Genomic DNA, 57671 nt, shown 5'->3' on the forward strand with positions numbered 1-57671 from the left:
CGGGCGAGACCGCCGCCGCGGACCGCTACGCGCGGGCACCGAAGTCGGACCGCCGCAAGCTGATCGACGGGGCGTTCTCGCTGGCGCTGGTCGCCGCGGGGATCGCGGCGCTGGTGGTGTTGAAGAACCTCAAGGAGCCGGCCCGACCGGTCAGCCGCGTCTCCCCGCCGCCGCTGGTCGAGGTGGCCGACGTCACCCGGCACGTCGGCGGGCTGAACGTCCGCAGCGACGGCGTCGTGGTGCCCTACCGGCTGATTAACGTCGGGGCGGAGGTGGGCGGCCGGGTCGTCTCCATGGACCCCGCCCTGCGCAGCGGCCGTTACGTCACCGCCGGCCAACCCCTGCTGACGATCGACCCGGAAACGTATCGGTTGGAGGTGAAGCGCCTGGAAGCCGAGGTGCGGGCCGCCGACAGCAGCCTCGCGGAGTTGGCGGTGCAGATTGAAAACGCCAAGGCGACCGTGTTGATCGCCAAAAAGGACGCCGAGTTGGCCGAGGGCGAAACCGCCCGGGAGGAGCGCCTCCAGCAGCGCGGCAGCGGCTCGCAGGCCGCCGTCGAGCAGGCCCGCCGGGCGGAGCTTCAGACCAAGGACAAGCTGCAAACCGCCGCCAATAATCTGCGCCTGCTCAACGCCCAGCAGGAGCGGTTGGAAGTTCAGAAGGAACTCGCCGAGACGAACCTCGAACGGGCCAAGCTGGACCTCGAACGCACCGTGGTGAAGAGCCCGGTGGACGGGGTGATCGTCAGCTCCGACGTGGAGGAAGGCGGTCGCGTGCAGCAGGGCGGGGCGTTGTTCACCGTCAGCGACGCCAGCAAGGCGGAGGTGCGGACGAACCTGCGGATGAAGGACGTCGCCTGGATCCTCGCCCACCCGCCGGAGGGCGCGCAGCCGACGGCCGGGGCGGAGGAGCTGTCCCCCGCCGCCGCCGCCTACGCCCTGCCGTCGGTCCCGGTGACGGTCAATTACGACCTCGCCGGCAACACCTACACCTGGAACGGCACGCTCAGCCGCGTCGACGGGGCCGGCCTGGACGAACGCACCCGCACCGTGCCCTGCCTGGTGGTGGTGGACGACCCGCGGAGCGTCTCCATGGCCGGCGGCCGCGGGGCCCTGCCGATCGCCGCCCCGCCGGTGCTGGCCCGCGGGATGTACGTCAACGTGCAGGTGCACACCGAACCGGCCGAGCCCCTGCTGGAAGTGCCGGAGCAGGCCGTCCGCCCCGGCAACCGCGTCTGGGCGGTGCGGGACGGCAAATTACGGATCGCCGAACTGCCGGTCGCGGCGATCGTCGGCGGCAAAGTGCTCATCCCGCCGACCGGCGCCGCGCTGGAGCCGGGCGACCGCGTGGTCGTCAGCCCGCTGCCCGGCGCGACCCCCGGCATGAACGTCCGCGTCGCCGGCGACCCGTCCGAGGACGTACGGGAGACGGCGGAAGGCGGAGGGGACGACGCCGCTCCCGCGTCCGTCCCCAGCGGCGTCGCCGCCGCCGAGGGGGATTCCCGACCCGCCGCCGCCGGCGGCTGACGCCCCGCCCCGCCGCCGCCGTTCCTTCCGCCCTCCGCCCTCCGCCCTCTCCCTTCCGCCTTAGAAAATGCAGTCGCTCGCCCGCTGGGCTATCAAAAACACGCCGGCGATGAACACGCTGATGGTCGCCCTGATGGCGGTCGGCGCCGTCTGCCTGGGGTCGATGCGGCGGGAGGTGTTCCCGGAATTTGAACTCGAGGTCGCCCTCATCATGGCCCCCTACCCGGGGGCCGACCCGGACGAGGTGGAAAGCGCCATCGTTCAAAAAGTGGAGGAGGCGGTCTCCTCGCTGGACGGGATTAAAGAAGTCACCGGCATCGCCCAGGAGGGCTTGGGCAGCGTGCTGGTCGAAATCGACCCGTCCGAGCCGGACGTGAAGGCCGTGGTCGACGAGATCGAATCCGCCGTCGCCCGCATCAGCACCTTCCCCGCCGCGGTGCAGGCGGAAGGGGTGGAGGTTCGGCAGCTCACCTTCCGCGAGACCGCCGTCCGCGTCGCCGTGCTGGGGCCGGCCCCCGAGACCACCGGCGCCGACCCGGTCGCCGCGGAGCTGCGCCTGCGGAACCTCGCCGAGGAGATCCGCGACGAACTCACCGCCCTGCCCGTCGTCTCCCAGGCGACCGTGCAGGGGGCGAAGGAGTTCCAAATCGACGTGGAGATCCCCGAGGACAACCTCCGCCAGTACGGCCTGAGCCTGACGGACGTGGCCAACGTCCTGAAGCGGGAGAACCTCAACCTGCCCGGCGGCACCCTCAAGGGGGCGGCCCAGGACGTCATTTTAAAAGGCGAGGCCCGCGGCGAAACCGGCGAGGCGATCCGCCAAATCCCTCTCGTCACCGACCCCAGCGGCGTCACGCTGACCGTCGGCGACCTCGGCGAAGTCAAAGACGCTTTCGACGACAGCAGCAGTTCGACCCGCATCAACGGGCAGCCCGCCCTGGTGGTGGCCGTCGAACGCACCGCCGACGAAGACTTATTGCAGATCGCCGCGGCCGTGCACGCCTACGCCGCCAACCGGGCCATGCCCGAGGGCTACGATCTGGTCACCTGGGACGACCGCAGCGTGGAGGTCCGCGACCGCATGGAGCTGCTGCTCCGCAACGGCTGGCAGGGCCTGGTGCTGGTGTTCATCGTGCTGGCGGTGTTCCTGGAACTGCGGCTGGCGCTGTGGGTCGCGCTGGGCATCCCGATCTCGATTCTCGGGGCCGGCATCATGCTTTATTTCGGCGGGCAGACGTTGAATATGCTCAGCATGTTCGCCTTTTTAATGGTGCTGGGCATCCTCGTGGACGACGCGATCGTCGTCGGGGAGAACATCTACGCCCACCGGGAGATGGGCAAGCCGTACATGAAGGCGGCGATCGAGGGCACCGCGGAAGTGATCCCCTCGGTGACGACCAGCGTGTGCACCACGGTCATCGCCTTCGCCCCGCTGATGTTCGTGGTCGGGGTGATGGGCAAATTCATCGCGATCCTGCCGATCACGGTGATCGCCTGCCTGATCATCTCCCTGCTGGAGAGCGTTTTAATTCTTCCCTGCCACCTGGCCCACGCCCCGCACGAGGGGGCGCTGGCGCGGATGCGGAGCCGCACGCCCCGCCCGCTCCGCTATCTGCTGGCGGCGGGCATCCTGTTCGTCGCGCTGCAGATGGTCGGCGTGCTGACCGGCGTGCTAACCCCCTCCACGCTGCGGTCGCTGGACCTCCCGGGCGTCGGGGCGCTTGCCGGGCCGTACGCGGTTTTGGGCGCGTTGGGCGGCTCGGTGGTCGGGCAGGTGATCCTCTGGACCGTCGCCGGGCTGCTCAGTTGGCTGGGGCTGTTCTTCGCGGGAGCCTACGGCACGCTGTTTTATCTCTCCGCCCGGGCCAACCGGCTCGGCACCGCGGGGCTGGGGCGGTTCATCTCCAAGGCGTACGAACCGGCGCTGCGGTGGAGCTTGGACCACCGCGGGATCGTCGTCGCCGGCAGCGTCGCGGCCCTGCTGACGAGCTTCGGCTTCGTCGCCGGCGGCTTCGTGCGGCAGGAGTTCTTCCCGGAGATGGACTCCAACCGCGTGCAGGCCAACATCATCTTCCCCGACGGCACCCCCGCCCGGGTCACCGAGGCCGCCGTCGAACGCGTCGGCGCCGCCCTGGAGCGGGTCGGCGAGCAATATAAAGATCGCACCGTCGACGGCCGCAGCCCCGTCAAACTGATCCGCCTGGGCGTCGGCTACGCCAGCGGCGAGGGGCCGGACCAGGCGACCCAAAGCAGCGGCGGGCAAATCGGGCAGGTGTTCGCGGAGATCCTCGACCCCGCCCTGCGGACCGTCACCTCCAAAACGATCATCGACGCCTGGCGGGAGGAGGCTGGCGAGATCGCCGGGGCCGAGGCGGCGAACTTCGAAGCTCCTTCGATGGGCCCCGGCGGCAAGGCGATCGAGTTCAAATTGATCGCCGATAAAAACGCCGCCGACCGGCTCGAAGCGGCCGCCGCGGAGGTCAAGGAGCAACTCGCGGACTTCCCCGGCGTCTACGACGTGGACGACGACAGCCGCCCCGGCAAGGCGGAGATTCAACTCGACCTCAAGCCGGACGCCGTCGCCCTCGGCGTGAACCGGGCCGACCTGTTCGAGACCGTCCGGGCCAGCTACTTCGGCGAGGAGGTGATGCGGGTCCAGCGGGGCCGGGACGAGGTGAAGATCATGGTGCGGTATCCCACCGAGGACCGCCGCAGCCTGGCCGATTTCGAGGAGATTCGCGTCCGCACCGCCGACGGCCTCTCCCGGCCGATCACGGAGCTGGCGGAGATCACGATCGACCGCAGCCCCAGCGAAATTAACCGGATCAACCGGCGCCGCAGCGTCACGATCACCTCCGCGGTCGACGTGACGGAGGGCAACGCGCAGGAGATCGTCAATTCGCTCAAGACGGACGTGCTGCCCGACGTGCTGGCGAAGTACCCCGGCGTGGACGTCACCTGGAAGGGCCAGCAACAACAGCGGGCCGAGAGCATCGGCAGTATCTTCGTGGGACTGTCGATCGCCCTGTGCTGCATGTTCGCCCTGCTGACGCTGGAGTTCCGCAGCTACACCCAGCCGTTGTTAATCCTCGGCATCATCCCCTTCGGCGTGGTCGGAGCGGTGCTGGGGCACTGGGTGATGGGGCTGCCGCTGTCGTTTTTCAGCATGATGGGGATCGTGGCGCTCTCCGGCGTGGTCGTGAACGACTCGATCGTGCTGGTGGACTTTATGAACCACCGCATCGAGGCCGGCCTCCCGCTGCGGCAGGCGATTATGGAAAGCGGCGTCCGCCGCTTCCGCCCGGTGCTGCTGACCAGCGCCACCACGGTCGCCGGCCTGTTCCCGATGCTGCTGGAAACCAGCTTCCAGGCCCAGATCCTCGTGCCGATGGCCGCCAGTCTGGCGTTCGGACTGATGGTCACGACCGGTCTCGTGCTGGTGCTCCTGCCGGTCTACTACAGCCTCTACGGCCGCGCCGTCGGCGTGGAGGAGCTGCGGGCCGAGGAGGAAGAAGACGAACTCGTCCCCGCGGTCGCCGGGGTTTAACCCGGGCGAACGGACGCGGTATCATGCGGCGTGTCGAACGCCCGCGCCCGCCGCCCCGCCGTCGGTCCGCAGTTGCGCGTGCTGCTGGGGGCGACGTTCTTGCTGCTGGCGCTGTTGGGGGCGAACAGCGCCTATCTGGTCGGTGTGCGGGCGCTGGGGGCGGCGGGGGTGGATCTGCTGAACTGGTTCGTGCCCTGGATGCTGCTGGGGCACGTCGCGCTGGGGGCGCTGGTCGCCGGGCCGCTGGGGCTGTTCGCCCTGCTGCACGGGGCGACGGCGTGGCGACGGGGAAATCGGGCCGCGGCGCTGGCCGGGGCGACGCTGGTCGCCGCGAGCGTCGGGCTGTTTCTCACCGGGGCGCTGCTCTGCCGGATCGAAGGGTTTTCGATCTCGGAACGGTTCGCCCGGCTCGATCGGGACGCGGTCTATTGGCTGCACGTCGCCCTGCCGGCGCTCTGCCTCGGTTTATACGTTCTGCACCGCCGGGCCGGACGTCCGATCCGCTGGCGCCGGGGACGGAACTACGCCCTGGCGACCGCGGCGTTCGTGGCGCTGATGTGCGGGGCGCACTCGCTGGACCCCCGCACCTGGAACGCCGCCTCGCCGGAGGACGGCGCCGAATACTTCGAACCCAGCCTGACCCGCACCGCCGGCGGGACGTTCATCCCGGCGGAGCGGTTGATGACCGACGACCGCTGCGCCGAGTGCCACCCGGACGCCGCCGCCGCCCACGCCTTCGGGGCTCACAAGCACAGCTCTTTCAATAACCCGTTTTATCTGGCCGCCGTCCGCCAGACGCGGGCGGCGATGATGGAGCGGGACGGCGACGTGACCGTCGCCCGCTGGTGCGCCGGCTGCCACGACCCGGTGCCGCTGGCCAGCGGGGCGTTCGACGACCCGTTTTATCAGGACGTGACCGACCCCACCGCCCACGCGGGAATCACCTGCGCGGTCTGTCACGGGATCACGGAGATCGGCCTGCACGGCGGCGTCCGGGGGAACGGGGATTATCTGCTCGAAACGGCGGAGCCGTACCCCTTCGAGGGCGCCGACGAACCGCTGTTAAAATGGATCAACCGGCAATTGGTGCGGGCCAAGCCGGCGCTGCACAAGCGGTCGATGCTCAAGCCGCTGCACAAAACGTCGGAGTTCTGCGCGACCTGCCACAAGGTCAGCCTGCCGGAGGAATTGAACGACTACAAATGGCTGCGGGGCCAGAACCATTACGACTCCTTCCGGCTCTCCGGCGTCTCCGGCGGCGGGGCGACCGGGTTCTATTATCCGCCGAAAGCCCACGCGAACTGCAACGCCTGCCACATGCCCCGCACGCCCAGCGGGGACTTCGCCGCCACGCCCGGGCCGGACGGCGCCCTCAGCGTGCACGACCACGCCTTCCGCGGGGCGAACACCGCCCTGGCCTGGCTGCACGGCGCCACCGACGCCTATCGCGCTCATAACGACATCCTGCGGGACAGCCTGCGGGTCGATTTATTCGGCGTGCGGGAGGGCGGCGAGGTCGACGGCGCCCTGACCGCCCCGCTGCGACCGGACGTGCCGACGCTCACGCCGGGGGAGACGGTGTTGTTAGAGGTCGTCGTCCGCACGCTGACGCTCGGCCACGCCTTCACGGAGGGCACCGCGGACAGCAATCAGGCCTGGGTGGAACTGACCGTCTCCAGCGGCGACCGCGTGCTGCTGCAAAGCGGGGCCGAACCGGCGATGGACAGCGTCGACCCCGCCGCCCACGTGTTCGACACCTTCCCGGTCGATCGCGACGGCAACCGCATCGCCCGGCGGAACGTGCGGGACCTGTTCGCCGTGCTTTATAATCACCAGATCCCGCCGGGGGCCGCGACGAGCCTGCATTATCGGCTGCCGGTGCCGGAAGGCCTCGACGCCCCGCTGACGGTCACGGCCCGGGTGCGGTATCGCAAATTTCGCCCGGATTACATGCGGTTCGTGCGGGACGCCGCCCGTCCGAACGACCCGCCGCTGCGCCAGGACTGGGAACGCCCGCCGATCGTCACGATTTGCACCGACTCCGTCACCTTCCCCGTCGCCGGGTTGCCGGCGGAAGTAAATGCCGCAGTTCAAAACCCGCCGCGGGAGGCGCCGGCGTGGGAACGGTGGAACGACTACGGCATCGGGGCGCTGCTCAAAGGCAAGGCGGAGTTGCGGCAGGCGGCGGACGCTTTTTCCCAGGTGGAAGAACTGGGGCGGGCCGAGGGAGCGCTGAACCTCGCCCGGGCCCTGCACGCCGCCGGGGACGCGGCCGGGGCGACCGCGGCGCTGGACCGGGCGGTCGCCCATCCCGAACCGCCGCCGTCGTGGACGACGGACTGGCTGCGGGGCGTGTTGAACCGCGAAGCCGGCCGGCCGGCGGAGGCCGCGGAGAATTTCTTGAACGTGCTCCGTTGGGATCGCCCGCCGACCGAGGAGATGACCGCCCGCGGGTTCGACTTTAGCGGGGACGACCGCGTCGCCAACCTGCTGGGGCGGACGTATACGGACCTCGCCCGCCGGGCCGCGGACGATGCGGAACGGGACCGGCTGCAACGCCTCGCGATCGACGCGTTCGAGCGGGTCCTTGAAGTGGACGTTGAGAACGTCCCGGCGCTGGACAACCTCGCCCGGCTGCACCGGGAGCGGGGCGAGACGGAGCGGGCGGACGCCCTGCGGGCCCTGCACGCCCAATATAAACCGGACGACGTCGCCGCCGCCCGGGCGCTGCGAGCGGCCCGAAAGAAGTATCCCAACGCGGCGAGAGCCGCGGAGGCGACGATGATTTACGAACTGACGTCGCCCGACGCCGCCGCGCCCGCGGCCAGTGATCCCGCCGTCGAGTTCCGGCAGCGAAGCACGCCCGCCCCAAGCCTCCGGCCGACGGTCGCGGCGCCGTGAACGACTCCCCGCATTCTCCACTGGCCGGTCTGATCCGTTTGGCGGCGCTCGGCTGTCTGGCGTGCGGTTGCGAGGCGGAGCGCCCCGTCCCGCCGCCGGTCCCGTCGCGTCCCGCTCCTACGCCGCCCCGCGTGCCGCTGGTCGACGTCACGGCCGAGGCCGGCCTGGCCGGGTTTGAGCATCAAACCGGCGCCCGCGGCGAGAAGTTATTGCCGGAAACGATGGGCGGCGGAGCGGCGTTCTTCGACTTCGACGCCGACGGCGACCCGGACGTCTTATTCACGAACTCCGCCCGCTGGCCGTGGGAAGGTGAGGACTCGCCGCCCTCCGGCCCGCGGCTCTATCGGAACGACGGGACGGGTCAGTTCAACGACGTCACCGCCGGCAGCGGATTGGACGGCCCGGCGTACGGGATGGGCGTCGCCTGCGGGGATTACAACGCCGACGGGCTGCCGGACGTGTATCTCACCGCGTTGGGGGAGAACCGGCTCTATCAGAACCGCGGCGGGGGGCGATTCGAGGACGTCACGGCGGCGACGGGGACCGGCGGCGCCGCGGAGGACTGGACGACCGCCGCCGGGTGGTTCGACGCCGACGGCGACGGCGATCTGGATTTATTGACGCTCAATTATCTGGAGTGGAGTCGCGAGGCGGACCGCGCCCAGCCGTTCACCCTCACCGGCGACGAACGCGGCTACGGCCGCCCGCGGGCCTTCGGCGGCGCCCTGCCCCGGCTGTACCGCAACGACGGCGACGGCCGCTTCGCCGAGGTCGCCGCGGAGGCCGGTTTCCATGTTCTCAACCCAGCGACGGGAGAGCCGCTGGCCAAAAGCCTCGGGCTGACGTTCGCGGACGTGGACGAGGACGGCGACCTCGATGCGTTCGTCGCGAACGACACCGTGCGGAACTTCCTGTTCCTCAATCAAACCGCCGAGGGCGAGCCGGGACGGTTCGTGGAGACCGGGGTCCGGGCCGGGGTGGCGTTCGACGAAAACGGCCTGGCCCGGGGGGCGATGGGCGTCGACGCGGCGACGCTCCGTGGGGACCGGGATTTGGCGCTGGCGATCGGCAACTTCGCCGCGGAGATGACGGCCCTCTACGCCTCCCGCCGCGGGGCGGGACTGTTCGCCGACGAGGCCGCCGCGGCCGGGTTGGGGGCGGCCACGCGGCCGGACCTCACCTTCGGCGTGCTGTGGCTCGACGCGGACCTCGACGGGCGGCCGGGTCTCGTCGCCGCCAACGGGCACCTCGAACCGGAAATCGCCCGCGTGCAGCCGGGCATGACCTACGCCCAACCTCCGCGATTGTTCTGGAACGCGGGCCTGCAAACCGGGGGGCCGGAGTTCCTCCCGTTGGGGCCTGAGAGCGTGGGGGACGACTTTCAGGAACCGTTCGTCGGCCGAGCGGTGACGGCGGCGGACGTCGATCTGGACGGCGATCAGGACCTGCTTCTCACCGAACTGGGCGGGCCGCCGCGGCTGTTCCGCAACGATCAGGCCCTCGGCCGGCGCTGGCTGCGGGCGACGGTCGTCGGCGACGGGGCGAACCCAGGGGCGATCGGGGCGACCGTCACGGTGACGGTCGCCGGGCCGACGGGACCGCGGGCGCAGCGGAAAACGGTCAATCCGACCCGGGGCTATTTGTCGCAGGTCGAACTGCCGCTGACCTTCGGTCTGGGCGGGGCGGAAACGGCCACGGTGCGGGTCGTCTGGCCGGACGGGGCGGAGCGTACGCTGACCGATGTGCCGACGAACCGGGCTCTGCGCATCGAACGTCCCGACCGCTGAGCGGCTGACAGGGCGGACGTTCAGGCGGCAACGGGACGTTCAGGCGACGACAAGATTGGTCGCCGGGCCGGAAGGTCGCGGCACCAGTTCGTCCGCCGCGGCGACGGCCCGGCGCATCGCGGCGAGGCTGTCGCGGGCGAACTCCGCCTGCCGACGCCGGACCAGCGGCCCGGCGAGCTTCGCCAACGGGTGGGCCAACTGGCTGTCGGCCCGCACGTCGTACCAGATGCGGCCGTCCGCCTCGCGGGTCAGGGCGAAGCGTTCCTCCCCCCGGCAGACGTGCCCCGGCAGGGTGACGTAGGCCACGCGGAAGCAGTCCGGTTCGTCCCGCACCTCGTAGATCCGCACCGGGTTCGACCACCACAGCCCCCCGCCCCGGGCCACGACGCACAGCTGGGCGCCCTTCGTCGGCGGCGGGGGCGGGCCGAGGCAATCGCCGGCCCGCACCTCGGCCCAATCCGGAAACTGCCCCCAGCGACGCAGCGTGTCCCGGGCGGCGGCGAAGACCGCCGGGCCGCGGCCGAGATCCACCCGGTGCCCCGTCCGCAGCAGCCCGCCGCAGGCCCAGCGGTCGCCGGCCCCCTCCAGCCCGCGCGGGCGGTGCGTCGGGGCGGCGTCGGCGGACGCCGCCAGCAGGCCGGCGAGGCGATCGGCGGTGGGACGGGTGAGGCTCGGCATCGCGTTCGCCCAACCAACCGGCCGCCGGCCGGACGCTTCACGCCGGGACCGGTCTCCGTTCGGGACCGGCGGGGAAGAACTTGGCCGGGCGGGGCGGGCGCGGACTTCGCTTTGCCCCCGGTCAAGCGCGAACTTCCGCGGGGGGAGAAAATGAGGCAGCATTTTGGCGCGTGATCGGCACGGTATTCGCAGACTCCGTTGACGACACCCAACGCGGTCCGCCCTGCCCCGAACGGGCTCCCGCCCGTTGAGCAGCCGCCCCCCGAGGGCTACCATTCGCGTCGGCCGCCGTCATGGACCCGATTTCTTCGCCCCCTCCCTCCACGGAGCATTCGCCCGTGCCCACCGCCGCCCCGCCCGACGCCGCCCGCGGCATCGGCGCCAGTGTCGAATCCCTCTCCCCGCAGCAGCGGGAGATGCTCGAGACCGGACTGCGGTTCGTCCGCAGCAGCCTGACGATGGACGTCCAGGAACCGACGGAAAAAGTCGTCGCCAGCCGCAACGCCGCCCTGACCCAGCTGGCCGAACTCGAACGACACTTCGGAATGAAACCTCGCTGAGGCGAGGAAATTCCAAGGGACAAGAGGCAAGAACCAACAGGAGCCCGGTCGCGGGCGTTGGTTCTTGTCTCTTGTCCTTTGGTGCTTTGAAGGCGTCGTTCCGGTAGCTTCCCCGGATGCGTTACACCCGCGTCCGTCTCGCCGGCCTCGCCTGCACGCCGCCGGAGGAGGTCGTCAGCAGCGACGAACTCGAAGCCCGGCTCGCCCCCGTCTACGACCGCCTGCGGTTGCCGGCCGGGCGGCTGGAACTGATGACCGGCATCCGCGCCCGCCGGTTCTACCCGCCCGGTACGAAGCCCGGGGAAATCAGTGCCCGCAGCGCCAACGCCGCCCTCGACCGGGCCGAGCGGGACCACGGGCTGCAGCGGGCGGACGTCGCCGCCCTGGTGCACGGCAGCGTCTGCCGCGACCGGCTCGAACCGGCGACCGCCTGTGCGGTCCATTCGGCCTGCAATCTGCCCAACGGCGCCGGCTTCGTGCTGGACCTCTCGAACGCCTGCCTCGGCGTGCTGAACGGGCTGCTGTTCGTCGCGGATCTGATCGAATCCGGCCGCATCCGGGCCGGCGTGGCCGTGGGGACGGAGACCGGACGGGACCTCGTCGAGGGCACGATCGAGTCATTGTTACAAGACCCGAATACAAATCGGGCTGACGTGAAGGCAGCTTTTGCCAGCCTGACGATCGGCAGCGGCTCCGCCGCGGTCGTGCTGTGCGACGAGGACCTCGCCCCGAACGCCCCCAAGCTGCTGGGCGGGGCGGTGCGGACGGATACCTCCCACGCCGCCCTGTGCACCGGCGGGGACGAACTGGACGCGCTCGGCCGCCCCCGCATGACGACCGACAGCGAAGCCCTGCTGCACGCCGGCGTCGCCCTGGCTGGCCGCACCTGGGACGACTTCAGCGCCCAACTCGACTGGACCGCCGACACCCCCGACCACGCCGTCACGCACCAGGTCGGCCGGGCTCACCAACGATTGCTGTTCGAGGCGCTGGGGCTGGACCCCGCCCTCGACCACCCCACCGTCGGGGAGCACGGTAACACCGGCGCCGCCGCCCTCCCCACCGCCGCGGCGATCGCCGCGGACGCGGGGGCGTTCCGGTCCGGCGAGAAGATCGTCTGGCTGGGCATCGGCAGCGGCCTGAACTGTGTGATGCTCGGCTGGGAGTGGTGAGAACCGGAAATGTTCTCCCGGTTCGCCGTCGCCGTGAGGCGGCGCGCGTTCCGCGGGCGCTGGCGTTCGGCAACGGCCGCCGTTGGAATCGGCCGTTCGCTCGCCCGTCCGCCCCGGAGTCGCCGTGTTTCGCCCCGCCCTGCTGTTCGCGTTTCTGCTCGCCCCCGGGGCGGTCGCGGCGGAGGCCCCGCCGAACGTCGTCCTCATCATCGCTGACGATTTAGGCGACGGGGACCTCGGCTGCCAGGGGCACCCGCACCTCCGCACGCCGAATATCGACCGGCTGGCCGCGGAGGGCGTGCAGTTCACGAACGCCGTGCTGACGATCAGTTCGTGCAGCCCGAGCCGGGCCAGCCTGCTGACCGGCAAATACCCGCACGAAACCGACGCCGAACAACTCCACTGGCCCCTGCCCGGCCGCAACGAAACCTTCAGCGAACGCCTCAAAGCCGCCGGCTACTTCACCGCGGCGGTCGGCAAGTGGCACCTTGGTAATGAAGTGAAGGACCGGTTCGATCTGGTCGTCGAAGCCGGCTCCGGCGGCTTCGTGCTGCCCACCGGTTCGGACGGCCAGCCGCTGGAAATGACGGCCGGAAAGAACCCCAGCGGCTGCGCCGATTGGGTCCCGGTCTTGGAGAACCGCCCGCGGAACAAACCGTTCTTCATGTGGTTCGCCGCCCTCGACCCGCACCGCGACTACGCCGCGGACACGATCCCGAACCCCTACGACGCCGCCGATGCGGTCGTCCCGCCCTTCCTGCCGGACGTCTACGGCACGCGGAACGATCTCGCGAATTATATGGACGAGGTGACCCGGCTGGACGGCTACGTCGGCGACGTGCTGGCGGAACTGGACCGGCAGGGCGTCGCGGAGAACACGCTGGTGCTCTTTATGAGCGACAACGGCCGCCCCTTCCCGCGGTGCAAAACGACGCTCTACGACAGCGGCGTGAAGACCCCGCTGCTCGCCCGCCTGCCAAGCGTGACGCCGGCGGGGGCGACCTGCGAGCGTCTGGTCAGCAGCGTGGACGTCTCCGCGACGATCCTCGACCTCTGCGACGCCGGCCCGCTGAAAGACGGCCGCGGCGAGAGTTTTCTGCCGCTGTTGAAGAACCCGAACAGTGAGCCGATCCGCGAGTTCGCCTTCTCCGAAAAGAACTGGCACGACTACGACGCCAGCCAGCGGTCGGTCCGCACGACGGCGTTTAAATACATCCGCAACCTCGCCCCGGAGTTGCCGAACACCCCGCCGGCCGACGCCGTCCGCAGCCCCACGTTCCGGGCGATGCAAAACCTGCGGCCGTCGCTCCCCCCGGAGCAGGCCGCGATCTTCACCCCCGGCCCCGCCGAAGAGCTGTACGACCTGCGGGAGGACCCGCACGAATTAACCAACCTCGCCGCCGACCCCCGCCACGCCGACGTGCTGACCGACCTGCGGACGGCCCTGGATGAGTGGACCGAGGAGACCGCCGACCCCCGCCCGCCGCTCCGCAGCCCGGACGAGTTTGACCGCGAAACCGGCAACCCCAAGCCCCCCCGCCAACGCCCCCGGCCGAGCAAGGCGGAGATGTTTCCGAAGTAAACTTTAAGCATCATGGGATGGTTCATCTCCGACGCCATCAGGCGAACATCGAAGTTCTGTGATTGGGTAGAGTCCTTCACTTATGGACCTGTCGCCCACTGACCGCCGATGCAATCGAACCCTCCAGTTCGTCCTTTCGAGTTCTCTGAACGCCTCCGCCCGACAGAGACATTCAAGTAAGTCATGACCATCCCCGATCGGCACTCCGTATTCGTACGCCCAGTGTTCGCCGGATGACGCAAAGTGCACTTCGTTAAGGAACTCACGAATCGCATTCAAGGCAGCTTCAATCTGAGCCCTTGCAGTTCCTTCCAAGGCGCGGTGATTCGGGTCGGTATTCTCTGCAAAGTCTAAATGCGCAGCCCAACGGTTTCGATGTTGCCTAAGCGGTCGACAGGCCTTGTCGACCTTACTTAAACCGTCTTCCGGCACCAATCGGTCGAGACCGTGTTCCCGTAGAAGGAACGTGATCTTCTCTAACGTCAGATTCTGCTTTCGGTTTGTTTTCGGTCCAGTCTCGGCCGGATCGGTGAGGCGACAGATTTCGATAACCGTGTAGTCTAGCCAAAGCCTTTGCAGATTCCCAAAGAACGCACTTGCGGAGGCGTTCATCAGCTCGAGTGCCCCGTCTGTGTCGGCGTACAACTGCCTATACATGTTCCAGCGCTCGTGTAGAGCAGCAGTCTGGAACGAGACATTTACGAAGGGCTCGCGAACTTCGTCAGGCAGCTCCATAGGACACAGTTCCGTCTGCTAGAACAGTTAGGCTTACAAATCGGGAATGCCGGACAGACAGTATTGGACGCAGGCCGGTTCGCAGCAACTCGGGTTTGAACTCGTATCGCTCACCCCCACCCCGGCTCGGCGATCCCGCTGCGGTCCACGGCCCAGGGCCGCCACAGGACCGCCAGCGGGGCGACGGTGATGTCGCTTTTGCGAGGGGCGATCGTTTTGGACGTCAGTTCCAGATTGCGGGGGTTGAGTTTCTCCTCCAACGCGGCGACCTCCGCGGCAAGTTCTTCCTCAATGGCGGCGAGATGCTCCTCCCGCTCGTCGACCAGCTCCCGGGCCTCGCCCACGTCGTCCGCTTGATCGCTGGCCCGGCCGAGGCTTCGCATGCCGGTGGAGGCCCGGCGGACGTTCGTGCTGCTCAATAACTTCCGGCCGAACAACGCCCCCAGCAGCGAACCGCCCAGGCTGAGGTAACTGTCCTGCTTCGCCCGGTCGGCCTGCTCCTGTTCGCGGGCCACGCGGCGGCGGGCGGTGGCGATCATCCGCTCCGCCGAGCGGATTTTCGTGGCGTATTTGCGGCGGAGCTTTTCCACCTCCCGATCTCGATGCTCCCGGGCCGCCTGGGTCAGGCGGACGCGGAAGTCTCGTTCGTCCTCGTTCGGCTCGCTGACCTCGTTCAACTCCCGGCATTGATAGATCGTCAGCCGCCGTTCGCGGTACAGGTGCTCCTTCAACTTGCCCTGCCAGGATTCGTAATTTTTCGCCCCGGCGAGATCCGCGGGGGCCGGGGCGAACTCGACCCGCGACGGGTCGTAGTGCCGGTCCAGCGGGCCCGGGGCGCCGGCGGGGACGTTTTCCAGGCCGTCGTCCCACGGGTCGGCGGGGATCGAACCGCGGAGCGGCGTGCAGACGCTCACCTCCCGCCACTCGTCCAGATGATAGGTCGTGCTGACGTAGTGCAGCCGCGCCGTGCCGTACAGCGCCGGCCGCAGCACGGTGCGGCTGCCGGTGGGCACGCGGTCGGCCGGCAGGGCCAATTCCTCCACGCCCGCGGGCAGCACCGGCCGGGCGTGTTGGGCGGCGGCGGGGGCGGCGGGTTCGTCCCTGTTAATGCCGAGGCCCCGCGGGGCCTCGGCGTGACGGGCCTTCTTCTCCTTCATTAATTCGCCGATCTGCCCGCGGGTCAGGGGGCCGGCGAGGTAGCTGAGGACCCAGCGGGTCGTGAGGAACGCCGGGCCGTCGTCGTGAACGTTGTTGACGACGAACTGCCGACTTTTCAGCCCGGCGAGGGCCTCGTCCATGCGAGCGTGGTCGAAGCGCGCCCCGGCCTGCAGGCTGGCGCCCTCCAGACCTTCGAGCACCCGCATTTTGTCCCGCTCCGTCTGGAGCCGGCCGAGGAACCAGGTGCCGGCGTTCGAGAGGGCTTTATAATCCACGTCGACCGGGTTCTGGGTCGCCAGCACGAGGCCCACGCCGTAGGCCCGGGCCTGTTTGAGCAGGGTGAGAAACAGCCGTTTCGTCGGCGGCTCCCCGATCGGCGGGAGGTAGCCGAACACCTCGTCCATATACAGCAGCGCCCGCAAACTGCCGGTGCCCTTCTGCTGACGGGTCCAGGTGAGAAATTCGCCCAACAGCAGGGTGACGAAGAACATCCGCTCCGCCTCCGACAGGTGGGCGATCGATAAAATGCTGATCCGCGGCCGGCCGTCGGCGGTATAGAGCAGCGAGTCGATCGTCAGCGGCTCCCCCTTCAACCAGCCGGCGAAGGTGGGCGAGGCGAGCAGGTTGTTCACCCGCATCGCCAGGCCGGTGCGGTCTTTGCGGGGATAGAACGATTCGAGATCGAACACCCCCACGCGGTCGAACGGCGGATCGGCGATGCGGCGGATCAATTCCGGCAGGCTCAGGTCCTCCCCGCCCCGCCAGGCGTGATCGAGCAAGTTGGCCAGCAGAATATGATCCCGGCTGGCGACCGGGTCCGGGTCCAGCCCGATCAGCGAGAGCAGCCCCGCGGCGCTGGCGGAGACCTTCTCCCGGAACGCCTCCGCGTCCTGCCGCACGGCCTCCGGCGGGGCGGCGAAGGATTTTAAGACCGTGATCGGCACGCCGGCGTCGCTGCCGGGGGTGTAGATCGTGACCTCGGCGCTGCGTTTGTAGAGGCCGACTCGCTCCGGGTCCTGATCCCACTCCGCCAGGCCCTCTCGCCAGCGCTGGGCCGTGCTGGCGGCGTACTCGTCCGGCGTTTCCCCGGCGGCGACCGCGGCGGAGGCGTCCACCCAGGGGCGGAAGTCGCTCGATTTTAAATCCGGGAAAGCGAGGGCGAGGTTCCCCAGATCGCCTTTCGGGTCGATGCAGAGCGCCGGCACGCCGTCGATCGCCGCTTCCTCCAACAGGCTCAGGCAGAGGCCGGTCTTGCCGGAGCCGGTCATGCCGACGACGACGGCGTGCGTCGTCAGGTCGCGGGAGTCGTACAGATAATAGTCCTCGCCCGTCTTCCCGGTGGCGGGGTCGTGCTCCCGGCCGAGATAAAATTGGCCGAGCGTCTCGTAGGCGGGCAGCGAGGACATGAAACGGGGACGACGAAAGAGGCGACGACGGATCGCCGTACGATCCTCGCCCCCGCGCCGAACGCAACCCTCCCCGCCGGCCTACGGCGACTCGCGGCGGAGCAGCCGGACGGAGCGGCCCGGGAAGTCGGAGAACAGCCCGGTCGCTCCGGCGTCGATCAGAGCGGCGTGCAGGGCGGCGAAGCCGGCCTCGCCGCTCTGGCCGGCGGGCATCGCGTCGAACCGGGCGGTCCAGGGGTGCACCGCCAGCCCGGCGGCCCGGGCCCGCTCCGCCAGGCCGGTCGAGCGGTAGGCGCCGTCCTCCCACCGCACCACCGCCGGCCAGGCCGGGCCGAGGCCGTCGCAGACGGCGGCGATCTCCGCCCACTCCGCTTCGCTCGCCGGCGCCGAACCGGTGAGGTACACGAGGTTCAATTCGCTCTCCAACTCGTTCCGCACCCGCTTTAATTCATCCAGATCGAAGCACTGGAGGAAGCAACGGTCTTCGCGGGTCGTATAACCGCGTTCCGCCAGCGTCTTGAGGACGGCGGCGGCGAGGTCCTGCCCGGCGGCGGCGTGCTCCGCGGGACGTTTCAATTCGGGGTAGACGCCCACGTTGCGGCCGGAGGCGGCGTTCAGGCCGGCAATCAGGTCCAGTTCCTCCGCCAGCGTGGGCACCTCGAAGGCGCCGGTGTGCGGGGGGAAGCGGTTCGGGAAGACGGCCCGGCCGGTGCGGGGGTCGAAGCGCTCGGAGACCCGCAGCGTTTTGATCTCGGCGAGGGTGAAGTCGAGGGCCGAATAGCGGCGGCCCGGGGGGGCGTCCGCGGCCCGGTCCGGGAAGGCCTCGGCGACGTTCGTGGTGGCGTCCAGATGCAAGTCGTGCAGCACGATCGGCACGCCGTCGCGGGTCAGCACGACGTCCTGTTCAATATAATCCGCCCCCAGCGCGTGAGCGGCGGCGACCGCCTGCGTGGTGTGCTCCGGCAACAGCCCGCTGGCGCCGCGGTGGGCGATCACGATCGGCGCCGGAACGGGGCGAACCTCAGCGAAGGCCGGGGTCAGACAGACGGCGAGCAGGACGGGGGCGAACACGGTGCGGGCGTCGGGGGCGAGGCGGGGGGACCGAACGGCGCCGCACGGTATCCTCATGCGGCTCGTCCTGCGTGAATCCCCGGTGAAGTTCGCCCCCGCCCCGTCCGATGCCGTTCGTCGATCTCTCCCACCCGATCCGCCCCGGGATGCCGGCCTATCCCGGCGACGACCCGCCGACCTTCCAGCCGGCGGCCGACTACCAGCCGGACGGCTACCGCGAGCGGGAGGTGACGATGCTTTCGCACACCGGCACGCATCTGGACGCCCCCGCCCACATGCTGCCGGAGGCCCGCCCGCTGGACGGGTTCCCGATCGAACACTTCCTCGGCCCGGCCTGCGTGCTGGACGTGACCGACCTGCCCCCGGGGGCGACCATCGGGACCGATCTGCTGACGGAAATCGCCGAGCCGCTGAAGGAGGCCGCGTTCCTGCTGATCCGCACCGGCCGGGCGGCGGAGTGGGGGGAGCGGTCCTACTTCAACGAAATCCCCGTGCTCGCCTCGCCGGCGGCGAAGCGGTTGGCGAAGCTGGCCGAATCGAACGGCGGCCGCCTGCGGGGCGTGGGACTGGACGTGTGCAGCCCGGACCCGGTGGGGGCGGTCCGCTTTCCGATCCACCACATCCTGCTGGAGGCCGGGCTGCTGATCGTGGAGAACTTGGCGGACCTCTCGGCGCTGCCGGCGAGCGGGTTCACCTTCGCCTGCCCCCCGCTCCCCCTCGCCGACGCCGACGGCGCCCCCTGCCGGGCCTGGGCGCAGTGGTAAGAGCGGCCGGTCACTTCTCCGGCGGCCGGACGAACCGGGCGCACCACCCGAGCCCAGCGAGGATCAGGGCCAGCACGGCCCCGCCGGCCAGCGAGAGTTGCAGCACGAGTAACCCCGCCCCGACCCACCACGGCCCCCCGGTTCGCGCCAGGTCCACGCCGTAAAACGCCGCCAGCCCCACCGTCCCGCAGGCCCCGAGCAACAGCACGCCGCACGCCCCGACGATCCAGAGGAACGCGTTCGTCTCGGCCGACAGCACGATCCCGACGACGACGAACGCCAGAACCGGCCCGAACCCGATCATCCCGAGTTCCAGCCACCAATCGGGCGACCCCGGCCCAACCGGCCCGCCGTTGGAGAGCAGCAGCGCGAGCATCGCGGCGGCCATCGTCAGCCCGGGGACGCCCGCCGCCGTGAGGGGGCGGCGAACGACGAAGGAGGCTACGGGGTCGTCGTCGGGTTCGGCCGTCACGCCGTTATCCTAACGCCGTCGCTCACCGTCCGGCGTGCAGGACGCCGGAGCCCAGCAGCGTGGCGACGTGGGCCGTCAGCAGCGGGCCGGGGGCGCTGGGGCGGTCGGCGGAGAGCCGGGCCGTCAGGCTGACCGGGCTGACGCCGCCGGGGCCCAGCGAGGCGAGGTGGTCCAGCAGCACGGTGCGGTCGCCGCTCATCATCAGGTGCACCCAGGCCCAGCTTTCGGCGTAGTCCTGCCGGGAGAGGGCGGCGAAGTCGTCCATCGCCTCCAGCCGGGCCAGGTCCGGCCGCCAGCCGTTCGCCACGGCCCGGGCCAGCAGCTCCGGGTAGTCGCCGTTGATCGCCCCCGGCGTCGGGGTTTCGAAGTACTCCGCCAGCCCCTCGTCCAACCACAGCGGGACGCCGGGCAGGCTGGCGTGCAGCAGGCCGTGGACGGTTTCGTGCCGGAGGTCCTCCGCGGTGCGGTCGCCAAGGTAGGCGTACACGTGCAACGCCGTGCCCGTCCCCACGAAGTAGGCCCGCCGCGGCGGCAGGCCGGGGTGACGGTATTCGAGGAACGCCCGGTAGGCCGGTTCGTCAGCGAACAGGAAGACCGTCACGTCCTTCGTCGCCTCCGGCAGGTCGAGGGCGGCGGTGACGTCCTGCCGCAGCCGGCGGAGGTCGGCGATCAGCGGGTCGTCGTCGGCGAGTTCCGAATCGCTTTTGACGATCAGGTTCTCCACCCGCACGGAATGCCGCGACGGCGTGGGCGGGCCGGTCAGCGGGGCGAGCCCGGCGGAGGCGAATCCGGTCGCCTCATCCGCCCCGCCGGTGAAGCTCGCGCAGCCGCTGCCGAGTGCCGCACAACAGAGCAGCCCGAGGGCCGCGAGGCGGGAGCGGGCGGCGGGAGGAGAGGCGACGCGCATCAGGCGGCCCGCTGCCGGAGGGGGACGGGAACGGCGGGCGGATGGAAGGTCGGCACCGGCGCCGCCTCGTCGCGGCCGGCGGGCCGCAGGTCGGCGGGGTTCGCCAGCATGACGGCGCCCTCGTCGTCGAGCTGAAAATCCTCAGCCCGCGGGCCGTCGAGCGTGTACCCGCAGGCCCGCAGCCGTTCACACAGCCGAGCGGCCTCGTCGCGTCGCTCCGGAGACGGGTCGAACGGACGGCCGGCGGCGAGCGCCAGCAGGCCGGCGTGGCGTTCCTGCTGGCAGAGCAGCGGCTCCGCGGCCGGCACGCCCCGCCGCCGCAGCGCGTGGCCGACCTCCCACCCGTCCCGTACCGCCTGCGGCGACCGCCGCACGAGCCGCACCGCCCGCCCGTCGATCTCCATCGGCCCCTGCCCGGTCGCGGCGAGCAGCCGAGCGGCCTCCTCGTCGGTCAGGTCGGCGACGCAGCGGGTCTCGGCGTCGAACATCCGCATCCCCCGACAGCCCCGCCGCCAGTGGCGGTCGCGGCGGGCGTGCCGCTGCCGCGATTCGGTCTCCCGCACGTTCTCCACGAGCCTCGCCCACGCCCGCCAATCGCCCAGCAGCGCCGGGGGATCCGCCCCCGTCGCCTCGCCCAACGCCGCCCGATGAGCCGTGAGGAACCGCAGGCGGTCGGCGGGAGAACTCTCGCCGGCCACCCCGTGGGCCAGCATCCCCAGCGACGCGGCGATGCGGCCCCGCCGCCCCGGCCAGCCGCGGCGGAGGTGCAGCGGGGAAAGATCGATCAGCACCGGTTCCGGCTCGGTTCCGGTCAGGGCGAAGCCGTCGGCGGTCGGTTCGAGACCCTTCAAAAACAGGTTGCCGGGGTGCAGATCGCCCGGGAACAGCCCCGCGGCGTGCAGTTTGGCGACGGCCCCGGCGACCGCGACCGTTACCGCCCGCCGCACGTCCGGGCTGAGCCGGTCCGCGACGGCGAGCGCCTCCGGCAGCGGCACGGCCGGTTCGACCGAGGCGGTGATCAGCGCCCGGGCCGGGCCGCGACGGCCGCGGGGGCCGGCGTCGAACCCGTCGAGCCGCAGCGGCTCGGCATTCCAGGCGAACCGCCCGGCCAACAGCGGGGCGGCCGTCGCCACTCCCGCCGCGGCGACCCGCATCGCCGCCCGGGCCTCTCGGAACGGCCGCCCGGGATCGACCAACGCCCGCAGTCCGCCGCCCCGCCCTCCGGCGGCGATTTTGAGATACGCGATCCGGTCCGCCCCGTCCGCCCCCGGTTCCAACCGCACCCGCCAAACAGTGCGGTGCCGCGACCGCTTCACGGGTTCCAGCCGTCCCTCCTCCCGCCACCGCGCCAGCGGCGGGCCGTCCGGGCCGAGCAGCGCCTCCTTCCACCCCTCCGCGACCCGCCACACGCCCGCCGCGTCCCGGACCGGCCGCAGCCCGTCCGCGGGGCCGGCGGGGAGCGGCTGGGCGGACATGGGGCGAGGGAAACCGCGAAGCGACGGGATCGAACCGCCGGACGGAGCCGCCCGGACGTGGGAACCCGTCATCCTCACACAGCGTCGCCGAAATCGACAAGGGCGATTCGCGCGCGGCGGTCCGCCCCCCCGGGTGTCGGCGGGCGGGGGCCGTCTACAGTCCCGCATGCCCGCCCGTCCCGCCCCCGCCGCCGGAGAACCCGCCGCCGGAGAACCCGCCGCCGGAGAACCCGCCGCCGGCGGGATCGCCGTGGTGGGGGCCGGGTTGGCCGGGTTGGCCTGCGCCCGCGCGCTGCACGCCGCGGGGCGGATCGTGACGGTGTTCGACAAGGGCCGCGGCGTCGGCGGCCGGGCCTGCACGCGGCGGGAGGAACCGGGCTCCGGCGCCGCCCTGCCGTTCGATCACGGGGCGCAGTACTTCACCGTCAAAGACGACCGTTTCGCCCCACACGTGGACGACTGGCGGGCCGAGGGCGTGGTCGCCCCGTGGACCGGCCGCCTCGCCGCGGTGGAGGGCGACCGGTTCGAGGTGAAGGAGACGCCCGGTCTGCTGGTCGGCGTGCCGACGATGAACGCCCTGCCCCGCCGCCTTGCCGAGGGGCTGACGGTTCACGCCGACCGCCGCGTGACGGCCCTGGAGCGAACCGGCGCCGGCTGGACGCTGCACGTCGAGGCGGGACCGCCGGCCGGGGCGTTTGCGCAGGTTCTCGTCACCGCCCCGGCCCCGCAGACGGCGGCGTTGCTCGACGGTCACACCGACCTGACCGCGACGGTGCGACGGGCGGAACATCAGGCCTGCTGGGCGGCTCTGTTGGCCTTCGACGCCGCCCCGGAACTTCCCTTCGACGGAGCTTTCCTGAACGACGACCGCCTGCCGGACGGGACCCCGAACCCGCTGGCGTGGGCGGCCCGGGAGGCCTCCAAGCCCGGCCGGCCGCCGTCGCCGGAGCGGTGGACGCTGCACGCCAAAGCCGACTGGTCCGACGCGAACGTCGACCGCGACCCCGCGGCCGTGGCGCCGGAGTTAATCGCGGCCTTCACGGCCCTCGTTCAGAACGCGACCGGCGAGACGCTGCCGGCCCCGACGTTTCAATCCGCCCACCGCTGGCGGTTCGCCCACGTCAAAACCGCGGCGCTGATCGACGGGGCGGGCGAATGCCTGTACGACCCCGCCGCCGGGCTGGGCGCCGCGGGGGACTGGTGCGTGGGCGGCCGGGTCGAGGGGGCGTTCCTCTCCGGCCTGGCGCTGGCGGAACGGGCGGCGGCCTGACCGGCGAACCCTCGGCGGGCGCGCATCGAGCTTCAACCACTTGCGGGACGAACCCGCATTGAACCGGCGGGGCTTTTCCCGCGGGGAGATCTCCGCGAGGGCGTTCCCCCGGGGGGGAGGTGAGCGGCCCTCCGGCACGGCGCGACCTTCTCCCCGAGCGAATTCTTCCGTCGCCCGTCAAACTCTTTTCCGTTGGAAGAGCGGCCCGGCGAATCGTCGCCGCACGGCCGTCGCACGTCGCCCGGTTTGAGCGGGCGGCGGATTTCGTCCCCTTCGTGTTGCAGTTCAAAGGAGATCCTGATGAGAAGCGCTCAACGGCTTTTAATCGCCGCCGCCGCGACCCTGGCCCTCGCGTTCGCGGCCCCGACCGCGTCCGCCCAGTACGGGTACTACGGTTACGGCTCGCCCTTCGGCTTCGGCTACGACGCCTCGTACGGCTATAACCCCGGCGGCTTCGGCTACGGCTTCGGCGGGTACGGCTACGGCGACTACGGCTATCAGGATTACGGCTACTACGGCGACGGGAACTACGACCTCGGCGACTATTACGGCCCCGACTACGACGATTCTTACGCCGACTCCTATTACGGCTCGTACTACGACGGCGTCGGCGACTACGGCGAATACGCCGACAACTACGGCGAGTACTACGACGACGACTACGGATTCGGCGAATACGAAGACGGCTACGGCGCTTACGCCTACGACTCGTATTACAGCGACGACGCCTTCGACGACGACGGCCTGTTCGACGAGTGGTACGACGACGACGAGTATGAAGAGGTCCGCGAGACCCGCCGCGAACTGCGGGAAGAACGACTCGAGTTGCGTGAGGAACGCCGCGAGGCCGTCGAAGAGGCCCTCGACGACTGAACCGCCCGCCCCGCCAATATCTCCCACCGTACGACAGGAATCCTTATGAAGACTCCCAAATTCACCCTCTCCGCCGCCGCCCTCGCCGTCGCCGTCGGCTCCGCCCCCCTGCTGAACGCCCAGGAGCGGCCGACACGCCGGCAGAACGTCGACCGTCCCAATCGCGTCGAGCGTTTTGATGGCGTCCAGCGTCCTGACCGCGACCGCACCGACCGTGCCGACCGCGACCGGAGCCGATCCGGCGAGCGAATGCGACGCGGCGGGCCGATGCAGGCCGACCGCACCGCGCAGCGGAACGCCGCTCTGCTCAAGCCGACCGGCTTTATCAGCGCCGGCGCCGACTACGACGGCGACGGCCGGATCGACGCCGTCGAAACGATCTACGCCCTCGACTACGTCGCCGCCCGCGACGCCAGCCGGCAGCGGATGGACCGGATGAACCGGCGCCCCCGCAAGGTCGACGGCGAACTGACGAACCTGATGGAAGTCGAACTGCCCGGCTACGGCGGACCGCATATGGTCGGCCGCGTGAAGACGGATCGCGGCTCCGTCGCCAAGGTGGACTTCGGTCCCGTCGCCCAGGTCGAAGCGCTGAAGTTGACCGAAGGCGACCCCGTCGACGTGGAAGGCCGCCGCGGCCGGATTAACGACCGCGCCATGCTGCTGGCCACCAAGGTGACCAGCGACGGCAAGACCGTGCAGATCGACCGCCCCAAGCCCTCCGGCCTCCGCCGCGTCAAAGGCGAGGTGACCGGCCTGAAGACCCGGCAGTTCCGCGGCCAGACCGGCGAGTCCGTCGTCGCCGAAATGCGGCTGGTCAGCGGCCGCGAAGTGACCGCGAACCTTGGCCCGCAGCGGGCGCTCGCCTCGCTGAACATCGAGCAGGGCGACGAGGTCTCCCTGATCGCCCGCCCCGGCTCGATCAACGACGAGCCCGCCCTGATCGCCTCCCGCGTCTACAGCGACGGCCAGTCCGTCTACACCGACGCCCGCGGCCAGAAGGAACGGCGGAACATGAACGACGACCGCCGGAACTGATCCCCGGCCCCTTCGTCCGATGTCCACGCGACCCCGGCCCCCCGGCCGGGGTCGTTTCTTATAAATCGACTGAGAATTCGTCGGGCTACCGCTTCCAACGAAACCAGACGCCGAACGCCTGCTTCGCCGTCGGCGTCAGCTTTCGGCGATTGTAGGCGTCGCCGAGCTTCCGGACCGCCTCCGCCTCCGTGGGATAGGGATAAATCGTCGAGGCGAACTTCGACAGCCCCACGCCGTGCGTCATCGCGAGGCTGAATTGGGAAATCAAATTTCCGGCGGACTCGCCCACGATCGTGGCCCCGACGATCCGGTCCGTGCCCTTCTTGAGATGCACCCGGGCGAACCCGGGCGGGTCGCCGGTCGGGCTCTCCAGCACGGCCCGGTCCACCTCGGCGAAGGGTTGTTCCAAGGTGTCGAGCTCGACGCCCCGCTCCTGCGCCCGCTGCGGCGTCAGGCCGACGTGGGCCAGTTCGGGGGAGGTGTAGGTGCACCACGGGATCACCAGTTCGCTTGCCTTCGCCCCGCCGATCAGCGGCACGCGGGGGGCCACCGCGTTGCGGATCAGCGTGCGGGCCTGAAAATCCGCGGCGTGAGTGAATTTGAGTTTGCTGCACACGTCCCCCGCGGCGTAGACCCGCGGATTGGAGGTTTTTAAATTGTCGTCCACCTCCACGCCGGTTTTCAGGTCGTACTTCACCCCGGCGGCCTCCAGTCCGAGGCCGTCCACGTTCGGCTGACGGCCGACGCCGACGAGGAGCGCCGCCGCCGTGACGCTCCCCCCGTCTTTTAGGTGCACCGTTTTGCCGTCGGCGGTCGCTTCGACGCGGGCGGCCTCGCTGTCGGTGCGGATCGTCACGCCGTCGCGTTCCAGCGCCGCCCGCACCACGGCGGCGGCGTCCGGGTCGTCGTGGGGAAGCAACCGGGAGCCGCGTTGAACCAGCGTCACCCGCGAGCCGAACCGGGCGAAGCACTGGGCCAGTTCGCAACCGATCGGCCCGCCGCCCAGCACGATCAGGCTCTCCGGTAATTCGGTGAGGCTGAACACGGTTTCGTTGGTGAGGTAGCCGGCCTCCTCCAACCCCTCGATCGGCGGGGCCGCGGCCCGGGCGCCGGTGCAAATCGCGGCTTTGGCGAACGTTAATTCCCGCTTCGCTCCGTCGTCGCCAACGACCGTGAGCGAGTCGGCCCCCGTGAAGGTCGCCTCGCCGAGATACACGTCCGCCCCGTATTGATCGCGAAATTTCGCGGCGCTGTCCGCGGGACTGATGCCCGCCCGTATTGAACGCAGCCGTTCCATAATTTGCGGGAAGTCGATCGTATAATTCTCGACGTGCACCCCGAACCCGCCGGCGTCCCGCACCTCCGCGACGCAGCGGGCGCTGCGGATCAGGGCTTTGCTGGGCACGCAGCCGACGTTCAGGCAATCGCCGCCCATGAGGCCGCGTTCGATCAACGCCGTCTTCGCCCCCAGCGACGCAGCGATGCCGGCCGTCACCAGCCCCGCGGTCCCGGCGCCGACGATCACCACGTTATACCGGCCGTCCGGTGTGGGGTTCGTCCAATCCGTCGGGCGCACCCGGCTTTGCAGCAGGCGGTTGTGCTCGTCGAGCGGCTGAAGGGCGGCGAGGGCGGACATGACGGCGGCCTCAGCGGTTCAGGGCGGTTGCGAAGGAGGGCGCTGAGAAGCGGTTTCAAAACCGTAAGCAACACCAACCCGAAGCGTCAGCGAGGCCTGCCGCCCCGCGGGGGCGGGCGGCGCCCGCGGCCCTCGCTGACGATTCGGGCTGGTACTGAAACAGCATTCTCACTCGGCGGCCGGGGGCGACTCGGGGCGAAACCTCTTCAACAGGAAGCGGGCCGCCCACGGGAGCGCCGCCAGCAGGGCGAACGCGAGGAGCGGGCCGGGCCAAAGCAGTTCGAAGAGGTTCTGCTCCGCGATCTCCCGCACCCCGGGCAATTGGGAACCGACGAATACGAACGCCGCCGTGCCCGGCAGCATGCCGAGTTGGCTCACCCACCAATAGGTCCGCACGCGGATCGGCGTGAGGCCCATGCCGACGTTGACCAGCCAGAACGGCGCCGCGGGGATGAGGCGGAGGGCGAATAAATAAAACGGCCCCTCCCGCTTCAGGCTCTCGTCGAACTTCGCCACCCGGTCGGGGAAGCGCCGCCGGATCGCGTCGCCGAGAAAAAAGCGACTCGCCAGAAACGACAGCGTCGCCGCGGCGGTGGAGCCGAAGGAGACGACCAGCAGGCCCAGCCCCATCCCCAGCCAGGGGCCGTAGACCAGCCGAAAATACCAGCCGATCGCGAGGGTGAGGAACGACGCGATCGGCAGGATCGCCCCGACGGTATATCCCCCCCAGGCGACCCACGGCAGGAGGAACGGACGGGCCCGGCCCCAACCGACCAGGGCCGATTGCCGGCTTTCGATCAGGTCGGCGACGCGCTCCTTTTCCAACCGGTCGCCGTAGGCCCAATACAACCCCGCCGCGGCCGCCGTCAGAATCGCGAGCGCCGCCGGCTTCGCCCAGGCCCGGCGGCGAGGGGCGGCCCCCGGCGTCACAGGATCGCCCCCGTGCAGCCGCTGCCGGCCCCGGCCGTGCAGCCGAAGCAGTGCGCCCCGGTGACGACCGGCCGATTCAAGACCGCTTCCAACAACTCCGCCGGCGGGGCGTCGTGTATATTGCGGACCCGCCGATCCGCCAGCGGGAGGGAGAGCATCTGATTAAAATCGCAGTCGGAGAGAGCCCCGTCCCAGTTCACGCTGAGCGTCGTGCGGCACATCACCCCGGCGACGGCGGCGGGATTGAAGGCGGCCGTCAGCTTCTCCATGTATTCGCCGTAGCGGCCGGTCTCCAGCAGGTGATCGAGGAACCGCGAGATCGGCATATTCGTGATCGTGAACAGCCGGGTGAACCGGACGCCGAAGTCCTCTTTTAAACGGGCCTGATAGTCCGCTTCCAAAGCGCCCTGCGGGGGCGGCAGCGAGGGACCGACGGGGTTGTAGACCAGCGTGAGCGGCAGCGCCGGGTCGATCCCGTACCCCAATTCGTTCAGCAACCGAAGGGCGGCGACGCTCTTCATAAACGCGCCGTCGCCGCGCTGGGCGTCGCAGTTCTCAGCCGTGTAGCAGGGCAGCGAGGCGACGATCTCCACGCCGCGTTCGGCGAGAAACGCCGGCAGGTCCTCGTACCCCTTCGCCGTCAAAATGGTGAGGTTGCAGCGGTCGATCACGTGCCGGCCGAGGTCCCGAGCGGTCTGCACGAGTCGGCGGAAGTGCGGGTTCATCTCCGGGGCCCCGCCGGTGAGGTCCAGCGTGCCGGCGCCGGAGACCTTCAATAACTCCAACACCGCGTCGGCGGTGGCGGCGGACATATTTTCCGCCTTGCGGTCCGGGCCGGCGTCCACGTGGCAGTGGGCGCAGGTCATGTTGCACAATTTGCCGACGTTCACCTGCAGGGTGTCCAGCGAGGCGGCCGTCAGCGGCGGCAGGCCGGCGTCGGCGAGGGCGGCGGCGAAGTCCGCGGCCGGACCGGGCGGTTCGTCGTCGGACGCCCCGGCGGGCCGCGGCGGGGGGCCGGAGAGCACCCGCAACTGGGCCGCGGGGTCGGCCAGGGCGTGCCCGCGGCGGGCGAGCGTCTTCACCCGCGGCGACGACGGGACCCGCGGGGGCGATTGGGCCAACGGGGCACGCGGCAAACGGGGAACGGTCGGTTCGGGTCACCGTAGTCTCGCCGGCGGGGTCGTCAACGGAGGCGTCGCTCCGGGTTCGCCGGGGTGCGATCGGACTCCGGGGGCGGAAGCGAACGTCCCGGGTCGCTAGACTGACCAAGGTTCGCCGCCTCGTCCTGCCCGTTCCTCCCCCGCTCCGTCGCCGTGTCGCCGTTGAACTTCGCCTGCCCGATCCTGGCGTTTGCGGGGCCGGTGGACCTGGAGGGCGTCGAAAGTACGGACAGCCCGGTTCTGCTGATCGTCTACCTGTGCGTGGCGATCGGGTTCAGCTTCCTGTGCAGCATCGCCGAGGCGGTGCTGCTGTCGGTCACGCCCAGCTATATCGCCCAACTGCGGGACCGGGAGGCGAAGGGGGCGGAGACGCTGACCCGCCTGAAGAAAAACGTGGACCGCCCGCTGGCGGCGATTCTCAGTTTGAACACCATCGCCCACACCGTGGGAGCCGCCGGCGTGGGGGCCGAATCGGCGGCGTACTTCGGCAGCCAGTACGTCGGCGCCACCAGCGCCGTGCTCACCCTGCTGATCCTCGTGCTGTCCGAGATCATTCCCAAGACGATCGGCGCCACCTATTGGCGGGCGCTGGCCCCGACGATGGGCACGTTCGTCAGTTGGCTGATCTGGGCGATGTATCCGCTGGTGTTGCTCTCGGACGGGCTGGCCAAGTTGATCTCCCCGGGAGGCACGCACGGGGTCGTCACGCGGGAGGAGATCGCCGCGATGGCCACGCTCGGCGCCCAGAGCGGCAATCTTGAGAAATCCGAGAGCCGCATTTTCGCCAACCTGCTGCGGTTTCGCGAACTGACCGCCGCCGACGTGATGACGCCCCGCACCGTGGTCATCGCCTTCCCGCAGGACCTCACCGCGGACGAACTGTTCGAGCGGAACCCGGAGATCCCCGTCTCCCGGTTGCCGATCTATAAAGACAAGTTGGACGAGGTGACCGGGTTCGTCCATCGCAACGATCTGCTGCTCGCCCGGGCCCGGGGCGAGGGAGGCAAACGGCTGTCCGAGTTCCGCCGCGACCTGACCACCGTGCGGGACGAGGCGACGCTGTCGGAACTGTCCGATCTGCTGCTGGGCGGCGGGTCGCACATCGCCGCGGTCACGGACCGCTTCGGCGGGCTGGACGGGGTCGTCACGCTCGAGGACCTGATCGAAACGCTGTTGGGCCTGGAAATCGTGGACGAGCACGACGCCGCCCCGGACATGCAGAAGCTCGCCCGCCGCAAGTGGGAGCAGCGGGCCAAACGGCTGGGCATCGTGCTGTCGAACGACGCCGCTCCGGCGGGCTCCGCGGCCCCGGGCGATCCGACCGTCGAGAGCCCCCCCTCGGAGGAGCCGCCGGCCGACGACGCCGTCGTCGAACCCCAGCCGGTGTAAGTCCGCATCGGCGACCGGTTCGGTACCAGCCCGGAGCGCAAGCTTCGGCCGTCCGTCGTCCGGTTGCCGGCCGATGCTTGCGCATCGGGCTGGTATGAACTTAGACCGCCGCCCAGGTGCCCCGCCATTCGCCGTCCCCCCAGTGAAACTGGGCCCGACGGTGGCCGGCGTGATGAAGGTGCAGCCAGTCCAGCGTGTCCACCGCGGTGCGCAACACGGCGAACTGGGCCCGACCGGGTTCGCTTTCGGCCGGCGTGGGGTTCCGCTTGCGGACGGCCGCGGGCAGGTTCGGCTCCGGGGCGGCGGTCGGCAGGCCGGGGACGTGCGGGGCGAGGTAGCAGCGGCGGGCCGAGGGCTTGGTGGCCGCCCAGGCGGCGTCGACCATCGTGCCGTCCGTCTGAACCTCCGCGGTCCCGCTCGCCCGCACCTGGAGCTTGGCCCGCGGATCATAGAACGTCCAGGCGACGCGAGGGTTGGCCCGCACCTCCGCGACCTTCGGCCCCAGCGCGTCCGTGTGGCAACCGATCACGCCGCCCCCGTCGGAGCCCCCGTCGCGGCCGGTGTGAAGATCCGGGCCGCGTCGGGCATGCCGCAGCACGACCTTCCGGGCGGACGGCTCCAAGCCGTGCGGCCCCTGACGGATCGTGGCCAGCACGGGAATGTGGAAGGCCGGCCGGGAGCGGGCCGCCGCGTCGCTGAGCCGCTCCCACAGGTCCGTGAGAATGCGGTCCAGATCGTCGGTGGGCGCCTCGCGATCCGAGGGGTACGGAGACTTCTCCGAGGGAGACGACGGGACGTCCGTGGTGGACTCGGCATGCGACATCGCCGTCGATCCTACCGAGCGAGCCGCGTGCGTCACGCCCTCTCTTTCCGCTCACCCCCCGTTCGTCGCGTCGGCGCGGGCGGGGCGGCGGGCGGATCACATCATCCCGCCGGCGTCGTAGCGGTCCGGCTGAGCGATCGTGGGGGCCGGCGGAGGCGGGGGATCCTCGGCGAACCCGCCGCCCAGCAGGTCGAACAGCCCCACCGCCGCCAACGCCGCCACGATCAAGCCCGCCGCGGCGGTGAGGAGCGGCTCCCAAGAGAGCGCCACCGGCCGCCCGACCGGCGGGGTCGGTTCGATCGGGGCCCGCGGGGCCAGCACGTGCGGCGGGGGCAGGCGACGGCTCACGTCCGCGGCGATCGCCGCCGCTTCCGCCGCGTGGATCGTCCCCCCGCAGGCCCGTCCGGCGTCCAGCAACAGCCCGGCCAGCGCCGCGGCCCCGAGCGTCACCCCGCGGGCCTCCAGACGGTCCCGCAGGCGCTCCCGGGCGGCGTCGAGCCGGCGCCGGAACGTGCCGAACGGCACCCCCAGTTCCTTCGCCGCCTCCTTCTGCGTGCGGCCCCGCAGGTGGCAGAGCACCACGGCGCCCCGTTCGGTCGGCGGCAGCGCGGCGAGCTCCTCCTCCAGGGCGTCCAGTTCCTCGTTCCGCTCCGCCCGGGCCGGCGCCGTCGCCCCCGACGCCCGCGGGGCGGAGGGCGAGCCGAACCGTTCCCGGGCGACGGTCCGCTCCCGGCGGCGGCGGGCCACGTCGCTGCGTTTCTCCTGCAACGTCGCGTTCACCGCCACCCGGTACAGCCACCCGCCCAGCGAGCGGTTCGGCCCCATGCGGTCGGCCAGCTTGGACGCGTTGCGGGCCAGCGAAAGAAAGGTCGCCTGCAGGGCGTCGTCGGCGTCCGCGGCCCCGCCCGGCCCGCGGATCGTGCGGCGCCCCGCCCCCGCCACCAGCGGGCCGTACCGTTCGACCAACTCGGCGAACGCCGCCTCGTCCCGACGCTCCGCGAACCGCACCAGCAGGGCCCGGTCAGACAGTTCGTGCAGCGCCCCGTCGGCGTCGGGCCGTCGGGAACCGGGGAGCCGGGCGGCGGGGGCGGCGATCATCGGCGGTTCTCCAGGCTCCGACTCGGCAACGGGACGCCAGCGTAACGCCGCCGGGGCCCCGGGGCGCTCACCGAATCCCGCAACCTCTTGGAACGCAATCCCCTGCGGCGACGGGTCGCGCCGGCCGGGGGGGCGCCGCTCAGAGCCAGCGGGCCGCCGCGACCGCCCCGGCGACCAGCAGCCCGCCGACCGCCAGCGCCGCCGCCGCGAAGGCTCCCCCGCCCGCCGTCGCCCCCGGGCGGTCGCCGTCGGCCTTCGCCCTCCGAAGCGTCAGCAGCCCATCGCTCCACTCCGCGAAAGCCGCCTCGTGCGCCGCGTCGTCGAGGGTGAGCCGGTAGGCGGTGCGGTCAGCCCTCCGCTTGGCCCGTTCGTCGTCCCGGGCCAGACCGCGGAGGGCGTCCCATTCGCCGGTCTCCCGGTTCTTCGCCCGCACCCGGAACCGAAACACCTGCACCCAACCGGGTCGCTGCACGGCGACCAGTTCCAGTTCCTCCACCTCGGCGCTGCGGCCGTAGTGGCCCTGCTCATCGAGCCACGCCCGCAGATCGTGCTCGAGGATCTTGTTGCCGATGAGGGGCATGGAGATATGGGATTGCGGACTTGGGGTGTCGGATGGGCAAGCGCCGCATCACGGTGCGGATTCGCTCCCATCCCGAATCCGGCATCCGCAATCCGACGTCCGCGAACCGGCATCACAGATGGCAGGCGCCGCGGCCGGTTTTTTCGAAGTACCGCTGGTGGTACTCCTCGGCCCGGTAGAAGGTCTCGGCGGGGACGATCTGCGTGGCGACGGGCCGCGGCAGCGTGCCGGAGTCGTTCAGCCGCTGTTTCCACGCCTCGGCGGCGGCCTGCTGTTCCGGGGAGTGGGTGAAGATCGCGCTGCGGTACTGGCTGCCCACGTCCGGCCCCTGTCGGTTCACCTGCGTGGGATCGTGCAACTCCCGAAACTGTTGGAGGAGTTGCTCGTAGCTGACCTTCGACGGGTCGAAGGTGACCTCGACGGCCTCGGCGTGGCCGGTGTCGCGGTAACAGACGTCCTCGTAGGAGGGGTTTTCGGTGTGCCCGCCGGTGTAGCCGGAGACGGCGTCGAGCACGCCGGGGGTCTTGCGGAACGCGTCCTCCACGCCCCAGAAGCATCCGGCGGCGAAGGTGGCGGTTTCGGTGTCGGGGGACGAGGCGTCGGTCATGGGGTTCTCTCCGTGGGCCGGGGCAAATGATAACCGGTTCCCCGACCGGAACCGCCGGGCGGCGGGAACGGCGGGAATCGTCGGGCGGCGGGCGGGAGCGAACCCCGAGCCGGCGTTCGGTGTCGGACGCGACGTTGACAGCGCCGCCCCGCCGGGTGAGACTGTCCGACCGGCCCGACCGCCCGTTTCCGAACCGCCCGGTTCGGACTCGAACCGGTCGGGTATCGTCCCGCCAGGGACGCGTCCCCGTAGCTCAGCTGGATAGAGCGTCGGTTTCCGGAGCCGAAGGTCAGAGGTTCGAATCCTCTCGGGGATACTAGAAAACAAGGGTGAAACAGCCGTCGGCGTGAGACAGTTGCCGACGTGAGACTTTCCGTGAGACGTTTCTCCGGGCCGACGGCGGGTAGGACGGTGCGATCTGCCGCAGGCCGGAGTCGCCTCCGTGCTCGCCGAGAACCCACGCCCGAACTGGCCGGGGAACGTGTCCAGGGGCTGCGGTCGAGCGATCCGCTCTGCCGCCGATCGGCCGTCGGCGTTCGGTCGAACCGAGAGCGTTTCGAGAAGAGTCGAAACGATCCGGTGAGCGTGGCGGGTCGACCGCCGCCCCATGTCGAGAACGGCGGCACGACGCACCGCCCGACGACCTTTTTCAAATTTTGCAACGGTGTCGCTGAGTCTCTCCGGGCGACTCGGGCGAGATCGGCCCCCAGGATCGCTCAACCGGCGGCCGCTCCTGGGTCGGGAGGACGTAACGGGGGCAGCCGCTGGACCCGGGCCCGCCCCCCGGGCTAGGCTCGTTTCCCACCGGAGACGAGCGATGCAGAGCCGAACCGCCCCGACGTCCGACCGGGACGCCCCGTTCCAGCTGATGCCGGATCTGGCGGCCTGGGAGTTCGACGCCCTGAAGGAATCGATCCGGCGTCACGGCGTGCTCGTGCCGGTGATCAAGGACGAGCACGGGATAATCATCGACGGCCACCACCGATCACGGGCGTGCCGGGAGCTCCGCCTCCGCAACGTGCCGACGATCACGCTGGCCGGGCTGACGGAAGAACAGAAGCGAGACCACTCGCTGCTGCTGAACCTCGTCCGGCGGAAGGTCACCCGGAAACAACTCCGGGCCGTCGTCGCCGCCGAGCTCCGGCGGACGCCCGAGCTGTCGAACCGCTGGCTGGCGGAAATCCTCGGCACCACCGGCCGGACGGTGCGGTCGGTGCGGAACGACTTAGTCGCAGGCGGGGAAATTCCGCACCTGACGAGCTTCCGGGGGCGGGACGGCAAGTCCTACCGCACGGCGAAGGTGTACACCGAGCGGGCCCGCCAGACGGAGCGGGCCGGGGCCGCCCTGAGAAGCCTCGGCGAGGACGCCCCCCGGCGGCCGCTCAGCCTGAAGCAGGTCGAGCGGGCGGCCAAAGCGAAATCACGCCTGGCCGGGGCGGCCGGGGCGTATCGCACGCCGGACGCCGACGCCCCCGTCCGTCTCCACCACGCCGACTTCGGGGAACTCGAGGCGGCCGCCGGCATCGGGCCCGGCTCGCTCGACCTGATCCTGACCGACGTACCCTACGGCGGCGGGTTTCTCGACCGCTTCGGAGACCTGGCGGAGTTCGCAGCCCGGACGCTCCGTGACGGCGGGGTTTTCGCCGCCTACGTCGGCGTCGTCCAGTTGGCCCGGGCCGTGGCGGAACTGTCCCGCCGGCTCGAATATCGGGCGACCGCTTTCTCATCGTGGCGGGGCGACGGGCCTGTCCTTCAGCAAGTCCAGTGCGTCACGCAAGGCGTGCCTCTCCTGATCCTCTCGAAGGGTGACTGGAACCGGACGACCAGATGGTACAACGCTTTTCATAACGAACGGGCGGAGCAGGAGCTCCACCCCTGGCAGAAGCCGCTGGCGGACGTGGAGCACTGGCTCCTGTCGTTCTCCGACCCCGGCGACCTCGTCTGCGACCCCTGCGCCGGGTCGGGCACGACCGCCGTCGCCTGCCTGCGGAACGGCCGGCGGTTCGTCGGCGGCGACGTCGATCTCGAAGCTGTAGGGGTCGCCCAGGAGCGGCTGCGGCGGGAAGGCCCGCCCCGCCCCGCCGCCGACCTCTCCCTCGGCCGACCCGGCCGACCGGGGGCGCAGGAACTCTCCGCTTAGCGACGACGGGCGTTCGGGCCGCCGCCGCAGGGCCTGCGAGACGTTCGGCCCGGGCCGGGGGTTCGTAAACGATACGGGAAGCGTGCGGCGACCGGTGCGGGAAGCGGGTCGGGGCGTGCTGGGTGCGGTGCTCGGCCTCGGCCGTTTCCGGACCCGAAGGACGCCCCAGTTAAGCCGCCCTGTCAGCGGGGCGGCGAGCCCGACTCTTTCCCTCGACCGGAGCGTTTCATGAACCCCCGCCGCAACACCCGTAAACCGAAATACTCGACCAGGACCCTACCGTACCTGAGCCCCGACCACCTCACGGAGATCGCCGACCGGGGCGACGAGTGGGACTTCAATCGTCAGCTGTGCCCCGAGGCCGTCCGGGAGCTCTTAAGCGAAGGGCACGAGATCTACCCCGTCGTTCACGAACTCCCGCACCGCCACCGTCGCTTCCAGCCCTGCGAGCCCCACGTCCGAGTCGTGTTCGAGACCGGCGGTGCGATCGGGATCGCCGACGTCCCGACGGATTACGCCCGTGACCTGCCCCGACTCCTGACCGTGATGCGGTCGGGAGAATACGCCGGCGGCGTGCTGATCCGCCCGAACGGCGAACCGCACACGTTCCTGTGTCCCGATTCGGACCCGCCGAAGGAGATCCGTCGGACGCTGAAGCACCTCGCCCGGAAGTCCCGTGACGGTCGGATGCGGGCGTTCGTGCGGCGGTGTCTGACGTCGACCGCCCTCCGGGCCGTTTGAGGTCCTGCCACGGCGGTCCGTTCGCCGTCCCGCACTGCCCCGGACGGCTCGACCGACCGGTTCTCTCCCCTTCGCCGCCGCCGAGGCGGCTTTCTTTTTATCCCTTTCAAACGAGAAACGACATGTCCGCCATTAACGCCGCCCCGACCCGCCCCGCCCCGTCCGGCGAAACCCTCCTCGAGCAAGAACGAATCATCGACGAGAGGCTCGGCGGGTACGTCGAGATCGGCCGGGCCTTATGCCGAATCCAGGACGACGGTCTGCACCCGGGAAAATTCATCGAATACGCCGTGGATCGGTTCGGCATGAAATCGCACGCCGTCTACCGGTACATCCGGGCCTCGAAGGTGGCGGACGAGCTCTCGGCCGCCGGACTCGCCCCGCCGAAGAACGTCGGTCAGGCCCACCGGCTCCACGAACTCGCAGGCGACCCGGAGGCCCAGGTGAATACTTGGCGGCGTGTCGTGGAGAGCGGCGACTTGCAGACCATGAGTTTGATCGAGCGGGCTTACTCGGAGCTTTATCCGGCCGCCCCGCCGACGTCGGATCCCGGGGAGGAAGCCCTGGGAGCCGGCAAGGTCGATCTGGATTCGGCTCGCCGGACGACGCCCCCGTCCGAGTCGCTCGACCGGCTGCGACGTGCTGCGGAGGAGCTCCGGGCCGCCCTGGGGGCGTTCGCCCCCGACGCCGGCGACGCCGAGGGCCTCACGGACGAGATCGGCCGGATCGCCGAACTCCTCGCCGACCTCCGCAGCAAGTTGGATCCGGCGGACTGATCGGCCCAAGAGCTTTTCAACCACCGCTGTTTCCGGCGGCCGTTCCTCTCCCGAGGGCGGCCGCCGTCTTTTATTTTCCATATCTAAGACTATTTTTTCGAAGCGAGACCCGACGAATGATCGAAAAATACGTTAACGCACTGTTTCACGGCTGCGGCGTGGCCGGAATGAGGCTCCTCCCGGACGACTCCGTGCCGCTGGTCGTGACTTCGCCCCCGTTCGGCTCGATCCGGGAGTACGGCGGCCACCCGTTCTACTTTCGGCCGATGGCGAGGGAGCTACTGCGGGTCGTCGACGCCGGCGGCGTCGTGTGCTGGCACGTCCAAGACCAGATCGCCGACTGCGCCGAATCGGGCGAGAGCTACCGTCAAGTCCTGTACTTCCTCGAGTTGGGCTTTCGCCTGCACACGACGCTGGCGATCGACGCCCGGGCGGGCGGGCGATTTGCGTTCCGGTACGGCCAGGCGATCCAGCACCTGTTCGTATTCTCCAAAGGACGGCCGGACGTCTTCGAGCCGATCCGTGACGTCCCCAACGGTGACGCCGGGAAGTTGCGAGTCTTCCGAGACCGGGACGCCGACGGGCGGCGGTCGGCCCCTCGGACGGTTCGGATCTCCGAGTACCGGAAGAGGGGGACTGTCTGGACGTACCGGCGGAACCGGAGCTCCGACGGGGCGGCGAAGGTTCACCCGGCGACGATGCCCGAGGCCCTCGCCCGGGACGTGATCCGCACCTGGTCTCGGCCCGGACAGCTCGTCCTGGATCCGATGTCGGGATCAGGGACGACCGCCAAGGCGGCGTCGCTCGAAGGTCGGCGTTACCTCGGCTTCGAGGTCAACCGGGAGTACCACGACTTCGCCGCCGGCCGCTTGGAGGCGGCGAACGGGCTCTCCGCATCTCGGCGGTCGGGCGGGAGGACGAACGACGGGGGGCCGACGCCGTGATTATTAACGCCCCCCGCAGCCCGGCCGCCGACCGCCGCCGGGTGCGGGGGCACCGTTTGAGCCCGTTCCGCCCGCCGCTTCCCGTCCGGGAACTTTAATAACGCCTCGAACGGGTTTGCCGTTAAGCTTCGACGCCGCAAAGACTTAGACCGTATTGCCGCCGCCGCCGTCGACGCCTCGCCCTCTCGGCCTGACCGTCTTCCGTCGGCCGCCGAGACCGCAGCTTCGTTACCCCTGCGTTCTTCTCGTAGTCACGACGAGAAAGCTCGCACGGCGAAGCATACATAATAAAACGAAGGAGGACGTCATGAACGACTTAATGGGACTCGCCGAGGTCAGCAGGCTGCTCGGCGTCAGGAAACACAGGATCAGCTACGCCCTGGACAACGGTCTGCTCCCCGAGACGGCCCGGATCTCGAACAAGCGGGCTTTCTCGCCCGACGACGTGCGGCGGCTGGCCGAACACTTCGAAGTCCCCCCGCCCGATCTGCGAGCCGACAATCGTTCCTCGGGCCCCGCCCCCGCCGCAGTTACAAGTTTGCAACTGAAACCCGACGACCGCCAAGAGTGAAACCATCTATCTAACAAGTATACCGCAACTATCACACACACGAACGAACAGGCACGCCGAAATCCCCGACACGCCTATTGTCTTCGCCGACATTCTCGGCATAATATAGACGCACTTCAAGAAGGAACGACATGGGATGGACGAAGGACGAGAATTGCCGAAGGAAAGCGATTCGAACGTGGCGGTTGCTCTACAAAGAAAATAGGGAACGCCCGATCCGATACTGGGGGACGCTGCACATTTCGTGCAATTTCGATCTGGCGAAGTTGAGGCGTGGGCTGTCGCTGGCCCACGGGAAGGGCGAGATCCCGGCCACGTTCGCCAAGATCGAGCAGACGAAGCGGGCCGTTCGACCGCACCTACACCTCCTGTGGCACGACGACCCCGACAAGCCGAAGCTGCGACGCACGCTCGTCGGACTTCTCGAATGGCAGGGAGTGCCGAGCCGTCGGATCAGACTGTCCGTCCAGAAGATCGACAACGGCGAGGCGGTCTTCCGGTACGTCTCCAAGGCGAGAACGAATTGCACGGACGAGAAACGGACGACGTTCCACGTAGGGAAGTTCTTCCACAAGCCGACCAAAGAGATCCTTAAGAAGACTCCGAGGGAGATTTGGGAGGCCAAGATTCGGCACGTCATGCGTGATCCGGTGGCCTTCCATTGCATCCTGACCGGGGCCGTCAGTCGGGAGGAGGTTGCCAATCCCCGCTGGGTCTCCTACTGGAAGCGGGTCGGTTGGCATCACCACGAACCCCATTGGCGGACAGGACTTGGTTCGACGCCTGAGGATATCTGCTCCCCACTATCGGAAAGCCATCCCGCCTGACGCACCGCAACTGAAGCTAAGGTCGCCGAGTCTGTTGCTACATTCCTTGCTCAGAGTTGCCTCATCTGGGTGAGGGCGGCTTGACAGAGCTCGGTACGGAGGTCGGCGACGACGAAGAAAAGGGCGGTGTGTCCAACATCTTCAGCAAGCTGGCGGGCACCGTACTGATTGAGACCGCTGTCGACGACACGACAACTTTCACGACCTTGAGACCGACACTCACGTGTTGCCCCCGCCACATTCAGTTAGTGGGCTACTTCGCCGAGCTTTCTCTGGAGTTCGACGACGAACTCCGACACTCCATCTTTCTTCTTGCTTCCCCACGGAGTTGCTCGCCAACCGGAAAACGTCACATGGACTTCGTGTCTCGCACGGGTCAGTCCCACGTAGAACAGCCGCCTCGGTTCCCGTTTAGAATCGACGGAAGTCTCTTTATAACCTGGGATGATCCCCTGATCCATGCCGAACAAGAAAACGATGTCGAACTCAAGTCCCTTCGAGGAATGAAGCGTCATGAGATTCAGGTGGTTGGGCGTTCCGCCCTGTCCGCCGAAACGTGCAGCCGTCCAGTCTTCCAGTTTTCCGCCTGAGCCACAGGCCGCAAGCAGATTGTCCAGCGTCTTCGTTTCCTGCTGCATTGTTGGGTCGGCAGACAGATGAGAGCGAAGGCAAGAGGCAGACAGTGCCGACAGCCATGATCGGAAAGGCATGTCGCCGACGCCAAGGTTTCGTAGACAGGCCACGAGGTCGTGGACGGCCTCCAACCGATTGCGTTCGCTCGTCAATGTACGATTAAAGGACAGGTAGTCAGAGACGATTGCTCTCAGCGAAAGCGATTCGTCCTGCCTATTCGTGTCACACCAGGCTGCGCAGTCTTCAAGCCACCGGGTAAGCGGCGTCTTGGGGTACGCTCCGTTTCCGTCGATCCGGACGAACTCCGTTCCGGCCACCGCTGCCTGCTGGGCAATTACGTCGCCTTCGTTCTTGGTCCGATAGAGCACAGCGATCTCACCGAGAGAGCTAGCCACGCCCGACTCGAGAACCTCAGGTATCAGGGCGTCAACGATAGACCTAGCCTGATGCTCCAAGCCCTTTCTGCACAGATGAAAGTCGACAACTCCAACGGCGTCGTTATTCGCCCTATAGCCTCTCGCCTCTCCTATAGCGATCTCCGAGGCGGCAATAATGCTCTGTCGGCTCCGGTAGTTAAGCTTAAGAGTCACGCTCTCCACGTCTGGCCGAATGGCGAGACGCCTGAGAAGCTCAGGCTTCGCTCCGGTAAATCCATAGATCGACTGGTCCGGGTCACCGACGGCGAAGAGCCGAGAGTTCGGCTCATCATGCCGGAAGCACAGGTTGAGTACAATCCGATGAAGGGGTACTCCAAGGTCTTGATATTCGTCAACCACCACTACAGGGAACTTCGCCCTCAGAGCCCGCCGCACCCATCGATGCCTCTCGACCAGACGAAGCCCTAACAGCATCATGTCGTCATAGTCGATAAGGCCGCTTCTCCGAAGCTGCCTTTCGTGCTCCTCGATGATCAGTGCGGCCTGTTCGTCGGCTCCGTACCAATCCTCAGCGTCTCGATCGAGATGAACCCGACGATACTTCGTGCAGCGGACGCTCCACGTGCGTGGATTCTCGTCAGAGCTGATAACCTTTGCCACCCCTTTAGCGAAGCACACCTCTGTCTCGTGATCGGTCGCAACTCTGATCGGACTCCCGATATCAAGGCCTGCCAACTTGGCGAACGGACGAACAATATTCTGGAAACAAAAGGCGTGCACCGTACCGACGAATATTCGGCCGCTTGATTGAACGCCGAGTGGGTTGAGTCTTCGCTTAAGCTCTCTTGCACATTCGTTGCTGTACGTAACGCATGCTGCACCACGGGGAGCTTTTACGTCTTCATACGCAATGCGGGCGAACTTCGTTGTCAGAACCTTCGTTTTTCCGCTTCCTGGACCAGCGAGAACTATGAAGTTACCTGTCGATTCATAGGCCACCCGCTGCTCATCGTTAGCGGCGAACTGCTGAGAAGCACGTTGATATGCTGAGGACGACATTTCACAATTGCCCTATGACGTGCCCGATAGCGTTCTTGATAGATGCGGGGCAAGCCTTCGCCTTTCCTTGCAGGATATTTGAGGAAAGCCGTTGGCTGAATCGTCCTTTCCCGACGTCTTCGATGTCGGAGAGAAACCGAGCCTCGTCAAGTGACGACCTGTCGTCACGCCAGCTTCTCGCCCGCTCCTTTGCCTTAGAATTCGAAGTTAGCTGTTCTATTGCCGTAGTAACACTAATGTGTCTGCCGCACCGGAACAGGGCGACTTCGAGAGTATGGTGTGTCACGAAGACTCCGTTGTCCTCGGCTTCGGCGAAGAGGTCTCTCGTTGACTTCGGATAGTCCCGATCGGGGAACAACGTGTTTACGATAGTGCGAACCCTGTTTGCGGCCCGGCATTCTTTATCCGGACGGGGATCTTCGTCCGTGACGACTGAGAACGGGATGCCCAGTCCTTCTTCGCTCAGCAGCTTCACATACGGCACGAAGTTCGTTCCTGATACTGAGCAGACGGAGATTCCAAGCTCGTCAAGGTCATGGCCCAGAAGCCTTGCCAACGCAGGTATCAGATACTCCTCAGCCTCTCCTTCTACCAGAATGACGCCCCTAGCGAACAGAAGCTCTCCACGAGTCACGTCTAGATAGCGTTCCAGATCGTCAATCTCCGTTGGGGTGAGCCCCGCACCGATCATCGAACTAGCGACGGAATGCGATGAAGCGTTGTGTTTGCGCAGCAGAACCACTGAATCAAGTGGACTAACGCTGGCGATGTGAGGGGAGTGAGTCGTGAGGAGAACTGTTCTATTCGGCTCGTTTCCCTCGTCCTGGGTCAGAAGATGACCCCTCGGTCGGAGAAATGATCTGAAAACCCGACGCTGCACATGGGGATGCAGATGAGCTTCCGGCTCTTCGATAGCCAAAAACCCGTGATCACGAACCTTTTCGCTGACTTCGAGCCCCAAAGACAGGATCTTCAAGGCTAGGTAAAGCAGGTTTGATGATCCCAAGCTCGCCTCGGAGACCCCCCTTAGACCGTCATCTATGAAGACTCTTAGGGTACGTATCAGACGATCTGCGTCTGTTGGTGCGAACGCAAGCGAAGGGGAGTCCGAGTGAGACGTACCGACGAGCACTGTCAACGCTTGCTTGATCTCGTCGGAGAGGCCTTTGACTTCGCTAGTCTCTGCCACGGCGTTCGCCGCTTCGGTCATCGCCGCTGCGAGTGCTTCCTTCGCATCGTCGTCCATATCGCCAGAAAGCGAGTCGAGCAATGGGCGCAGCGGCGACCGACGCCAGTTCGCAAGGTCAGATTCTGCATCTCGGAGTGCAGGAAGGAGGTCCATCGGTAGACGCCGCCGAACATCTGACGAGATAAGTCGGGCAGAATCGTCACCGCCGTAGACGGAAAAGTCGTAATCGGATTCTTTAGTCGGTCCCCTATCCAGATCCAACTTTGGGAAGAACGCATATGTCAGCCGAGCGACCATGGGGGAGTGAGAGACTAAGTAGTCACTCAAAACGGCAAGCTGCCTTACGTTATCCTCAAAGTTGGCTAGATCAATCGAGATAGTGATCTGTGCGTCCGCCTGAAGGGGCTTCGCCCCATCCCAGAAATCTTCCAGCCGCAGTCTTCGAGCACTGTCAGGAAGCGACGGGTCGAGGATGAGGCGTATAGCGTGCAGAAAATTAGACTTCCCAACCCGGTTCTCGCCGACGATGACGAGGTTCGGGCCGACCTCAACGTCTAGTTCGCTGAAGTTGCGGAAGTTCTTGATCCGGATTCGAGAGATTTGCATGGCTATGTAAATGTCGTGCTTAGTCGGCCGCACAGGCGTTCAACCGCTCCCGCCGCTGTTCCCAGTCGGGCATCAGGGCATGGAGAAAACGGTAAAAGGCTGGACCGTGGTGGTGTTCTCTCAGGTGGCACAGTTCGTGAACGATCACGTACTCGATGCACCGCTTGGGGGCGACGATCAGGTCGGGGTTCAACAGGATTCGGCCGTTCGTGGTGCAACTGCCCCAACGATTCTTCATCCGACGAATCGTAAAGCCGTCCGGATCGATGCCGTACCGTTCGGCCCTCGCCGCCATCGCCTCGAACTGCTCGCAGAACACCGCTTGGGCTCTCCGGCGAAACCATGCGACGACAAGCGGTCGGATGCGATCCTTAGCACCCGCATCCGCCAGCGTCACGTTGATCTGTCCCCTCGCCATCTTGACCGACTCGCTTTCCCCCTCGTGGACCCGCAGGCGGTACTGTCGACCCAGATAGCGGTGCGACTCGCCGCTGACGTAGCGGCGGGGCGGCAGCGTCGGCAGATAGTTCTCGAAGAATCGCTGCTGCTCGACGATCCACGCCGCCCGTTTGCGCACTTTCCGCTCTACGGCGTCGTCCCCGGCGTCCTTGGGGGCCGTCACCACCACCGAAAGGTCGGGGTGTACGTCGATCGCCAGCGTCTTGCGGGCCGAATAGGAGAGTTGAAACTGGATCCGCTTGCGGCCGTACTGGATTGCCAGCTGCCGGGGACGACCGTTGCCTCGGGGGCCTTCGTCTAAGCTGATCATCCCTGCACCTCCCGCCGCCGGGCCACCCGCAGCAGGCCGTCGGCGATTTCGTCGATGTCGTCTCCGGTCAGCGGCAACTCGTAGCGGCCCTTTACGGCGAACATCAAATCGTCGAGGTCGTTGCGGATCGCCTTCTCGACGTCCGGCTTTTCGGCCCAGTCCCGAATCCTGTGCTCGTCGATCAGCCGTTTGGCTTTGAGAGCTGTCTCGGCGGCGATCCCGGCGAGATCGTCCCGTTTCTCGCTCGCCAGCGATCCGAACGCCTCCTTCAGAATCCGGAAGTACGCCCTCGCCTCCGGATCGCTCCTCAGCTGGTCGGGAACCTCCTGCGAACCCTGCCCCTTCGCCTCGGCGTAGGCGGCGAGCATCCGCTTGAGGTATTCCTCTTCGGAGAGCCGCTTGTCGAGGTACTCCCGGATTGCCTCATCGATGACCTGGGACAGTTTCTTATAGAGAACTGGGTCGTCGTCCATCCTTTCCGTACAGGTCTTCTTGACCCGGCTGGCGATAAAGTCCGCCTTCGCCGCCGCTCCCTCGATCTCGTCCAGTTCCTCGTCGAGGTCGTCCACCTCAAAAATATTCACCGGCTCGATCACCCGCCGGACCTCCTCCGCCCCGACGTACTTGTCGATCATGTTGCGGATCTGGTCTTCGTACTCCCGGTAGTCGACGGCTTCGTTATACCGCTGCTTGACGGCCGTTCTCAGCCCACGGAAGTACTTCAGGTCGTCGACGTACCGCTGGACGGTCTCCAGGGGCGTGGTCTCGTGGAACCTCGCCGACGACATCGCCAGTTGCAGCGTCTTGGCGAAGGCGTTGAGCGTGTCGTAGAACTCCTGCCGCACGTCTTCCGGCCGCAGGTGCTGCTGCATCGCCTCGGCGTCCTTCTTGTTCGCCACGCCGGCGAAGACCGACCAGACGTTCGTGTGCCGCTCGGGGAGCTTGGAGACCTCCTCTGACAGGTCTGTGAACGTGCCATCGATATCCTCCTCGTCGAACCCGGCGAGAGCGTCGTACTGGTCACGAGCTTCAGTCAACGCCCCGAAGATGCCCCGGTAGTCGATCACCAGCCCGAAGTCCTTCCCCTCGAACAGCCTGTTCACCCGGGCGATGGCTTGCAGGATGTTGTGCTCCTTCAGCCGCTTGTCGACGTAGAGCACCGTATTGCAGGGGGCGTCGAAGCCGGTCAGCAGCTTGTCCACGCAGATCAGAATCTCCGGCTCCGCTCGCTTCTCGAAATCTTCGATAGATTGCTCAACGTACCGCTTCTCGCTGGTGTACCGCTGCATCATTTCCATCCAGAACTTCTGGATCTCCGGGATGTCCTCTTCGTCGATCGTTTCGTTGTCCTCCCGGGTGTCCGGCGGCGAAACGATTACCCGGGTCGAAACCTTCCGTTCCGGATACTCCCGGCCGATCTCCTCGAACAGACGGTGGTACTTGAGGGCCGCCGCCTTGCCGGAGACAGCGAACTGGCCTTTGAAGTTCGTGCCCCGGAAGTTCTCGGCGAAGTGAGTGGCGACGTCGAAGGCGACTTCGTACAGCCGCTCGGAGGTTTTGGTCAGTTCCTCCTCACGGCGGAACTTCTTCTTCAGGTCGACCTTCTGTTCGTCGGAAAGATCCCGGGTGATTCGGTCGAACCATTTGTCGAGCTGCCGCTGGTCGCCAGAAAGCTCCGACATGCGCCCTTCATAAAGGATCGGGGTGACCGACCCGTCCTCGACCGCCTGCCGCATCGGGTATGCGTGGATGAAGCCGCCGAACTTCGTGGCGGTGCTCTTCTCGGCCTTCAGCAGCGGCGTGCCGGTGAAGCCGATATAGCAGGCATTGGGGAAGACCTGCTTCATCTTGGCGTGGGCCAGCCCGTACTGGCTGCGGTGGCTCTCGTCCACCAGCACGAAGACGTTGCTGCTTTCGTCCCGCAGATTGTGCGTGCCGGCCGCTGACTCGAACTTGTCGATGATCGTCGTGATGACGTCGGCCTTGCCCTGAGAGATCAGGTCGACCAGGTGCCGCCCGCTGTCCGCCTTCTCGACCCCCTTGCCGCACGCCTTGAATGTCTTCCAAATCTGATCGTCGAGGTCGACCCGGTCGGTGACGATCACGACCCGGGGATTCTTGATCGACGGCTCCAGCGACAACGCCTTGGCGAGCATCACCATCGTCAGGCTCTTGCCCGAACCGGTCGTGTGCCAGATCACCCCGCCGGGCCGCTTTGCGTCCCCCTTCGAACTGGTGACCCTAGCTATCGTCTCGTCGATGGCGAAGTATTGTTGATAACGGGCGACCTTCTTGACCGCTTTGTCGAAGACGACGTAGCGGTAGGTCATCTCCAACAACCGCTCCGGACGGAGCAGGCAGTACAGCAGCCGGTCCTGCTCCGAAGGCAGCCGGTCGCCCGCTGCGAGGATCTCCTCCATCTTCGCCGCCACGTGAGGCTTCCGGCTCGACATGACCCGCCGCTTCTGGTCGGCCGTCAGCGGCGTATTGATCAGCTTGGCGAGCTTCAGGTCGAGGTCGCCAGCGTTCTCCTCCCTCCAGATCGACCAGAACTTCCTCGGCGTGCCGGTCGTGGCGTAACGCCCTCCATTCTGGCAAACGGCCAGCAACAGCTGCGACGTGACGAACAGTTGCGGGATCTCGGCGTCCCGCTGGTTGCGGAGCTGCTGGCTGACGCCCTCGCCGAGAGCGTCCTTCAGGTCGGGCCTTTTGCACTCAACTACTACCAACGGGATGCCGTTGACGAACAGCACGAGATCAGGCCGTCGGGTCTCGTGCGACGCCGTCCGCTCAACTTCGAACTCGTCGGCGACGTGGTAGACGTTGTTCCCCGGGTTCTCCCAGTCGACGTAGCGGATGTCGAAGCTGCGGCGGTTGCCGTCGATCGTCTGCTCGACGGACTTCGGCCGGGTGATCAGGTCGAACGCCTGCTCGTTGGCGTCGATCAGCCCGCCGGTCAGCGGCACGTTCGTCAGAGCGTCGACGGCGTTGCGGAGGTTCGCCTCGCTGAACGGGTGCGTCCGGCCCTTCAGCGTGATGGCGTTTTGCTTCGCCAGCCATTCGGCGAGGATCGATTCGAGCACGACCCGGCTGCGTCGGCCGCCCCGCAGGTCGAGCGTCTCCTCCGGCGTCAGGTACTCGTAGCCGACCTGTTGCAAAAGTTGTAACGCAGGTAGATGCGAGACGAGATCTTCGAGGAACTCGCTGACGGCCATCGGTCAGTTCTCCGCCGCTTCGATGGTCATTTCATTTACCCTCACCTTGCCGGTGAGGAGTTGCTGCATTAGCCCACGCTTTTGCCGAGATAGACTTGCCTTTCTACGCCTCAACAAGCTGATTCCCTTTGACGCTGCGTCCAGGACGCCACACGCCTCGACTTGCTTCTCGAGGGGCGGCAGAGTGAGCCAGAACGCATCGAGATCGTTGCGGTTGATCTTGGGCATGCCTGTTCGAGCGGAGACGCTAACGGCGTACTTTGTGAAATGACGAGACAACATGGAGTAATACAAGAAGCCCGGCAGGACCCGACTTTCGTCGCATTCAACAGGATACATGTCCGCACTGCAAATTCCTGCACGCCTTGGATAACACACCTTCGCCAAGTGCGGGCGAATCTTACTGTATAACACGTGATTTTCCGCAAACAGATATTTACCGCTGGTCTGCCGATCTTCCTTTGCCGTCCTCACGCCAAGCAACTCGCCAGTCGCCTTTGCGACATTGCCGGGGCCAATATGAATCATATCGCAGTAAGGCTTTACTTTTGGATCAACCTGTCCTTCAACAACCTTACAGACAGACTTGAATCGCACCTTCTCGCTCTCTGACACTTTGTCGGTGAGCAGCAGTTGCATGAGGGCTTGTTTTTGTTTCCTCTTGGTGGCGATCAGCTTCTCGGTCAGTTCCATCGCCCGATCCCACGTCGAGAGAACGGCGGCGATTTTGCGTTGTTCGGAAAGGGGCGGCAAAAGCAGCGGAATTCGTCGAATGATCTGCTGATTCAACGACAACATCGTCGAACCGAGTGCATGGCGAACGATCCACTGTGCGTGTACATCATCCTGCAACAGAAATGAGATGAAGCGAGAGTCACATCTAACATCTGGAAGCCGTAGAGCAATTCCGTCAGAGCCGAGGAACCACCCATCTTGCGACCCCGTAACTCGTGCAGATCGATCGACGGCTCCCTTTCGCCCGAAGACAATATCCCCTTCCCGAAGCACATACTGCGGCATTCTCGATGTCACTGAAACGTTAACACGAGGCGTATGCTTCTTAACTGATATAAACCCCTTGCGGATCTCCCCCGCCGAAATAAGGGGCACTCCATCCTCGGTGTATTCAGAAGCTTTAAGCAGCGTCCCAAAAGGACCGGTCGTGATGTCGCCGCCAAATTCAGCGATCACTTCGCCAACGGTAGTTCGAGTCCAGTCGTCCAAACGAGTCACGATCCCCACTCCCGCAGGTAGCCCTGCATCTGCTCGTCGACCTCAGCCAACTCCGCATCCAGCCGGTCGATCTCCTCCTGCACCGCCCGGATATCGATCTCCTCTTCCTCCTCGAAGGTGTCTACGTAACGAGGGATATTGAGGTTAAAGTCGTTCTCCTCAATCTCGGTGACGCCGGCGACGTAGGCGTACTTGTCTACGTTCTGCCGTACTTGGTACGTGGCGACAATCTTCTCAAGGTGCTCCTCACCGAGCCGGTTCTGGTTCTTGCCGTCCACGAACTCCCGGCTGGCATCAATGAACAGCACCGTGTCGTCAGCCTTGCCCTTTCGGAACACGAGCACGGCGGCAGGAATGCCGGTACCGTAGAAAAGTTGGGCGGGCAGTCCAATGACCGCATCGAGCAGGTTCTCCTCGATCAGCTTCCGGCGGATCTTCCCCTCGCTTGATCCCCGGAACAGCACGCCGTGAGGCACTACCACGATGACCCGCCCGTTGGTCTCGGTGATCGTCTCGATCATATGGCTGATGAAGGCGTAGTCCCCCTTGCTCTTGGGAGGCACACCCCTGTGAAAACGACGATGTTTGTCGGCCTCCGCTTCGTCTTGCCCCCACTTGTCGAGCGAGAACGGTGGGTTGGCGACGACGACTTCGAACTTCATCAGCCGGTCGGAGTCGAGCAGCTTCGGCCCTCCAATCGTGTCACCCCACTCAATGCGAGCGTTGTCCATCCCGTGCAGAAACATGTTCATCTTCGCCAACGCCCAGGTCGCCCCGTTGGCCTCCTGCCCGTAGAGCGAGAAGTCGGGGCCGCCCACCTGTCGCCCGCACTTGATCAGCAGTGACCCCGACCCGCAGGTCGGGTCGCAGATCCGTTCGCCCGGCTGCGGATCGACCAGCCGGGCGATGAGCTGCGAGACTTCGGGCGGCGTGTAGAACTCCCCCGCCTTCTTCCCGGCCCCGGCGGCGAAGCGGCCGATAAGGTATTCGTATGCGTCCCCGATGATGTCCAGATTGCCAACCCGACTGGGCCGCAGGTCGAGTCGGGGGTCAGAGAAGTCTTCCAGCAGCGATTTCAGCCGCACGTTCCGCTGCTTCGTTTGGCCAAGGCTGGCCTCAGAGTTGAAGTCGATGTTGCGGAAGACGCCCTCCAGCTTCTCCTTGTTGGCGTCCTCGATCTCGTCGAGGGCTTCGTTGATGATCTCGCCGATATTGTCGGCCTTCCGCTGCTCGTAAAGCGATTCGAATGTGCAGTCGGCGGGGAGCACGAACCGCTCCCGGGCCAGCCGCCGCCGGATGCGTTCTTCGTCGTCGCCATACTCCTCCTTCAGCTTCTCGTAGTGGTCCCGCCACACGTCCGAGACGTACTTCACGAACAGCATCACGAGGATGTAGTTCTTGTACTCCGCCGGATCGACCGTACCCCGAAAGGTGTCGCACGCCTTCCAGAGGATGCCGTTGATCTCCGCCTGTGAGATCGTCCCCGCCTGCCGACCGTCGTTCGCCATACCGTGTTCGTGCCGCTGGGATCGTAAAACTTGACCGTGCAGTACCATCACCGTACTGTCAGGCCGTTGTCCCCACAAACGAATGGCAGGGCGGTGGGATGCGATTCGGCGAGCGAGTCCGGCAGTTGCGGAAGGAACGAAGCCTGACCCAGCAGAAGCTGGCCGAACGGCTCTCCGTGAGCCTCTCCTACGTCAGTAAAGTCGAGAACGAACGCCTGAACGCCGGCGACTACCCCAGCGAGGCGTTCGTGCGAAAGCTCGCCGAGGCACTCGACGCCGACGTGGACGAACTTCTCATCCTGACCGACCGGGTGCCGGAGGCGATCAGGCGGCGGGTGATCGAGCGGCCGGAAGCTTTCCGTATTGTCGCCGAACTGAGCGACAGTCGGCTAGATGCACTCCTTATGCAGCTTCACAACGCCCGGGCCAACTAGACCCGGCCTGCCTTACACTTTGAAACGAGCTATGCCCCAGACGACTCCAGCGAAGGTCACAGCCCCGATCAAGGCGTTCTGTCACGAGCTCGCCCCTGGATCTTCTCCTGTTTTCGTGTCCGCTGAAAGCGTGGCAGGCACTTGCGTCAATGAATGTTTTGACAACGTAGAGCTTTCCATAAGCAGGAACGGTGGAGAAGCTGTCATAGGCTGGACAATTTGGGATACAGACGGCGTGCTGCTTGAAGCGGAACGTCACGCTGTCAGAAAGCAGCCGGACGGCGAACTGATTGATCCGTCGCCACGGGTAGACGGCGAAGAGCACCTCCTATTTCTGCCCGACCCGAGTGCTATAGACGATGGCGGCGTAACCCCTAGCCGTCATTACCCGCTCGTCGATTGGCCGGAGGTTGAGGGATATGTGCAGAGTTGTGAGCGGTACTTCCAACTCAAGATGGACTACCACCCCCAATCGCCTCCCGAGGCAGCTTTGGCTCCGGTAGCGGTGGAGATGGAGCGACGACAGAAAGAACTTCAACAGCGAATCGTTCAGGAACAGGGGCTGCGTTCGCTGCTGTCAGAAACGACCCTCTCCCTAGAGGAGGCCGTGTCTAGATTCAATGAAGATCCGTCCGACGTTCAGGCGAGTTCCGCCGCTGCACGACACGCTGCCGCTCAAGGAGATTTCTCGGAGGCGTTTGATTTCCTTCTCCGTAGCTCCGAGACAGGTCCGCAAGCTGCAAAGGACGTGGGTGAGACGTTCCGCTTGTTGCTCACCCTTTGCCAGGATAAGGGGCTTGTGACTGAGTCCCGCAATCAGTGGAGCATGTTTTTGAACTAGATCGTCACAGATGTTTATTGGCAGTGCGAGGGTCGTCGTGCCCGCCGCTTCTGACCGGACCGGGATGGGTTGTCGTCATCGGCACCCCGAGTCCCAAACGGAAGAACGGCAATGGCTTCTCAAGACGACATTCGCACGCAGATCACGCAGCAGATCGTCGAGGCCCTCGAATCGGGCGACGTGCCGCCCTGGCGGCGGCCGTGGGCGGGCGGCGGGCTGCCGCAGAACGCAGCGACGGGCAACCGCTACGGCGGCGTCAACGTCCTGCTGCTGCAACACGCCTCGCTGGACTCCGGCTTCGCCTCGCCGCTCTGGGCGACTTACCGGCAGTGGCAGTCCGCCGGCTGTCAGGTCGGGCGGGGGCGTCGGGGCACCAAGATCGTCTTCTATAGGCCCCTTACAAAAGTTGTAACGGACCGGCGGACCGGTGAGGAGCGGGAGGAATCATTCCCGCTGCTGAAGACCTACAGCGTCTTCAACCTCGATCAGGTCGAGGGCGAGGTGGTCGAACGGCTGCGGGCCGAGCACGCCGGCCCGATCCGGGCGGACTTCGTCGACTTCGGACCGGCCGAGGAAGCGATCCGTGCGACCGAAGCCGACGTTCGGTTCGGCGGCGACCGGGCGTTCTACGACCGGACGGGGGACTACGTCCAAATGCCCCACAAACGACAGTTCGATCCGCCGCACGAGTTCTATACCGTCCTATTTCACGAACTGGCGCACTGGTGCGGCCACCCGCTACGGCTGAATCGGGCTGCCGGCGACCGGTTCGGCGACTCGAGATACGCCCAGGAAGAGTTGGTCGCTGAACTGACTTCCGCCTACCTGCTCGCCGAGACCGGCGTGCCTCAGTCCGACGATCTGGGCGGCCACAACGCCTACGTCGCTTCGTGGCTGAAGGCCCTCCATAACGACACCCGGTTCATCTTCAGGGCGGCCACGGCGGCGAGCAAGGCGGCCGACTACGTGCTCGACTTCAGCCGCCGGCCGGTCGCCGTTGCGGCTTGACGGCGATTCTCCTCAAAGGGGCGGCGACGGCGAGTCGCCGCCCCTTTTTTCGCAGCGTCGGAACGGACCGCCGCCAGTTCTCCGTCACGGCATCCCGGCCCCGAACGGAGAACGCAATCGGTGGCGACGAAGACTCACCTCGGCGATCTGAGCTTGGCGGAAGCGGCGGAGTACGCCGCCGGCAACTGGCAGCGGTTCGACAGTTTCGTTTGGCGGCGAGCCGACGAACTCGAAGACGCCGACCGGTGGACGATCCACTACACGCATCATCGGGACAGCGGACTGCTCGACCAGTCCAACGCCGAGCAGATCCGGCAAACGCTCGGACCGTTCGCCGAAGGCGACGATCCCGACGTGGTGACGGAGACCCACAGCCATTGGGCGGTCGGGCATATCGACGGCTTCAGCCTGCGGGTTTATCGGGCCGACGAGATCACGGAAGCGTTTCGGACGTTCCACCGACTCATGGAGTCGCTGGCCGACTACCCGATCCTCGACGAAGGGCACTACGGCGAGCTTGAGAGCGAAGCGACTTTTGAGAACGTCGAGCAGGCCGCTTGGTCAATCCGGCAGGACTACGACGTGCCGGACGACTGGCACGAGACCGTCTTCGGCTGGCTACGCACTCATCGACCGTGTTCGCTCGAAAACGTGGACGATCAGGGAGGCTGGCCGGACGACGACGACCTGGAAGCGGCCTTCGACGCCCTCGACTTCGCCAAGCTGACGGCGGCCTAAACGGACCGGGACGGGAGGGCGTCGGCGAACCGACACGCCGACGCCCCCTCCCCCGCCGCCGAGCGTCCGAAGTAAAGGTCTACGAGATCGAGCAGTACGAACTGCACACCAGCGTCTTCCGGGTCGAGGCGGACTCGGCGGCGGAAGCGGTCGCCCGACTGCTCGGCGGCGACGGCGAGCTGCTCGACGGTTCGCCGCAGTACGTCGAGGCGGCGGAACAGTTCGGCCTGCCGGTCGAGGAGCACCGGGAACTCGCCGACGGGCTGAAGCGGCTCGGGGTGTCCGTCGGCGGTGCGGTCATCCCGTCGATCCGGCACGTCACAGTCGCTGAACGGACCGGCGGCTGAACCGGCGGGGGAGGGTTTCGTTCCCGAACTCTCGGCGGCGGCGACCCTATTGACATTTCGCCGCCGGACCGGACCAATCGCCCCGAACAGCGAGAGACGCTCATGACTGCGGAAACCGCCAAGGACGTGCAGGACGTGAGGCCGACGAGCCTGTCGCACCTCATCGGCAACGACCACGTTAAACGGCAGGTACAGGTCGCCCTCGACGCCTCCTTTGAGGACCGGGTGCGGTTCCCCGACACCCTACTGACCGGCCCGCCGGGCATGGGGAAGTCGAGCTTGGCTCACGTGATCGCCGAGGAGCTTGCGACTGACTGTCACGAGACGCTGGGTCAGTCAGTATCCGGGGCGGCGGAACTCAACGCCCTGCTGCTCAGTGCGAAGGACGGGGAGTTGATCCACATCGACGAGGTTCACGAACTTCCGGTCGAGCAGCAGACCGCCCTGTTCCTCTGCCTTGACCGCCGGAAGCTCACGGTCGCCAACCGAACCGGGGCGGTCTCGATCCCGCTGGCGAATTTTTCGCTGCTTCTCTCGACCACCGACCCCCACAAGGTGCTCCAGCCGCTGCGGGACCGGATGCGGCTAACCCTCGACCTCGACTACCTGATCGAAATTGAACTGGCCGAGATCGTCCGCCACCGCAGCCGGGCACTCGGCTGGGAGATCGCCGACGGCGTCGCCGCCGAGATCGCCCGCCGGGGCCGGGGCACGCCACGGATCGCCCTCCGCATCCTTCAGTCCGCCCGTCGAGTGTCCCGCAGCGAAGGCGAGGCCGTCGTCATGCCGGACCACCTTCGATTGGCGTGCGATCTCGACCGCATTGATGACATGGGATTGACCGGTCAGGAGCAGAAGTACCTGGGACTGCTGGGCGACGGCCCGACCCGCCTGAACGTGCTGTCGTCCTGTCTCGGGATACCGAGCAGGACGGTCAGCGAGGTCGTCGAGCCGTTCCTGATCCGCTCAGGACTCGTGGTGAAGGACGACGGCGGCCGGCGAACGTTGACTGCCGGCGGGGCGGACCACCTGTCTCATTTGCGGAAGACCGATGTCTAAATCTCGAAACGAACGTGTCGCCATGACGAACGAAACTCCCTCGATCGTGAACGTGACCGAGATGGCCCGGATGGTGGGGCTATCCCGCCAACGTTTCTGGCAACTGGCCGCCGAAGGCGTGTTTCTCATGCCGATCTACGACGTTCGCAGCCGCAGGCCGTTCTATGACGACGAGATGCAGGAGACGAACCTGCGGGTGCGGAAGACGAACTACGGCCTGAACGGTCGCCCCGTTCTGTTCTACGCCCGGCGGACGCCGACCAAGCCGAAGCCCGAACCCAGTCGGCGGCGGTCCGTTTCGCCAAAAGCCCCCGCCCCGAAGTACGAGTCGCTGGTCGAGGGACTGAAGGGGCTGGGCATGGCGTCGGCCACGGCGGCTCAGGTCGAGGCGGCGTTAGAAACTTTGTACCCCTCCGGCCCGCCCGCCGACGAGGGCGAGACGCTGCGGGCGGCGTTCGTTCACCTGATGCGGCGACCGGACCGGGCGGAAAAGGTGGAGAGATAAGAGGCATTGACTCCCGAGTTTTCGCCCCCCGGCGTCGCATTCCCGTCAGATTCACGTCTCAATCAAGGTGCTAAACCGTGAAGTATTGGGGAGATAAGGTTTTCGACGGACTGCGGGTCGGGCCGGACGAGGCGGGCCGGCTGAACGGCTTCCTCGACGCCCACGACTTCGCCCCGGCGACCCGCCGAGGCTTCACGCTCGACGTGCGAAAGTTCGCCCGCTGGTTCGCCGAGGCCAACGGCGAGCGGTTCGAGGCGGGCCGGGTGACGACCCGAGACGTGACCGACTTCAAGAGCCATCTGCGACGGGACGCCGGGCTGGCGGTCGCCACGGTGAACCGAAACCTCGTGACGCTGCGGCGGTATTTCGGCTGGTTGGTGGATGCAGGAGTGGTTCCGACCAACCCCGCTAGGCCGGTCAAGGAGCTGCGGCGTCAGCAGCTTGCTCCCAAGGGTTTGGACCGCACCGTCGTGAGGAAGCTGCTTCGGGAAATCGAGCTACGGCAGGACGTCCGAGCCGGTGCGATCTTCTCGACGTTGCTCTACACCGGCTGTCGGGTCTCAGACCTGGTCGCCGTCGAAACCACGGACCTCCAGATGAGCGACCGGAAGGGCGGCGTCACCTTCCGTCACGGGAAGGGCGGCAAGCAGCGGACGGTGCCGCTTCCTCTTCCGGCTCGCACCGTCCTCCAAGCATATCTCGATGCCCGGCCGCCCGTAGATTCTCACAGAGTGTTCGTCGGCGAGCGGGGACCGCTGACCGACCGGGGCGTCCGAGCTTTGTGCGACAAGTACAGCGTGATCGTGGGTCTGAAGCTGACGCCCCATTTGTTTCGCCACACATTCGCCCATCAATACCTCGACGACAACGAGAACGACCTCATTGGATTGGCCCAGATCCTCGGCCACGAGAACGTCAACACGACGGCGAGATATACGAAGCGGACCGACGCCGCCCTGGCCGACGCCGCCGAGCGGGTGACTTATTGACGGCGTCGTCGTCGCCGGCGGGTCCGGTCACGTGCGGGGCGAAGCGGATCGACCCGTCGCCGGAGCGAAAGACGGCGTGAGTTGCGGCCTGCTCCGCCGCCGGCGGGGCGGGCGGACCCGTTCCGAAGGGTGTCACTCCAACCCGACATCCCAAGGTCACGAACGATGAAAAGTTATTGCGTCCGGCAGGGTCAGGGCGAGATCGGCGTCGTCGAACACGAAGGACGCACGTTCGCCTGCGGCGGGGCCTCCGTGACGGGACGGGAGATCGCCGCTTATACCGTTATGGACCGCCGGAAGGTCCGTTTAGCGACCTGGTGCGGTCGGATCATGCTCGATTGCCGCAACGTCGTCACTCACCGCTACTGCGACGGGGCGGTCGCCGTCGTGTTCTCGCTGACGCAGGGCCGACACATCGTCGGCTTCGCCCTCGGCGAGCACGGGATGCTGTTTCGTGGCGAACTCATCGAGGGGCACGACTTCGACGAGGCGTCTCGGCAGGCCCACGCTCTCGCCGAGTACTGGTCGGAGCGGGATCAGGAGGACGAGTTGAGCGAAGCGGATTGAGAGCGGACCGGCCGGCGGGAGCGTCCCCTGACCTCCCGCCACAAGGCATCCCGATGTCCGCCAGTAGCCGACCGCTTTTTCCGCTTGGACAGACCGTCGCCACCCCCGCCGCCCTGGGCCTTCTTCAGGATCATGGCCGGACGCCGATTGAGTTCCTGACTCGCCACCGCAGCGGCGACTGGGGCGACCTCTGTGCCGAGGACAGGACGACGAACGAACAAGCGTTGGCGGACGGCTGCCGCATCCTCTCGGCGTACAACCTAGGCGACGGCAACTCGAAAGTCTGGATCATCACCGAGGCCGACCGCTCCTGCACGACCGTCCTGCTGCCGGACGAATACTGACAGGATCGGCGGCAGGCGAATCCCGAGCGGACCGAGCGGCGAGACCGTGTCCGCCCCCCGACGACGCCGAACGGAAGGAACGAACCGCCGCCGGTTTTGTTGCAAATGTGAGCATGCACCAATTCCGGAGGCGATTCGTGCGGACGGTTTTTCGCCCCCGCCCCGTCGGCTGAGTTCGTCTTGCTGCACGTTTGTAACATCATGACTCGCAACACAACCTCGTTCTTCTGGCAAAGCCGATTCGACGAAGTTATACTACGGCAACTTGTAGGGCCGTGCGGACCATAAAGATCTAGCAGGCACGAGAATTGTACGGAGCGGCGGCGATACGCCTGCGGCCTGACGTAAGACGTTTTCCGAAGCAAAGTCCGGTCGGAGGAAATCGCCCCGCAGACGTCCCGCCCGCCCGACAGGGCTCGACGGCCCTACAAGCAGGACGGGGCGAACCGCCTCGTCCCGAGATTTGAAACGCAAAACAAGAACGGCGGGCGCAAGACGACGCCCCCGGAGAACGCTAAGGATGAGACAATTATGAAGGTTATCTGCTGTTCGGAAGGAGAGAGCGACCTGTGGCACCCGAAGAGGCTGTTGCAGACTTTGCAACGAGAGTGCGGATGGGTCAAACGACTCAGCGTCACGAAAGCCTGTCCCCTCAGGGCGACGGCGATCGAGGTGTACAGCGTCCTTAACTATAAATACGGACACGCCGACTATCAAAAGGGGAGGCGTGTCCGGCGAGACATGTCGATACGAGCGTTGTGCGAACGGGCCCGCCTGGGCGAGACGGCGTTGCGGAATGCGTTGCGGCAGCTGGTCGATCTCGACCTCGTCGTGGCGTTGACCGACGGCAGGGGACGCCGCAGTTGGCAGCGGGGGGACGACTGGCCGGATTGGGTCCGCCTGAGCGATAAGGGCAACGAACTCTTCCACGTGTACGTTCCGTCGGACTTCGAGGCGGAATGCGAACGAAACGAATGGAGGGTCTATCTGTGGTTGCTCCACCTCGGCCAGAAGCACCACACGACGACGCCCGAATTCTTTCAGCGTGGCATCGCCACGTCGTTGGGCCTGTCACGGCGTGGGGTCATCGACGCCCTGGGCCGCCT

At 67.2% G+C, this 57671-nt stretch carries 49 protein-coding genes and 1 tRNA gene (1 of these 50 running past the window's edge); 29 read left to right on the forward strand and 21 right to left on the reverse strand.

What is annotated here, in order from left to right:
• The 4 genes from ACG2DA_RS03850 to ACG2DA_RS03865 form a co-directional block, all read left to right on the forward strand.
• A partial coding sequence (locus ACG2DA_RS03850; protein WP_395254149.1) for an efflux RND transporter periplasmic adaptor subunit occupies window positions 1–1526 on the forward strand: 1526 nt, incomplete at its 5' end.
• A 67-nt stretch (window positions 1527–1593) separates the two neighbouring features.
• The gene (locus tag ACG2DA_RS03855; protein WP_395254150.1) at window positions 1594–5073 is read left to right on the forward strand and encodes an efflux RND transporter permease subunit; all 3480 of its coding nucleotides are present in this window, start codon (window positions 1594–1596) and stop codon (window positions 5071–5073) included.
• 30 nt (window positions 5074–5103) lie between these two features.
• Window positions 5104–7974, forward strand: coding sequence for a multiheme c-type cytochrome (locus ACG2DA_RS03860; protein WP_395254151.1), 2871 nt, complete (start codon window positions 5104–5106; stop codon window positions 7972–7974).
• A 131-nt stretch (window positions 7975–8105) separates the two neighbouring features.
• Window positions 8106–9761, forward strand: a complete 1656-nt coding sequence (locus tag ACG2DA_RS03865) for a CRTAC1 family protein (protein WP_395254152.1) — start codon at window positions 8106–8108, stop codon at window positions 9759–9761.
• Window positions 9762–9800: 39 nt separating this feature from the next.
• Here ACG2DA_RS03865 and ACG2DA_RS03870 read toward each other — a convergent pair whose 3' ends face one another.
• Window positions 9801–10439, reverse strand: coding sequence for a DUF1990 family protein (locus tag ACG2DA_RS03870; RefSeq protein ID WP_395254153.1), 639 nt, complete (start codon window positions 10437–10439; stop codon window positions 9801–9803).
• 338 nt (window positions 10440–10777) lie between these two features.
• Between ACG2DA_RS03870 and ACG2DA_RS03875 the strand changes: the two genes are divergently transcribed.
• The 3 genes from ACG2DA_RS03875 to ACG2DA_RS03885 all read left to right on the forward strand — a co-directional run bounded on the left by ACG2DA_RS03875 (window position 10778) and on the right by ACG2DA_RS03885 (window position 13753).
• The gene (locus tag ACG2DA_RS03875; protein WP_395254154.1) at window positions 10778–10999 is read left to right on the forward strand and encodes a hypothetical protein; all 222 of its coding nucleotides are present in this window, start codon (window positions 10778–10780) and stop codon (window positions 10997–10999) included.
• A gap of 116 nt (window positions 11000–11115) precedes the next feature.
• Window positions 11116–12171 carry a 3-oxoacyl-ACP synthase III gene (locus tag ACG2DA_RS03880; RefSeq protein WP_395254155.1) on the forward strand — a complete coding sequence of 352 codons (1056 nt, stop codon included), beginning with the start codon at window positions 11116–11118 and terminating at the stop codon, window positions 12169–12171.
• Window positions 12172–12295: 124 nt separating this feature from the next.
• The gene (locus tag ACG2DA_RS03885; protein WP_395254156.1) at window positions 12296–13753 is read left to right on the forward strand and encodes a sulfatase; all 1458 of its coding nucleotides are present in this window, start codon (window positions 12296–12298) and stop codon (window positions 13751–13753) included.
• Between the two features lie 3 nt (window positions 13754–13756).
• Here the strand turns inward: ACG2DA_RS03885 and ACG2DA_RS03890 are convergent, their stop codons facing one another.
• The 3 genes from ACG2DA_RS03890 to ACG2DA_RS03900 all read right to left on the reverse strand — a co-directional run bounded on the left by ACG2DA_RS03890 (window position 13757) and on the right by ACG2DA_RS03900 (window position 18123).
• On the reverse strand, window positions 13757–14488 hold the full coding sequence (locus tag ACG2DA_RS03890; RefSeq protein WP_395254157.1) for a hypothetical protein: 732 nt from the start codon (window positions 14486–14488) through the stop codon (window positions 13757–13759).
• A gap of 110 nt (window positions 14489–14598) precedes the next feature.
• Window positions 14599–17052, reverse strand: coding sequence for an ATP-binding protein (locus ACG2DA_RS03895; RefSeq protein WP_395254158.1), 2454 nt, complete (start codon window positions 17050–17052; stop codon window positions 14599–14601).
• A gap of 81 nt (window positions 17053–17133) precedes the next feature.
• On the reverse strand, window positions 17134–18123 hold the full coding sequence (locus tag ACG2DA_RS03900) for a glycerophosphodiester phosphodiesterase family protein (protein ID WP_395254159.1): 990 nt from the start codon (window positions 18121–18123) through the stop codon (window positions 17134–17136).
• Between the two features lie 107 nt (window positions 18124–18230).
• Between ACG2DA_RS03900 and ACG2DA_RS03905 the strand changes: the two genes are divergently transcribed.
• Window positions 18231–18887 (forward strand): cyclase family protein, encoded by a 657-nt coding sequence (locus ACG2DA_RS03905; RefSeq protein WP_395254160.1) that lies wholly within the window; start codon window positions 18231–18233, stop codon window positions 18885–18887.
• Window positions 18888–18897: 10 nt separating this feature from the next.
• Here ACG2DA_RS03905 and ACG2DA_RS03910 read toward each other — a convergent pair whose 3' ends face one another.
• From ACG2DA_RS03910 to ACG2DA_RS03920, 3 genes are read right to left on the reverse strand one after another with little or no spacing between them, the layout of a single operon-like run.
• Complete coding sequence (locus ACG2DA_RS03910) at window positions 18898–19359, reverse strand: hypothetical protein (protein WP_395254161.1); 462 nt, start codon at window positions 19357–19359, stop codon at window positions 18898–18900.
• Between the two features lie 22 nt (window positions 19360–19381).
• Window positions 19382–20266 (reverse strand): hypothetical protein, encoded by an 885-nt coding sequence (locus ACG2DA_RS03915; protein ID WP_395254162.1) that lies wholly within the window; start codon window positions 20264–20266, stop codon window positions 19382–19384.
• Window positions 20266–21741, reverse strand: coding sequence for a lipopolysaccharide kinase InaA family protein (locus ACG2DA_RS03920; RefSeq protein ID WP_395254163.1), 1476 nt, complete (start codon window positions 21739–21741; stop codon window positions 20266–20268). Before ACG2DA_RS03920 ends, ACG2DA_RS03915 begins: the two co-directional genes overlap by 1 nt.
• A 166-nt stretch (window positions 21742–21907) precedes the next feature.
• On the opposite strand from ACG2DA_RS03920, the gene ACG2DA_RS03925 reads away from it, so the two are divergent.
• The 3 genes from ACG2DA_RS03925 to ACG2DA_RS03935 all read left to right on the forward strand — a co-directional run bounded on the left by ACG2DA_RS03925 (window position 21908) and on the right by ACG2DA_RS03935 (window position 24922).
• Window positions 21908–23011, forward strand: a complete 1104-nt coding sequence (locus ACG2DA_RS03925) for an NAD(P)/FAD-dependent oxidoreductase (protein WP_395254164.1) — start codon at window positions 21908–21910, stop codon at window positions 23009–23011.
• A 300-nt stretch (window positions 23012–23311) separates the two neighbouring features.
• Window positions 23312–23884, forward strand: a complete 573-nt coding sequence (locus ACG2DA_RS03930) for a hypothetical protein (protein WP_395254165.1) — start codon at window positions 23312–23314, stop codon at window positions 23882–23884.
• 45 nt (window positions 23885–23929) lie between these two features.
• Window positions 23930–24922, forward strand: a complete 993-nt coding sequence (locus ACG2DA_RS03935) for a hypothetical protein (protein WP_395254166.1) — start codon at window positions 23930–23932, stop codon at window positions 24920–24922.
• Window positions 24923–25007: 85 nt separating this feature from the next.
• Here the strand turns inward: ACG2DA_RS03935 and ACG2DA_RS03940 are convergent, their stop codons facing one another.
• From ACG2DA_RS03940 to arsS, 3 genes are all read right to left on the reverse strand, one after another.
• On the reverse strand, window positions 25008–26558 hold the full coding sequence (locus ACG2DA_RS03940) for a mercuric reductase (protein WP_395254167.1): 1551 nt from the start codon (window positions 26556–26558) through the stop codon (window positions 25008–25010).
• Between the two features lie 168 nt (window positions 26559–26726).
• Window positions 26727–27488: a TVP38/TMEM64 family protein gene (locus ACG2DA_RS03945; protein WP_395254168.1), complete on the reverse strand. Its 762-nt coding sequence runs from the start codon at window positions 27486–27488 to the stop codon at window positions 26727–26729.
• Window positions 27485–28570, reverse strand: coding sequence for an arsenosugar biosynthesis radical SAM (seleno)protein ArsS (arsS, locus tag ACG2DA_RS03950; protein ID WP_395254169.1), 1086 nt, complete (start codon window positions 28568–28570; stop codon window positions 27485–27487). The genes ACG2DA_RS03945 and arsS overlap by 4 nt, the downstream gene beginning before the upstream one ends.
• 231 nt (window positions 28571–28801) lie before the next feature.
• Here arsS and ACG2DA_RS03955 point away from each other — a divergent pair, with 231 nt between their 5' ends.
• Window positions 28802–30037, forward strand: coding sequence for a CNNM domain-containing protein (locus tag ACG2DA_RS03955; RefSeq protein WP_395254170.1), 1236 nt, complete (start codon window positions 28802–28804; stop codon window positions 30035–30037).
• A 100-nt stretch (window positions 30038–30137) separates the two neighbouring features.
• Here the strand turns inward: ACG2DA_RS03955 and ACG2DA_RS03960 are convergent, their stop codons facing one another.
• The 4 genes from ACG2DA_RS03960 to msrA all read right to left on the reverse strand — a co-directional run bounded on the left by ACG2DA_RS03960 (window position 30138) and on the right by msrA (window position 33145).
• Window positions 30138–30860 carry a pyridoxamine 5'-phosphate oxidase family protein gene (locus ACG2DA_RS03960; RefSeq protein WP_395254171.1) on the reverse strand — a complete coding sequence of 241 codons (723 nt, stop codon included), beginning with the start codon at window positions 30858–30860 and terminating at the stop codon, window positions 30138–30140.
• A 96-nt stretch (window positions 30861–30956) separates the two neighbouring features.
• Window positions 30957–31958 (reverse strand): RNA polymerase sigma factor, encoded by a 1002-nt coding sequence (locus ACG2DA_RS03965; protein ID WP_395254172.1) that lies wholly within the window; start codon window positions 31956–31958, stop codon window positions 30957–30959.
• 139 nt (window positions 31959–32097) lie between these two features.
• Window positions 32098–32538 carry a hypothetical protein gene (locus ACG2DA_RS03970; protein WP_395254173.1) on the reverse strand — a complete coding sequence of 147 codons (441 nt, stop codon included), beginning with the start codon at window positions 32536–32538 and terminating at the stop codon, window positions 32098–32100.
• Window positions 32539–32650: 112 nt separating this feature from the next.
• Window positions 32651–33145, reverse strand: coding sequence for a peptide-methionine (S)-S-oxide reductase MsrA (msrA, locus tag ACG2DA_RS03975; RefSeq protein ID WP_395254174.1), 495 nt, complete (start codon window positions 33143–33145; stop codon window positions 32651–32653).
• A 242-nt stretch (window positions 33146–33387) separates the two neighbouring features.
• Here msrA and ACG2DA_RS03980 point away from each other — a divergent pair.
• The 7 genes from ACG2DA_RS03980 to ACG2DA_RS04010 all read left to right on the forward strand — a co-directional run bounded on the left by ACG2DA_RS03980 (window position 33388) and on the right by ACG2DA_RS04010 (window position 39144).
• Window positions 33388–33461 (forward strand) — tRNA-Arg (locus tag ACG2DA_RS03980).
• Between the two features lie 501 nt (window positions 33462–33962).
• A complete protein-coding gene (locus tag ACG2DA_RS03985; protein WP_395254175.1) occupies window positions 33963–35285 on the forward strand; it encodes a DNA methyltransferase in 1323 nt (440 codons plus the stop codon).
• 228 nt (window positions 35286–35513) lie between these two features.
• Window positions 35514–36026: a hypothetical protein gene (locus ACG2DA_RS03990; protein ID WP_395254176.1), complete on the forward strand. Its 513-nt coding sequence runs from the start codon at window positions 35514–35516 to the stop codon at window positions 36024–36026.
• 122 nt (window positions 36027–36148) lie between these two features.
• A complete protein-coding gene (locus ACG2DA_RS03995; RefSeq protein WP_395254177.1) occupies window positions 36149–36802 on the forward strand; it encodes a hypothetical protein in 654 nt (217 codons plus the stop codon).
• A 167-nt stretch (window positions 36803–36969) separates the two neighbouring features.
• Window positions 36970–37746, forward strand: a complete 777-nt coding sequence (locus ACG2DA_RS04000) for a DNA-methyltransferase (RefSeq protein WP_395254178.1) — start codon at window positions 36970–36972, stop codon at window positions 37744–37746.
• Between the two features lie 307 nt (window positions 37747–38053).
• Window positions 38054–38317, forward strand: a complete 264-nt coding sequence (locus ACG2DA_RS04005; protein WP_395254179.1) for a MerR family transcriptional regulator — start codon at window positions 38054–38056, stop codon at window positions 38315–38317.
• Window positions 38318–38448: 131 nt separating this feature from the next.
• Window positions 38449–39144, forward strand: a complete 696-nt coding sequence (locus tag ACG2DA_RS04010; RefSeq protein ID WP_395254180.1) for a hypothetical protein — start codon at window positions 38449–38451, stop codon at window positions 39142–39144.
• A gap of 245 nt (window positions 39145–39389) precedes the next feature.
• Here ACG2DA_RS04010 and ACG2DA_RS04015 read toward each other — a convergent pair whose 3' ends face one another.
• Genes ACG2DA_RS04015 through ACG2DA_RS04040 form a run of 6 tightly spaced genes read right to left on the reverse strand, consistent with a single transcriptional unit; the run spans window position 39390 to window position 49733 of the window.
• Window positions 39390–41213: an ATP-dependent helicase gene (locus ACG2DA_RS04015; protein ID WP_395254181.1), complete on the reverse strand. Its 1824-nt coding sequence runs from the start codon at window positions 41211–41213 to the stop codon at window positions 39390–39392.
• A 1-nt stretch (window position 41214) separates the two neighbouring features.
• Complete coding sequence (locus tag ACG2DA_RS04020; protein ID WP_395254182.1) at window positions 41215–43008, reverse strand: ATP-dependent nuclease; 1794 nt, start codon at window positions 43006–43008, stop codon at window positions 41215–41217.
• Window positions 43009–43027: 19 nt separating this feature from the next.
• On the reverse strand, window positions 43028–43777 hold the full coding sequence (locus ACG2DA_RS04025; RefSeq protein ID WP_395254183.1) for a M48 family metallopeptidase: 750 nt from the start codon (window positions 43775–43777) through the stop codon (window positions 43028–43030).
• Window positions 43774–46992 (reverse strand): type I restriction endonuclease subunit R, encoded by a 3219-nt coding sequence (locus tag ACG2DA_RS04030; RefSeq protein WP_395254184.1) that lies wholly within the window; start codon window positions 46990–46992, stop codon window positions 43774–43776. Before ACG2DA_RS04030 ends, ACG2DA_RS04025 begins: the two co-directional genes overlap by 4 nt.
• Window positions 46993–46995: 3 nt before the next feature.
• On the reverse strand, window positions 46996–48183 hold the full coding sequence (locus ACG2DA_RS04035) for a restriction endonuclease subunit S (RefSeq protein WP_395254185.1): 1188 nt from the start codon (window positions 48181–48183) through the stop codon (window positions 46996–46998).
• A gap of 38 nt (window positions 48184–48221) precedes the next feature.
• Window positions 48222–49733, reverse strand: a complete 1512-nt coding sequence (locus tag ACG2DA_RS04040; RefSeq protein WP_395254186.1) for a type I restriction-modification system subunit M — start codon at window positions 49731–49733, stop codon at window positions 48222–48224.
• 98 nt (window positions 49734–49831) lie between these two features.
• On the opposite strand from ACG2DA_RS04040, the gene ACG2DA_RS04045 reads away from it, so the two are divergent.
• The 4 genes from ACG2DA_RS04045 (at window position 49832) to ACG2DA_RS04060 (ending at window position 52754) form a co-directional block, all read left to right on the forward strand.
• Complete coding sequence (locus ACG2DA_RS04045; RefSeq protein WP_395254187.1) at window positions 49832–50167, forward strand: helix-turn-helix domain-containing protein; 336 nt, start codon at window positions 49832–49834, stop codon at window positions 50165–50167.
• A 31-nt stretch (window positions 50168–50198) separates the two neighbouring features.
• Window positions 50199–51008 (forward strand): hypothetical protein, encoded by an 810-nt coding sequence (locus ACG2DA_RS04050; protein WP_395254188.1) that lies wholly within the window; start codon window positions 50199–50201, stop codon window positions 51006–51008.
• A 111-nt stretch (window positions 51009–51119) separates the two neighbouring features.
• Window positions 51120–52016, forward strand: coding sequence for an ArdC family protein (locus tag ACG2DA_RS04055; protein WP_395254189.1), 897 nt, complete (start codon window positions 51120–51122; stop codon window positions 52014–52016).
• A 120-nt stretch (window positions 52017–52136) separates the two neighbouring features.
• Window positions 52137–52754, forward strand: a complete 618-nt coding sequence (locus ACG2DA_RS04060) for a hypothetical protein (RefSeq protein WP_395254190.1) — start codon at window positions 52137–52139, stop codon at window positions 52752–52754.
• Here ACG2DA_RS04060 and ACG2DA_RS04065 read toward each other — a convergent pair.
• Window positions 52751–53071, reverse strand: a complete 321-nt coding sequence (locus ACG2DA_RS04065) for a hypothetical protein (RefSeq protein WP_395254191.1) — start codon at window positions 53069–53071, stop codon at window positions 52751–52753. The genes ACG2DA_RS04060 and ACG2DA_RS04065 overlap by 4 nt on opposite strands.
• Before the next feature lie 132 nt (window positions 53072–53203).
• Here ACG2DA_RS04065 and ACG2DA_RS04070 point away from each other — a divergent pair, with 132 nt between their 5' ends.
• The 6 genes from ACG2DA_RS04070 to ACG2DA_RS04095 form a co-directional block, all read left to right on the forward strand.
• Window positions 53204–54160, forward strand: coding sequence for a Holliday junction DNA helicase RuvB C-terminal domain-containing protein (locus tag ACG2DA_RS04070; protein WP_395254192.1), 957 nt, complete (start codon window positions 53204–53206; stop codon window positions 54158–54160).
• A 22-nt stretch (window positions 54161–54182) separates the two neighbouring features.
• Window positions 54183–54665 carry a helix-turn-helix transcriptional regulator gene (locus ACG2DA_RS04075; RefSeq protein WP_395254193.1) on the forward strand — a complete coding sequence of 161 codons (483 nt, stop codon included), beginning with the start codon at window positions 54183–54185 and terminating at the stop codon, window positions 54663–54665.
• 77 nt (window positions 54666–54742) lie between these two features.
• Window positions 54743–55654 carry a tyrosine-type recombinase/integrase gene (locus tag ACG2DA_RS04080; RefSeq protein ID WP_395254194.1) on the forward strand — a complete coding sequence of 304 codons (912 nt, stop codon included), beginning with the start codon at window positions 54743–54745 and terminating at the stop codon, window positions 55652–55654.
• Window positions 55655–55819: 165 nt separating this feature from the next.
• Window positions 55820–56221 (forward strand): hypothetical protein, encoded by a 402-nt coding sequence (locus tag ACG2DA_RS04085; protein WP_395254195.1) that lies wholly within the window; start codon window positions 55820–55822, stop codon window positions 56219–56221.
• Window positions 56222–56274: 53 nt separating this feature from the next.
• The gene (locus ACG2DA_RS04090) at window positions 56275–56565 is read left to right on the forward strand and encodes a hypothetical protein (protein WP_395254196.1); all 291 of its coding nucleotides are present in this window, start codon (window positions 56275–56277) and stop codon (window positions 56563–56565) included.
• A gap of 531 nt (window positions 56566–57096) precedes the next feature.
• Window positions 57097–57671: the 5' portion of a hypothetical protein gene (locus tag ACG2DA_RS04095; protein ID WP_395254197.1), read on the forward strand. 496 nt of this gene lie beyond the right edge of the window; the window shows 575 of its 1071 coding nt (coding positions 1–575); its start codon is at window positions 57097–57099; its stop codon lies beyond the right edge, outside the window.

Source organism: Alienimonas sp. DA493, from assembly GCF_043951915.1.
GTDB lineage: Bacteria > Planctomycetota > Planctomycetia > Planctomycetales > Planctomycetaceae > Alienimonas.

Bases quoted from the DNA above. Each gene is read 5' to 3' on its own strand.
- ACG2DA_RS03855 (WP_395254150.1), top strand. From the start codon at position 1,594: ATGCAGTCGCTCGCCCGCTGGGCTATCAAAAACACGCCGGCGATGAAC.
- ACG2DA_RS03870 (WP_395254153.1), bottom strand. From the start codon at position 10,439: ATGCCGAGCCTCACCCGTCCCACCGCCGATCGCCTCGCCGGCCTGCTG.
- ACG2DA_RS03880 (WP_395254155.1), top strand. From the start codon at position 11,116: ATGCGTTACACCCGCGTCCGTCTCGCCGGCCTCGCCTGCACGCCGCCG.
- ACG2DA_RS03890 (WP_395254157.1), bottom strand. From the start codon at position 14,488: ATGGAGCTGCCTGACGAAGTTCGCGAGCCCTTCGTAAATGTCTCGTTC.
- ACG2DA_RS03895 (WP_395254158.1), bottom strand. From the start codon at position 17,052: ATGTCCTCGCTGCCCGCCTACGAGACGCTCGGCCAATTTTATCTCGGC.
- ACG2DA_RS03905 (WP_395254160.1), top strand. From the start codon at position 18,231: ATGCCGTTCGTCGATCTCTCCCACCCGATCCGCCCCGGGATGCCGGCC.
- ACG2DA_RS03915 (WP_395254162.1), bottom strand. From the start codon at position 20,266: ATGCGCGTCGCCTCTCCTCCCGCCGCCCGCTCCCGCCTCGCGGCCCTC.
- ACG2DA_RS03920 (WP_395254163.1), bottom strand. From the start codon at position 21,741: ATGTCCGCCCAGCCGCTCCCCGCCGGCCCCGCGGACGGGCTGCGGCCG.
- ACG2DA_RS03925 (WP_395254164.1), top strand. From the start codon at position 21,908: ATGCCCGCCCGTCCCGCCCCCGCCGCCGGAGAACCCGCCGCCGGAGAA.
- ACG2DA_RS03930 (WP_395254165.1), top strand. From the start codon at position 23,312: ATGAGAAGCGCTCAACGGCTTTTAATCGCCGCCGCCGCGACCCTGGCC.
- ACG2DA_RS03935 (WP_395254166.1), top strand. From the start codon at position 23,930: ATGAAGACTCCCAAATTCACCCTCTCCGCCGCCGCCCTCGCCGTCGCC.
- ACG2DA_RS03940 (WP_395254167.1), bottom strand. From the start codon at position 26,558: ATGTCCGCCCTCGCCGCCCTTCAGCCGCTCGACGAGCACAACCGCCTG.
- ACG2DA_RS03960 (WP_395254171.1), bottom strand. From the start codon at position 30,860: ATGTCGCATGCCGAGTCCACCACGGACGTCCCGTCGTCTCCCTCGGAG.
- ACG2DA_RS03965 (WP_395254172.1), bottom strand. From the start codon at position 31,958: ATGATCGCCGCCCCCGCCGCCCGGCTCCCCGGTTCCCGACGGCCCGAC.
- ACG2DA_RS03970 (WP_395254173.1), bottom strand. From the start codon at position 32,538: ATGCCCCTCATCGGCAACAAGATCCTCGAGCACGATCTGCGGGCGTGG.
- msrA (WP_395254174.1), bottom strand. From the start codon at position 33,145: ATGACCGACGCCTCGTCCCCCGACACCGAAACCGCCACCTTCGCCGCC.
- ACG2DA_RS03985 (WP_395254175.1), top strand. From the start codon at position 33,963: ATGCAGAGCCGAACCGCCCCGACGTCCGACCGGGACGCCCCGTTCCAG.
- ACG2DA_RS03990 (WP_395254176.1), top strand. From the start codon at position 35,514: ATGAACCCCCGCCGCAACACCCGTAAACCGAAATACTCGACCAGGACC.
- ACG2DA_RS03995 (WP_395254177.1), top strand. From the start codon at position 36,149: ATGTCCGCCATTAACGCCGCCCCGACCCGCCCCGCCCCGTCCGGCGAA.
- ACG2DA_RS04000 (WP_395254178.1), top strand. From the start codon at position 36,970: ATGAGGCTCCTCCCGGACGACTCCGTGCCGCTGGTCGTGACTTCGCCC.
- ACG2DA_RS04005 (WP_395254179.1), top strand. From the start codon at position 38,054: ATGAACGACTTAATGGGACTCGCCGAGGTCAGCAGGCTGCTCGGCGTC.
- ACG2DA_RS04010 (WP_395254180.1), top strand. From the start codon at position 38,449: ATGGGATGGACGAAGGACGAGAATTGCCGAAGGAAAGCGATTCGAACG.
- ACG2DA_RS04015 (WP_395254181.1), bottom strand. From the start codon at position 41,213: ATGTCGTCCTCAGCATATCAACGTGCTTCTCAGCAGTTCGCCGCTAAC.
- ACG2DA_RS04020 (WP_395254182.1), bottom strand. From the start codon at position 43,008: ATGCAAATCTCTCGAATCCGGATCAAGAACTTCCGCAACTTCAGCGAA.
- ACG2DA_RS04025 (WP_395254183.1), bottom strand. From the start codon at position 43,777: ATGATCAGCTTAGACGAAGGCCCCCGAGGCAACGGTCGTCCCCGGCAG.
- ACG2DA_RS04030 (WP_395254184.1), bottom strand. From the start codon at position 46,992: ATGGCCGTCAGCGAGTTCCTCGAAGATCTCGTCTCGCATCTACCTGCG.
- ACG2DA_RS04040 (WP_395254186.1), bottom strand. From the start codon at position 49,733: ATGGCGAACGACGGTCGGCAGGCGGGGACGATCTCACAGGCGGAGATC.
- ACG2DA_RS04045 (WP_395254187.1), top strand. From the start codon at position 49,832: ATGCGATTCGGCGAGCGAGTCCGGCAGTTGCGGAAGGAACGAAGCCTG.
- ACG2DA_RS04050 (WP_395254188.1), top strand. From the start codon at position 50,199: ATGCCCCAGACGACTCCAGCGAAGGTCACAGCCCCGATCAAGGCGTTC.
- ACG2DA_RS04055 (WP_395254189.1), top strand. From the start codon at position 51,120: ATGGCTTCTCAAGACGACATTCGCACGCAGATCACGCAGCAGATCGTC.
- ACG2DA_RS04070 (WP_395254192.1), top strand. From the start codon at position 53,204: ATGACTGCGGAAACCGCCAAGGACGTGCAGGACGTGAGGCCGACGAGC.
- ACG2DA_RS04075 (WP_395254193.1), top strand. From the start codon at position 54,183: ATGACGAACGAAACTCCCTCGATCGTGAACGTGACCGAGATGGCCCGG.
- ACG2DA_RS04085 (WP_395254195.1), top strand. From the start codon at position 55,820: ATGAAAAGTTATTGCGTCCGGCAGGGTCAGGGCGAGATCGGCGTCGTC.
- ACG2DA_RS04090 (WP_395254196.1), top strand. From the start codon at position 56,275: ATGTCCGCCAGTAGCCGACCGCTTTTTCCGCTTGGACAGACCGTCGCC.